We start from the raw sequence: 55,610 nt of genomic DNA, 5'->3' as shown, positions 1-55,610 counted from the left end.
GACGCGAATCAGGCACGACCAGGTGCCTTTGCGGCGGCCTCCAGCCTCGGTGAGGTCCGCTTCGTAAGCGAACAAGTCGTAATCCGTGCCGCTGGTCTGGTCGACTAGTCCGGCGCCGCGGAACATGGCGGGGCTGAGGATTTCGGCGCAGTACGCCACAAGGGCCTTGAACGGCGGGTCGCTCGGGCCGAGATTCACAGCGTCGGAGACCGCGGCGCTGCTGCGGCGCGCTTCAGCAAGAAATTTGCCGCTAGTTGCGACCAAGGCGGAAGTCCCGGCGCGCCGCTGGCCCGGCGGGGCGAAGTCGGGTGGGAGCTCGCCGCCGTTGGGCAGCGCGAGGGTGAACATGCCCTCGCCTGCGGCGTGTGGGCTCACCTTCACGGCTCCGCCGTCGGAGGCGCGGTGAAGGAACGCCTCCACAATGGCCGGGTTGATTCGATCGAGCTGATCGTTCTGGAGCGCGGCGACGGCCTGGCTGATGTCGACGCTGGTCTTAAGAGCGCGCTCCTGCTCATCGGCGCGCTTTGCTGCCTCGGTGAGCCGGCTGGCGGTGACCGCGCCGACGGCGGCGAGCGCGCGTGCGCGTTGGTCCTCGTCGCCAAAGGTGTCCGCGAGCACTCGCGTGAGATCATCGTCGGCGAGGCCGACGAGCTCACCGACCAGGCTGAGGCTGTCAAACATCCGCCCCTCGAGCTGGTTCGCGGCCGTAACGAAGTTTCCGAGCAGCACTTCCAGCACTTCGCCCTCACGGGTGTCGGTGGCAATAAGGTTGTAAAGCTCGACGTCACGGGTTTGACCAACACGGTGGATACGGCCCATGCGCTGCTCAAGGCGGACAAGCGACCAAGGGATGTCGTAGTTGACTAGGACGTGTGCCGTCTGCAGGTCGATGCCTTCGTTGCCAGCGTCGGTGCTGACCAGGACTTGGAAACTGCGGCGGGCGAACGCGTCGCGGGTGTCATCGCGGACGTGGTGATTGTCGCGTCCGGAGTACCGGCGGGCTGCGAAGCCAGCGTGACGGAGCCGCTGGACGAGCCAGTCGGCGGTGTCGGCGTATTCGGTGAAGACGACGGCCTGCTCACCATTGCCGGGCTTGATCCCGTTGCTGCCGAGGCAGGTGAGTACGAGCGGATCCCACTTCGAGGCAGGCTGCTCCATGTCGGCGACCAATGGGCCGATTCGGCCCAGCAGAGCTTCAATCTCCTTGCGCTCGGCCTTCGCACTCCGGGAGCCCTCGTGGACAATTCGGGCCTCGTCGGCAGACGCGGGGTCGTCTCCGTCGGGATCGGCCTCGACAGCAGCAGCTGATGGCATCTGGGTGCCCATGCCCTCGCGGCGGCGCTTCAGCGTCTCCGCGAGGGCGTGTAACGACGAGGCGGCGCGCTTGCCGTAGACCATCTTCGCGAGGGGAACGGCGACCGCCGGGAAGTACCGGTCGACCAAGTCGAGGGCCTCGAAGTAGAACTCGGCCTCCACCGACGAGAGCCGCACGGGCTGATTCTCGGCGCGTCGGCCTTTGAAGAGCTTGGTGGTGCCGTCGAAATCGACCAGATCTTCCTTCATTCGGCGCAGAAAGTGGACCCTTCCCGGCTTGACCTGCCGGGAGGGCTCCTTGTTGTTCTCAACGGCAGGGAAAACCTCCGGGTCAACCAGGTGTAGCAGCGCTCGGAACAGCCACTCCTTGCCGCGATGTGGCGTCGCGGTCATTAGCAGCGCTCGTGGGGTATTTAGCGCGAGCATCTCCCCGGCTTGGTAATATCCGACGGCCGTCGGGGTGAGCCGGTGCGCCTCGTCGAATACGACCGCGTCCCAGCCCATTCGATCCGGGTGCACAGCGTCCTGTACCGCGCCGTTCACAGACAGCAAGTCCAGGCTGACGATCCACAGGTCGTGTCCGCTCTCCAGGCCGTGCTCGCGCACCGTCTGGGCGGTGATTGCCCGCAGGCCGCCCCCGAAGAATCGCTCGAAATCGGCCTGCCACTTCGTGACCAAGTGCGCCGGGGCAACGATCAGGGCGCTGCGGACAAACCCAAGCCGCTGCATCTCCCGCAGGTAAAGCCCGGCCATGATCGTTTTCCCAGTGCCTGGCTCGTCTGCCAGCAGGAAGCGCAGCCTTGGCTGCGGCAGCATGGCCCCGTACACGGCGTTCATCTGGTGGGCGTACGGCGTCAGCGGCGACGACGCCAGTGTCGCAGCCCGCGCTCCCGTCCCCGCGGCGCGCATCCACGCCGTCCACAGGCCGGCTAGCAGCGCGCGGGCGTCACCCCCACCGTCCTCGCTGAGAACCTCACACGCGGCCGCCTGCTCAGCGGTGAGGTCTAGGCGGACGATTTGGTCAGGTCCTCCAGTGTCCGCGTAGAGCCGCACGGCGCCACCATCGAGTTCTCGGGCGTCGTCCACGGTGACCCAGCCCAGGTCCGGCCGCGACGGGACGGAGATGCGCGAGCCGGGGGTGAAAGACACGCTCCGACATTACGTGCGGTGCTCGTCGGCCCCCCGCGCATCTGAGCATCCCCGGCGACGTGTCGAACACACGGGAGGGGCTGCAGTCGTCCACGACCCGTCGGCCTGCCACCTCGGGATGACCTGGCAGGCTGGACTCCGACTCGACGCATCGAGCGTCGTGGCCCGGCACCGTCGGAGTGCCGGATCCCTGAAGCCGGGCAATCGATGAAGGTGGCCACCACGGGCCGGGCGTGTCCGCAACGCCCGAGTGACCAACGGTTGGAGGCTTGGAGCGCTGTGGAGACAAGAACGCCCCCTGAGCAACCCCTCAAACCCTTCCGTCTCCGCCTGACCCTGCCTGGGTGAGCACCGAGCAGCTGAACGACTGGGAGCGCGACCTCGCCAGCATGGTGGCCGAGTGGGACGCCACGGTCGACGAAGCATCGGACCCGGAACACGGCACCATCGCGCGCTGGTCCGCACTGTTGGAAGCGATGTCGGGCGAGATGGGCGGCCTTCGGTCGGCCGGTCGCTGGCTCGGCGGACCCCGCACGTTGCTTGAAGCTCTCGGGCGGCAGCACAGCGAGCTCGATTTCACGTCCGCACTGGCGTGGTTGTTGGAGCCGGAGGGTCACCACCGACTCGGTGATCGCGTTCTCGAAGGCCTGATTAGGCACCTGCAGATTCCGGTCACCGCTCTGCACCCAGTTCGGATCGTCTGCGAGGAGACCTGCAACGACACCCGGTCCGACATGATCATTCGTCTGCCAGGAGGGACCATCCTGCTCGAGGCCAAGGTCCGGGCCGACGAACAGCGCGACCAGTGTGCTCGGCTGGCGGAGGAATGGGCCGAGGAGGACCCGACTCTGGTCTTCTTGACCCGGGATGGCCGGCTGCCGAAGAGCGCAGGCGAGAGCGAGTCTCGGTGGATACCGCTTCGCTGGGCTCACTTCGTCGGGTTCATCGAGGGCGCGATCTCGCAGCTACCACCCGGACGGGAGCCTGCTCCCGGGGTGATCGACCTGCTCAAGACCTTGATCGAGTTCCATGGGGGAAAGGCATGACCATCGACGAGAAGGCCGCCTTCTACTTCCGACACCGCACCACGATCGAGGAGTGGGCTGCCCTACGGGACGTCGCCCGACAGGCGCTGATCCCGGCCCTCGACGGGTTGGGCGATCGACTACTCGCCAGCGCGGGCACGGACGAGGTCTCGCTTGTCGAGGACGAGGGCCAGTGGGCGCGGGTTGGGCTGCGCAAGGCCGCATGGGGAGGCGCCGGGTGGGACCTCTCAATCATCCTCGGGTGGCACAGCACCTGGCTGCTGAACCCCGCGACAAGCACGCCGTGGCCCTACGTCGCCGTGCACGTCGGCCCCGAGGCGACTGCCCCGGTCGCGCAGACCCGCGTGGCCCGTGACCGGTGCCTGCAGACCGCTCGAAGCATCGGACTGACCGCGCCACGCGAGGACTACTTTCCGGTCTGGGGCTACATCACCCCAGCGCCCGACGTCAGCGAGATGACGCAGTTCGTCGACCAGTGCTTTGGGGTCTTCCAAACCGCTTGGCGCTCCCTCCACACGCTGATCGACGACGTCGCCCGTCAGCCAGTGAGCCGCGGCCGCCGCTGAAGAGCACAGCCCGTGCCCCCACACAGCAAGAAGCCCCGGCCGGACAGGCTCGGGGCTTCTCGCACTTCGGGGCGGTGCACACGTCCATCACCTTCGGCCGTCGTTGGCCCTGCGATCAGCGGCCGGCTTCGGCGCGACAGCCTTGAGTCGGTGAACTTCAGCCTGAGGAATTGCCCAGGTGCTGCCGATCTTCGTGCCCGCGATGGTGCCGATATCGAGACGCTGTCGGATTGCCTGCGGGCTGATGCCTAGTGCCACTGCGGCCTCAGAGACCGACAGCAGATGAGGCACCCGTTCGAGGCGACGGCGGCCTTCGAACTCCTCGGTCGGCATGATCTCCACGGCGAAGATCTCGGCTTCAGAGGCTTCAGAGACCACGGCCATGGCGGTAATCAGGGCCTGTCGGAGACTCTCACCGACCACGGTGATCACCACCTCGGCACGACCCTGCAGGGTCAGCCCGACCTCAGGGTGGTAGTCACCTAGTACCTCGACGAGGCGGTCGGACTCGACCACGCGAGCATCCAGCTCCAGCCGAGTAGTCCAGTGCTTCACTCGAACGGCTCCATCAACATGACGAAGGAGCATGAGAGTCTGGGATGGAGCCGGGGGCAGTCCCTTTGCCCCCGGCTCCTTCTGGCTATCGGGCCCCTAGCATCCGAAACCGCGCGACCTGGACCCCATCCCGGTACACCTTCAGGTGCCCTCTCCGGGTCATCCGGGTCGTCAATCCCAGGTGCTCAAGCGCCTCAGCCAGCTCCCAGATCTCTCTCATGCTCCTTCTCACCTCCTTCGTATCCGCAATACGATTCTAGCCATAGGGTTGCGAATCCGCAAGGTGATTGCCCGGAGAGCGGGTTATCTGCACCCTCCCCGAGTACGACCGACTTGAACCAGGCACTGCTGGTCTGGGCTAACCGAGAGCCACCCGGCCACTAGTCCCAGTAGGCCCCAAAGCTGGGCAAGGTCACCAAGCTCCGCTATTCGTGCAGGTCTAGCGGCTATGAGTAGCCACGGGAGGCACTTAGAGGACGAAGTCTCCATACCCTGGCGGATGACCTGACGCCAGGGTGGACTCTGAAAGCCAGTGGCTCGCACGAGCACCTTGCTTGACATGACAGGAGCATCTTGCTTGACGTGAACTTCGACCTCTGGAGGCTAGGCACGAGGTCTCGACTTCAAGGCACCACCCGCTCAAGATCAGCTTCCATCCCTTCCCTGGTTCCCTGGTTCTCTGGTTCTCTGGTTCCCCCACCTTTAGGTGGGGACCAGAACCGAACCGGGGGGTTGTTAGGGGGGATCAACTTCTCGGCGAGGTCAGGCAGTCCCTGAGGCCATGCGAGGTCTCGCCACCCGGCTAACTCACCACGCTGTGGCAGCCGGTGGAGTCTCGGCTCAGTGCCCCTTCCCCCACCAGTTGGTCGATCATCCGCCCCACCCGCTCGGCGCTTCCGGTGACCGCTTCTCTGATACCCCTGACCTTCAACACTCCTGGCTGTTCCGTGACCACCCGGAGGATCGAGCGCCGGAGCTGCTCCTCCGACAAGGACCGCCGCATCACTGGGGTTCGTTCCGCCTGCACCCTCTGTTCCCTGGGCGCCGCTTCCAGGACGACCGAGTCGGCGACCGGGAGGAACCCGAACGCCAACTGATCCTCCCTGGGTCCGTCCTTCCGCTTGTACCTCTCCAGCCGGACGACACCGCGGTTGAGCGAAGTTTGGTAGACGGTGTCCACGCCCGACACCAAGGCACTGCTGCCTCGAACGACGTGCCGGTCCTTACCGGTGTGGTGCACCAAGAGCACCACACCGCGGTCCAGGGCATCGCGGACCCGATAGGCGTTGTCGATGACGATGCCCATCGCCAGCGCCGAGTTCTCATCCTGTCCGACCATGCAGCGGGCGAGGGTGTCGAAGATGACCATGCGAGGCCGTAGGCGTGCCACTCCGTCGATGAAGCCGGCCGTCTCGGCGACGTTCGCCAGCTCGACCGGCGCGGGGACGACCCAGAAGGTGTCCGGCACAGACCGCCCCGTGTGCTGCTCGTGCGCCTTCAGTCGCCTGTGCAGGCCCGCGACTCCTTCGGCGGCCACGAAGACCACCGGACCTGCCTTCGCGGTACGGCCCAACCAACTGCCCCCGGTAGCGACGGCGACACCCCACTGGAGGGCCAACAAGGACTTCGCCGTGCCGGTGGGTCCGGCGAGCACTGCAACCGTGTCGCAGTCCAGCGTCTCGGCGATCAACGACTCCGGAGAGGGTAGAGAGGCTAGCTCTGAGCGGGGCAGCAGCCAGGGCGGCCTCATGGCCCATGGGTGCTCCGAGGAGTGCGCCTGTCCTGTCGACACAGGCGCCGCAGGCCGACGGCGCTCCTCCATCTCGTCCAACCCTGCGAGGGCCGCTGCAAGGTTCTCCTCGGCGGAGGGCTCCCAGCGATCGTCCTTGAGCGCCATCGGGTGAGGTCTCTGCCTTTCGGTGATCACCATTGACCTGGTTGCTGCAAGCGGTTGGGGCCCGGTCTGATGGAGCAAGGTCCCGCAACGTCCCGCGCGAGCGACTCCGGGTCGCGGGCCGGGTCCAGGTCGAGGTTCGTTTCCAGAGGTCGCGCTGGTGCCGACGGGTCCATCACCTCGTCGAACGCAACTACGAAGTGAGGCCGAGCAGGTCCCTCAAGTGAGCAGTGACGACCCGGTAGCGTCGCCCCACCCTCAGCACCGGCACGGGGAACTCGCCTCGACGTGCGGCCTCGTACGCCGTTGTGCGCCCCATGCCCAACACACGACCAGCGGTGACGAGGTCGACGACCACGGGGAGGTCAGCAACCTCCTCAGCCGTCCAGTTCCGGGTCAGTTGGCTGGGTGGCACCTGGACTCCAGCATCCCGCGCAACCTGAGGAGGAGCGCCGCGTAGTCGGTCGCAGCCCGGCCGCGGGGCACGCGCTCGCCGCGCTCCCACCGGTGGATGGCCGAGACGCTGACGCCGAGTTCGGCAGCCATCTTGCCTTGGCTGATGCCCGAAGCCAGGCGGATCCGGCGAGCTTCTCCGGATGCGAGGAGGGCGCGTGCCTCCACCAGTCGCTCAACCGACGTGAGCGCTTGGAGTGACTTCATGGATACAGTCATACACGACATGTCACTGCCACGTCCGAGCGCTGGAGATGGACTCCTACATCCTACGCAGAGCCAACACAGTCGCCGGAAGGCGGATATAGCTACACCCCCCTCTAGCTGCATGTTTTGTGTAGCTAGGTCGGAGAAGCAACGCCCTTCGAACCGCGGACTGGACAACACCCAGCCTTGGAAACCACGTATGTACCTGTCGTCGTCATGCTAGGAAAGGTCATGGCCTCACCGAGCGTCTACCGGGGTGTCATCCCCGTCGTCAAGCAGATCGGGGACTCGCGGTTCTATGTCGGGGTACACCTCGCCTTGGTTCGCGACCGCCTGGTTTGCGTCGGCCTGGACCTTCGCGCGCTCAACCTCAGCGACAGCCTGCTGACAGAGCCGATGGACCTCCGGAACGGAGACTGGCTGGAGATCACCAGCCCAGTGCTTCGCGGCCTTCCACTCTCGGAGACCATCGACCAGGCGCTGGCGGGTTACCGCGCGGTGGTGGAGCAGCTCAACGCCTCTACTGAAGAGGCGGTCACCACGCACGGCGAGGCGGCTGCGGTGGTAACCACTGAGCCCAAGGGCCGGGGGCCACGTCCACAGCTGGACGATGAGACCCTCCAGCGAGTCGTCGCCGCCGCCTACCGTGTCGGCGGGCGTCGTCCGGTTCAGGCGGTCAAGGCGGCCCTGGAGGCCACCGGCGCGCTGCCGGGGCCGGTCACGATCGACCAAGCCCGCAGGGCCGTCGTCCGGGCACGTGCACGCGGCTTCATCCCGCCGGTCAAGGCGTCCGGCACGGAGGACGAGGAGGACCGGGCATGAAGGTGACGGATTTCCACCGCTACAGCCTCCGGAACGGGATCGAACGACGCGCGGAGGGAGACGAGTGAGCGTGGAGCGTCGCGGACGGGTCTACCGCCGCTGCTCCTGCCGGGACAAGGCGGGCAAGCAGCTGGGTCGGTTTTGCCCACGGCTGGCCACGGACGGGAAACACGGCACCTGGTACTTCGCCGTCGACCTGCCCGCGACAACAGAAAAGCGCAGGACGATGCGGCGCGGCGGCTTCTCTACCAAGAGCGCCGCCAGTCGGGCCCTCGCCGACGTCACCAACCGAGCCGCGAGTGGCGTGCGGATCGATGACCGCGAGACCGTCGCTGACTTCTTGGCCCGCTGGCTGCAGGTGAAGGTCGGCGAGGCCAAGCCGACGACTCTGCGGTCATACCGGGCACATGTGGAGAACGTCATCGTCCCCGCGATCGGCCACATGCCGCTGGAGCGACTGCGGGCTGAGCACGTGGAACAGCTCCTGACGGACGCCATGCACGGCCGTGGGCCGGTAACCGTGCGACGCATCCACGCGACGCTCAGGTCCGCGCTCAGCTACGGCGTCAAGACCCGTCGCCTGCCGTTCAACGTGGCCAGCAACGTCACGCCACCGAACGGCGCGCGGCCTGAGGTCCACCCATGGTCGGCCGCAGAACTCGCGGTATTCCTGCGGCACGTCGAGACCGATCGACTCGGCCCCTTGTTCGAGGTCATCGCCGCCTGCGGACTGCGCCGCGGTGAGGCCCTCGGCCTGCGCTGGGCCGACCTCGACTTGGCCAACCGCACGGCCCGGATTCGGCAGACCGTAGTTGACGTCGGCGGCCGGCTCGAGTTCTCCACACCTAAGACCCGCTCGTCCGAGGCGACGGTGCCGCTCACGGAGCGCGCTGTGCAAGCGCTGTTGCAGTGGCGTCTCGGCCAAGACATCGACCGACAGGCCTGGGGTGACGCCTACGAGGACCACGACCTGGTCTTCGCGCGCGAGAACGGCGCCCCGCTCCGACCGGAGTACGTGACCCGCCGTTTCGTCGCGCTGTCCCGGGCTGCTGGCCTGCGGCCGGTGCGGCTGCACGACCTCCGGCACGGTGCGGCGTCGCTGATGCTCGCCGCCGGAGTACCGATGGCGATCGTCTCGAAAATGCTCCGGCACTCCTCGATCGGCATCACCGTCGACACCTACGGCCACCTGTCCGAGGACACTGCGCGGACCGCGTCGGACGCCATGGCCGCTGCCCTCGAGCAAGCCTTTGAGACCACCGCCGCGGCGGCCGGAGACCACACTGCGACCACAGCGGGCGCCGAGAGCACGTCTCAGGCCGGTCGTTCGCCCAAAAGCACTGGTCAAGGCGGTGGGCCCCGTGGGGATCGAACCCACAACCCGCGGATTAAAAGTCCGCTGCTCTGCCAGTTGAGCTAGAGGCCCGGTGGGCGCGGCGACCGGCGCCGGTGCACGGGACACCGCGGCGGCCCCACGGCCCGCTCCGAGGCTACCGCTGCGAGGCTGGGTCCCCGGGGCCGGCGGAGTCACCGCCCAGGGTCGCGACCTGCGCCGCGAGGCCGCGGTACCAGCGCGCCTCGTCGGGCGCGCGGGCCCCGATCGGCTCACCGCCCACCAGCCGCTCGTGCCGCCGGACGGCCGGGCGCAGCCGCCGGCGCCACTCCTCCGGCATCCCGAGGAGGGCGCGGACGACGTCGTCCCGCCGCCCGCGGCTGCGCCTCCACCAGACCGCTCAGATGACGTCCAGGAACAGCAGGAGCAAGAGGGTCAGCAGCGCGGAGACGACCAGCGAGCCCAGGCAGCCGAGCCGGCTGGAGAAGAGGAAGAACACCGGTGCCCGGTTCCCCCGCAGCGCGCCGGCGAACCCCCACGTCCCGGGGCGTGTCCCTCGCCACGGCCGCTCACCCGGTCAGGTGATCGTTGGAGGCCGTCAAGTCACCTACCGTGATGCCTACCCGGTGACGGGCCCTGGACCCCGGCCCGGCCGCCTCGTTCCCCCCGTGGCGGTCGGGCCGGCACCCGGCTCAGCAGACCCGGTCGAGCAGTTGCTGAAGCACCCTCTGCTGCGCCTCGTCGACCGGCAGGGGCACGGGCACCGGCTCGGCCTCCCCCACCGCGACCCACAGGGGGAACACGAACGGCTGCTTGGTATCGGCCAGCACGTGCGGCTCGCAGGACGCCGAGGTGAACACCACCTCCGCGCCCGCCTGCTCCTCCCCCGGCCCGAGCTCGAGCGGCAGCCCCTCGACGGCGATGTTCAAGACGACGCTGCGCCGGGCGTCGAGCACCGCGACGGCACGATCGTCGTCCCCGGCCCGGCTGAGGACGACGCTGCCGGTGACCGTGTCGCCGGCCGCCACGAGACCGGTCAGCCCGATGTCGGCGACGGCCAGCACCCCGGCGGCCGCGCACGCCTCCCGGTGGACGACGTCGAGGTCGTCGCCGGCCAGCGGTACCCGCAGGTCCGCCACGGTGCCGTCGGGCCGCGCCACGGTCAGCCGCGCCGCCGGCGGACCGGACGGGGCAGTGCAGTCCGGCGCGCCGTAGGCGGTGCGCAGGTCGATCGTCCGGCCGGGCTCGAAGGCTGCGGTCAGCGCGGTCGGCGGCAGCGGCGCGAAACCCGGCGCGTCGATCGCCACCGCGGTCACCGTGAACGGCTGGTCGCCGGTGTCGGTGACGCGCACGTGCACCCGGCCGGGGACGGGCACGTCGGTGCGGTGGCGCACCACCTCGGCCTCGATCCCGGGCACCGGCGGCAGCGCCGGCGCCGCGGACGTCGTCGCCGGAGCCGGCGGCCCGCCAGCTCCCGCCGCCGCGCCGCCGTCCGTCCCGGAGCAGCCGGCGCACAGCAGCGCGAGAGCCAGCACCGCCGTCCGCCGCATGCCCCGCAGGGTAGGGACGGCGGCGGCGTCCCGGGGCCTAGCGGTCGCGCCCGGGCAGCCGGGCCATGACGTGGCCGGCCTGCATGCGGATCTCGAGCTTGTCCTGCGGGTTGGCCGCCGGGCCGCGCCGTGGCTGGCCGTCCTCGAGGTCGAACGCCGAGCCGTGCCACGGGCACACCAGGCAGTCGGTGCCGCGCACCTGCTCGACCGACCCCTCGTGCAGCGGGCCCGACAGGTGCGAGCAGGCACCCACGAAGGCGTCCACCCGCATCCCCCGGCGGACGACGGCCAGCGGGACGTCGACGCTGCCGCCGCTGCCCGTGCGCAGCGCCGGCCGGCCCTCGGGCAGGTCGTCGAGCGGGCCGAGGTCGATCCAGTCCGAGGTCAGCGCGCGGGCCGCCGTGACGGCGTGCGAGGCACCCGAGGACTGCGCGTAGGACATGTGCCCGCCCACTGCCGCCGACCCCGTCGCGATGCCCAGGCCCGCGTACGACAGCGCCCTGCCCAGCCCGCCACGGCCCCGGGCGCGGGCGACCAGCGAGCCCACGTAGAGACCGAGCGCGACGGTGTTGCCCGCGGCGTGCAGCAGGCCCAGCCGCCGGACGCCGATCGCCTGCTCCGACCAGTCGGCCGCGCCGGACAACGCCGCCGGGACGGCGGCGGCCACGCCGGTGCCGATGAGGACGGTGGCGGCCGGCCGCAGCCGGGGGATCGCGTCGAGCAGGCCGGCCGACGTCCAGCTCCCCACGGGCACCTGCACCAGGATCGGGTGCACCGGGTGGCCCAGCCACGTGCCGTGCAGCAGGTCCTTGAAGGCCTGCGGCTTGAGCGCGGCCTGCACGGCGCGCTGGGCCGGGCCGATCGCCTTGTCGAAGGTCGCCTTGTCCGCGACCCGGTCGAGGATCCCCATGAGGCTCATGGCGGCGTCCTACCCCCGTCGACCGGGCTCGAAGCCGCGCCGAGTTGCCCGGTGACTAAGGGGCTTCCGAGGGTGACGGGCACGCCGGACACGCCGGAGTCGGTGATCGACTGCACAGCGAGACTGTCGGTTCCCAGGGGAATAACCTCTGGCGTACAGCCGATCCCCAGGTGGAACGTACAGAAAGTAGCCGTGGCCACAGAGGAGACGTCGTGACCTGCCCGTCGTTGCTGACCTGCCGTCCGGCGGTCGACAACGCCGTCGACAACGTCGTGGCCCGGGTCCGCGCCGAGGACACCCTCGCCCAGTTCGCCCGGTTCGTCCTCGTCGGCGGGGCCACGACCCTGGTCTACGCCGTCCTCTTCACCGTCCTCGAGGGCTTCGGCTACCTGCCGGCACACGTCGCCGCCACGGCCGTCTCGACGGTGTTGGCCAACGAGTTCCACCGCCGGCTCACCTTCCACGCCGGGGAGCGGGTGCACTGGCTCACCGCGCAGCTGGAGGCGGGCGGGGTGAGCGTCATCGGTCTGTTCCTCACCAGCGCCTCCCTGGGCGTCCTGAACGCCCTGGTCCCCGACGCGAGCGTCCTCGCCCAGGTCGCCCTGGTGGTCACGGTGACCGGCCTGGTCGGGCTGATGCGCTTCGTCGCGCTGCGCTGGCTGTTCCGCCCGCGGGCGGCCAGGACCGCCTGACCTTTCCCGTCCGCCGTGTCCGCGCGGCGACCACGGCGAGCCGGCCGCGTCACGATCGGGTGACACCGGCGCCGCCCCAGCCGACCGGGACGGCACCGGCGCAGGCCGCGGCTAGGTTGGCGCGGGTGAGCGAGCCCGGCACGGCGACGTCCGCGCCGCTGCGCCCCGTTGTCCGCGCGACGGCGCGCTGGGCCGCCCGGCTGGCCGTCGTCCTCGTCGGCGCCTGGCTCGGCATCCTGCTGCTCGGCCGGGTGTCCGCGCCGATCGGGCCCTTCGACGCAACCATCGCCTTCCGCCCGTGGGGCGGTGGGGCCGCCCTCGACGTCCCGCCGCTGGGCGCGCTGCAGGTCGACGCGTACGACGGACCGCTGCGGCTGGAGATCCAGCTCAGCCGGGTAGACGAGCTCCGGGCGACGCAGCTGGCCACCGTCCCCGGCGAGCTGGACGGCGTCGTCGACCGGGTCAGCGCCGACCTGCGGGACGCCGTCGAGCGGGTGGCGTGGCTGACGGCGCTGTCCGCGGTGGGCGGCGCGACGGCGGCGTCCCTGCTGGTGCTGCGACGCCGCCGCCGCGAGCCGCTCATCGCCCTCGGCCTATCCACCGCACTGGTCGCCGGCACCGGCGGCCTCGCCGCGGCGACCTGGCGACCCGACGCCCTCTCCCAGCCGACCTACACCGGCCTGCTGGTCAACGCCACGAGCCTCATCGGCAGCGCGCAGGACATCGTCGCGAGGTTCGACGCCTACCGCGCCTCCCTCGAGGACCTCGTGTCCAACGTCGGCACGCTGTACTCGACGCTGTCCACGCTGCCCCCTCCGGGCGGCGCGGACGGCAGCGTCGCCCTGCTGCACGTCTCCGACATCCACCTCAACCCCGCCGGTCTCGACCTCGTCGCCCAGGTGGTGGACCAGTTCGACGTGGACGGCGTCCTCGACACCGGGGACCTCACGGACTGGGGCAGCCAGCCGGAGAACACGCTGGTCGGCCGGGTCGGCACGCTCGGCGTCCCCTACGTCTTCACCAGGGGCAACCACGACTCCACCGTCACCGCCCAGCTGGTCGCGGCCCAGCCGAACGCGGCCGTGCTGGACGACTCGGCCGTCACGGTGGCCGGGATCGAGGTCGTCGGGACGCCGGACCCCCGCTTCACGCCCGACCCGGAAGCCGATGACGGCGTGGAGTCGCTGGAGGAGACCGGCGAGGGCCTGGCCGCCTTCGTCGCGACGCTGCCGGAGACCCCGGCGATCGCGATGGTGCACGACCCCGAGCAGGCGCCGCCGCTGGACGGCGTCGTCCCGCTGGTCCTGGCCGGGCACACGCACGAGCGGGAGGTCACCCGGCTCGACGGGGGCACCCGGCTCATGGTGCAGGGCTCGACGGGTGGGGCGGGGTTGCGCGCCCTGCAGGGCGAGTTCCCCGAGCCGCTGACCTGCACGGTGCTCTACCTCGACCCGGGGACCGGCGCGCTGACCGCCTACGACGAGATCACCCTCGGCGGGCTGGGGCAGACCGAGGTGACCATCGAGCGGGAGGTCGTCCCGCCGGCGGACCCCCCCGGTGGGGACGGCGCCCCGCAGGCCCCGGCGCCGACGCCGCTGCCAGCCTCCCCGACCGGGTGACCCCGCCGACCTAGGCTCGGCGCATGTCCTCGACGACGTCGCGTGCCGCCCGCCTGGCTGCCGGGGTGCTGGCCGGCGGCCTCACGCTCCTGCCGCTGACCGCCTGCTCGTTCAGCTCGGACACCCTGTCCTGCAGCGGCAGCGAGTGCACGGTGACGCTGTCCGGCAGCGACGCGGAGGTCGAGATCCTCGGGACGTCGCTGAGCTTCGGCGGCGTCCAGGACGGGCGGGCCTCCCTCAGCGTGGGCAACGCCAGCGTGTCCTGCGCGCAGGGCGAGACCGTGAGCGCCGGCCCGCTGACGCTGACCTGCACCACCGTCGAGACCGACTCGGTGGAGGTCACCGCCTCGCTGGGCTGACGGAGGACTCTCCTGCCCCCACCGCTCGCAGGCTCGCGGCGGGCCCCTGCAGGAGAGGGCCGTCCTCAGCCGAGGTCGGCGACCTCGACGACCACGCGGGTGGGGTCCTCGAGGGCGTAGACGCGGAACGGCGCCTCCCCCGTCGTCCCGACCAGGGCGACCGAGGTGCCCTCGAAGGTCGCGTCCCACACGACCTCGGTGACCGTCCGCGTGCCGTTGCCCGGCAGCGGGTCGGGGCCGGCCCACTCGTCGACGCCGGTGTCGAACGGGTAGCCCGCGCCGGTGACCGTCACCTGCAGGACGGCCTCGCCGGCGACCTCGAGCGGGTCGCCCGTGCCCTGCCCGTAGGCCTGGTCGACGTAGCGGACGTCCCAGCCGGGCGTGCCGGTGCCGCCCAGCTCGAGGACGACACGGTCGTAGCCGTCCTGCCGCCCGGTGCGGATGTCGGACACGGTGACCAGGGCGTCGGCCGACGCCTCCTGCGTGGCCGGCTCCGTGCCGCCCTCGAACGGCGGCACGTCGGTGCCGGTGTCCTCCGGCCCGGTGCTCGGTGCGGCGGCGGTGCTGCTCGGGGAGGAGACCTCCCCCGTGCTGGCGGACGGCGACGTGGCGGTGTCGCCGTCGCCGCAGGCGGCCAGCAGCGCGGCGGCGAGCAGGAGAGACGGGCAGACGGCGGCGCGGCGGGTCACCCGCTGAGCCTGACAGCCGGTAGCCGCTCCGCCCGCGACCACCACTACCGTGTCGCGCGCCTGCAGAGGGTGGCGGGCGACGCTCGTCGTGGAGGCGGCGTCGCCCGGGAGCTGCCGGTCACCGGATGCGACACCTCAGGCGGCACCACCCATCCGCCGTGTGCCGGCGAGGAACAGCGCCGCACCCGAGAGCAGGTGCAGGGGGACCGCCGCCCGCGCCCGAGCGGACCGAGGTCGCAGTCCCCACGAGGCGGGTTCCACGAGCGTCCCCACGAGGACGCCGGCGCCGAGGATCGCGCACGTCCGCTCGGGCCACCGGACCCCGGATCCGGCCCGCAGCGCGGCGACCACCGCGACGATCGGCATCGGCCAGGGCGCCGCAACCCCGGAGCCGAGGCCGAGCGCGAGGTGGACGGGAACCGTGCCGGGTAGCCGGAACCCGAGCGGCTCGTCGGGGAGGTGCTGTTCGCGCGCGGAGACGACCGTGGTGAAGACCGTCGTCGCCGTGAACAACGTCGCTGCGCCGAGCATCGTCCGGTCGCCCATGCTGCCGACCCTGCCCTGCGTATCACTCCTCGTGAAGTACACCTGAAGCCGCCGGCTGTGACGGGTGCCCAGGTCCGCGAAGCCATGAGAGACCCGAGAGGGATGGACGGCGGCGATGATGGCCCCGCGCCGCGTCCTCAGATCGCACGCTGCTGCCCTTACCGCACGACGACGGCGCACCGACGTGACCGGCTGGCCCGCCGGCCGGCGCACCGCTCGCCGACGGTGGCGCGGGACACGGCACCCCCGCGCCGGGGTCGCCCCCGGGAGCATGTAGAGTTCTCGCTGCCCCCGGCGAACACGAGCCCCCATCGTCTAGCGGTCCAGGACGCCGCCCTTTCAAGGCGGTAGCACGGGTTCGAACCCCGTTGGGGGCACGGCAGTACCAGCAAGGCCCTGTAGCGCAGTTGGTTAGCGCGCCGCCCTGTCACGGCGGAGGTCGCGGGTTCGAGTCCCGTCAGGGTCGCTCTCCGGTGGAAACACCGGGAGGGGCAGGTAGCTCAGTCGGTACGAGCGCTCGCCTGAAAAGCGAGAGGTCGGCGGTTCGACCCCGCCCCTGCCCACACCACGTCATCCCGCACCGGCCCGGCAGACTGCCGAGGTGACCTCCCTCCCCGCCACGCTCGCCACCGGCAGCACCACCGTCGGCCTGCGCCGCGCGACGGCGGACGACGTCCCCGCCCTCGTGGCCCTGCTGACCGACGACCCGCTCGGCCGCGACCGGGAGTCCCCCGACCTGGGGCCCTACCGCCGGGCGTTCGAGGCCGTCGACGCCGACCCCGCCCAGCTGCTGCTCGCCGTCACCCACGGCCCCGACGTCGTCAGCACCGCCCAGCTCACCGAGATCCCCGGCCTCTCCCGCGGCGGGACGACGCGGCTGCAGGTCGAGGCGGTGCGCGTGCGGGCCGACCTGCGCGGGCAGGGCATCGGCGCGGCGCTGTTCACCTGGACCGTCGACGAGGCCCGTCGGCGCGGCTGCGGGCTGGTGCAGCTCACCACCGACACCCGCCGCCCGGAGGCGCACCGCTTCTACGAGCGGCTCGGCTTCACCGCGTCGCACGTCGGGTTCAAGCTGCCGCTGTGACCCGGCTCAGCCGGCGCGGTCGGTGACCACCTGGGCGTAGACCTGCGCGTGGACGGCCCGGACCGCGGCCCGCTGCTCGGCCCGCCAGGTCCGGTCGGCCGGCCGTGGCGCCGGCCGGGTGAGGGCCGCGGCGACGGCGGCGTCCAGTGACACCGGGTCCAGGCGGCGTTCCTCGTCGTTGTCGTAGGGCACCACGTCGGACCACTGGTCAGCGAACCACCCGCAGCTCGGTGCCACCACTCTCGTGCCGACGTCGCGGCAGATCTCCAGCTCCCGCGAGTGGGTGCCGCAGGACTGGGGCAGCACGACGGCGTGCAGCTCCTGCAGCTGCGCGGCCCAGGAGTCGACCTTCCGCGGCAGGAACTCCAGGCTGTCCCCGGCGGCGAAGACCGGTGGTGGCTCGACGCCGTCGTCGAGGAACACCCGCAGCCGCCCGCCGCCGTTGACCGCGCCGGACAGCGCCGCCCGGACCACCATCGCGGGGTCGGGCAGGGCCGGGCACGGCGCCCGCAGCGCGACCCCGACCAGCCCGCGCTCGGCGCCGAGCCCGGGCACCGGCTCGGCGATCGAGGGGTGCGCCACGACGATCGCCGTCCGGCCGAACCGCGCGGCGATCTCGTCGGCCGCCCCGGGGGTCAGCGTGAGCACCACCTCGGCCGTCGACAGCAGCGCCGCGAGGTGCGCGTCGTGCCGGCGCCGGGTCGCCTGCTCCGGGTCCCGCAGCTCGTGCACGGTGAGCACCAGCGGGACGCCGGTGCGCCGCACCGTCTCCGCCCAGCTGACCACCTCGTCCTCGGGCAGGTGCCCGTAGCCCGAGTGCAGGTGCACCACGTCGACGCCGCTCGCGTGGGCGGCGAGGTAGCCGGGGTCCAGCCACGGGCTGGGCCGCTGCTCCGGGCCCACCCGGACGACCCCCTCCGGCAGGACGGCGTCGACGTAGGGATCGGCGTACGGGACGGCCACCACCCGGGTCCCGGCGGCTGCCGAGGCGTCGGCGTCGTTCACGCGGTGGTTCTCCTCCTGCGCCGCGCACTGCGACGGGCAGGAACGGGACGGTCGATCGAGACGGTCGGGTACCGGTGGTACTACCCGGCGGCCCCCCGTCCAACCGAGCGGTGTCGCGGGGTACCCCGGAGGGGGTCAGGCGAAGTCGGCCGGCGAGAACTCCCGGCGCTCGACGAGCACCAGCCAGTTGCCGGACACGTCGCGCATCACGGCCTCGACACCGTAGGGACGCTCGGCCGGCTCCTGCAGGAAGGTCACGCCCTGGGCCGACAGCTCCTCGTAGGTCCTCCGGCAGTCGTCCACCGCCAGGCCCAGGCCGCCCATGGAGCCCTGCTCCAGCTGGCCGCGGACGAACGCGGCGGCGTCCTCGTCCAGCGGCGGGCCGGGGGTCATCAGGGTGACCTCCAGCTCGGGCTGGCTCGGGTGGGCGATGGTGACCCAGCGGAAGCCCTCGCCCATGGTGGTGTCGGTGCGGGCCTCGAAACCGAGGAGGTCGACGTAGAAGTCCTTCGCCCGGTCCTGGTCGAGGCAGTAGACGGTGACCAGCGAGATGTTGGTGATCATGCCCTCGACCCCAGGGACGCGGATCGGCGTCGGGCTTCTCCCCGATTGCTCGCCGCGCGCCGATCGTCCCGCCGAGGTCGACCACCCCGCGCACGAACAGGAAGCAGCCGGGCACGTGCGCCCCACCGCGGGCGGCCCAGCGGTCCCGGTAGGCGACCGGCGACTCCCCGGTCAGCGCGCGGAAGCGGGCCCTCGGCGACGTGCCGGTCGACGTGGTCGCGGGCCCGGCACAGGTGCACCGTCAGGCCGGACGAGCCCCCGCGGGCCGCCGTCACCGGTCCCGGCCCTCCCGTGCGGCCGCGTAGGCCGGCGCCCGGAACCGGGCCATCGGCCCGTCCGGCACCAGGCCCGGCGGCGGGTTGCGGACGGCGTCGAAGCGCAGGTCGGGGTCGACCTCGGGCACCGGCGCGAGCAGCCGCAGCCGGGCGAACGGCTGCCACGGGCCGGTCCCGCGTGCCGCGGCCAGGGTGAACACCAGCCTCCCGGCGCGGGCGGCCGCGGCGACCGGCCCGGGCTCCGCGGGCACCGGCGCGGCGCCGGGCTCGGGCAGCGCCGCCAGGAACACCGGCCCGGCCGCCGTCCGGTAGCCCATGATCGAGCAGTAGACGGCTCCGGCGTCCCGCCGGGGCACCGGCAGCCAGCGGGTCAGCCGCCCCCGCCCCGTCGTCGACAGCAGCAGGTCCACGGGACCGTCCGGGCCGGGCAGCCGGACGGCGAGACCGAGCAGGTCCGGCAGCAGGGAGGGCAGCCCCGCACCGCGGGAGAGCCGCACCTCAGCCGCCTCGTCCCCGCTCCCGGCCAGCCAGGGCACGCCCCACCCGGTCGGTCCGCCGGCGCGCTCGAGGACGGCGTCGAGGACCGCACCCCGGGGGTGCATCGGCTTGCCGCGGCGCCGGCGGGCGAGCGCCCCCAGCGGGACGGCGACGGCGCGGCCGGCCGTCCGGAGCAGGTCGATCACGGGCATCCTCCTGTCGTCGGGTGCGAGCCCCATACCCCGCGTTCCGGCCGGTCGTCCAGCCGGAGCGATCCGCACGGGACGGGTGGGACGGGTGCGGTCGGCTCGGCAGAACCTGTCCGAGGTCGCGTGGGACTCCGGTGGAGTTCCGCCACGTGACAGGACACGGTCGACTGCCTACGTTGAGTACATGCTCACGACGTTCCTGGTGATCGCTGGTGTCCTCCTCGGACTCGTCGGCCTGCTCGCCCTGATCGTGAGCCTCAGCGCCCGTCCGGCCACCCGCCCCAGCGGCGGCTGGGTGGCCGACACCGGTCGTCGGCACCCCGACGTCTGGTCCGCGCCGGTGAGCCCCGCGCCCGCGGAACTCCCGACCGCCCGCTGAGAGCCCCCTGATCCGCCGTCCCGGCGGCTGCGCACGGCGCGCCGCCGGGACGCGCCGTCGACCGCGCTGGTCCGGGTGTTCCGGACCGTCGTCGTGCGCGATGCTGCTCGCACGGCGTCGCGCTTCCCCGCACGCCGGGGCACGAGCTCGGCGAGGCGCCATGGCACGGTCGGACAGGTCCCGCTCGCGCGATCCGCGGCTGCGCGCGATCGGCGGACTGCTGCTGGCCCTCCCCCTCAGCGGGGCGCTGCTCGCCGGGCTGCTGACCCCCTTCGTCGTCGGGCCGGGCCTGGTCGCCAGCACCTCGGCGACGCTGCTGTCGCCACTGCCGGTCGAGCTGACCGACGCCACGCCGCCGGGGAACACCGTCGTGCTGGCCTCCGACGGGTCGGTGATCACGTACTTCTACCGGAACAACCGCACGCCGGTGGCCGCCGACCGGATCGCCGACGTCATGGAGCAGGCGCTGGTCGACATCGAGGACGAGCGTTTCTACGAGCACAACGGCCTCGACGTGCAGGGCACGCTGCGGGCGCTGGCCCGCAACCTGAGCTCCGGCGATGTCGAGGAGGGTGGCTCGACGATCACCCAGCAGCTGGTCAAGCAGACGCTGCTGCAGACCGCCGTCACCCCCGAGGACCGGCAGGCGGCCACCGAGCAGACCGTGGGCCGCAAGCTGCGCGAGGCCCGGCTGGCCCTGGCGCTGGAGGAGACCTACCCCAAGGAGGAGATCCTCACCCGGTACCTGAACACCGTGTACTTCGGTGAGGGCGCCTACGGCGTCCAGGCCGCGGCGCAGGCCTACTTCGGCGTGGACGCCGCCGACCTCACCCTGCCGCAGGCGGCGATGCTCGCGGGCCTGGTGCAGACGCCGACCTCCGACAGCCCGCTGGTGGACCCCGAGAAGGCGCGGCAGCGGCGCAACGTGGTGCTCGAGCGGATGCACGCCCAGGGCCACGTCAGCGACGCGGAGCTGGCCGAGGTCTCCGCGCAGCCGGTGCAGACCGACCCCGCGCCGCCCCCTCCCAACGGTTGCGCGGGCGCCGGCGTGCTCGGTGGCTTCTTCTGCGACTTCCTCCAGCAGCACCTCGTCGGCACCCTGGGGATGACCCAGGAGCAGCTGGAGGACGGCGGCCTGACCGTCCGCACGACGATGCGGGCGGACCTGCAGCGCTCCGGCGACGCCGCCGTCCTGGCCACCCAGCCGATGGGCGACCCGGTGGCGGCCATGTTCACGGCGGTCGAACCGGGCACGGGGAACGTGCTGGCCATGAGCACCAACCGGGTCTTCGGCTTCGACGCCGCCGACCCGGCGCAATCCTCGGTCAACCTCAACGTGGTCGCCAGCAAGGGCTCGGGCTCCACGTACAAGGTGTTCGTGGCCACCGCGGCCCTGGAGGCCGGCTTCCCGCCCACCCACACGATCACCACGAGCGACCCCTACACCTCGCGGGTGTACCGCAACGGCCTGGAGTCCTACACGGTCGGCAACGTCGAGGGCACGTTCCCGCCGACGCTGAGCATGCACGAGGCGCTGGTCCGCTCCTCCAACACCTACTTCGTGGGCCTGGAGGACGACCTGGGCAGCGTGGAGGGGCCGGTGCGGGTGGCGCAGCGGCTGGGCCTGACCTCGCTCGACCCGGTGGCCGACCAGGTGATCGCCCAGAACCGTGGGTCGTTCACCCTCGGCCCGGAGGCGACCAGCCCGCTGGCGCTGGCCAGCGCGTACTCCACGCTGGCCGCCGACGGCACCCGGTGCACCCCCGTCCCGGTCGTGGAGGTGCTCGGCCGCGACGGACGGCCGCTGACCCGCGAGGACGGCAGCCCCCTCGGCACCGGCGCCTCCTGCACGCCAGAGGTGGTGTCGCCGCAGATCGCCACGACGGTCAACCAGATGATGGTGGGCGGCTCGTCGCTGCCCTACGGCACGGGCCGGCGGGCCGCGATCCCCGGCCACCAGATCGCCACCAAGACCGGCACCGCCCAGGACCGCGCATCGGTGTCCTTCGTCGGCTCCACGCCGCGGTACACCGCCAGCGTCATGCTGTTCAACCCGACGGCGAACGTGGACGTCGGCGGGTTCGGCGGCAGCCGCGGCGGTCAGATCTGGCACGACGCGTTCCTGCCGGTCCTGTCGGCCGAGGAGCCGGTCCCCTTCCCGCCGCCGGGCATCCCGCTCCCGCCGCTGCCGGGGCCGTGAGCCTCAGCTGCGCGTCATCAGCTCGGCAGCGCGCTCGCCGACCGCCACCGCGGTCGCCGCGGGCCCGCGCGAGGGGACCGTCGGCAGCACCGAGGTGTCGACCACCCGCAGCCCCTCGACGCCGCGCACCCGCAGGTGCTGGTCGACGACGGCGCCGGGATCGGCGTCCGGCCCCATCCGGGCGGTCCCGGCCAGGTGGACGGCGGTGCCCAGGGAGCGCCGGACCCAGCGGTCCAGTTCCCGGTCCGAGGCCAGCACGTCGTCGGGCAGCCCGGTCCGCCCGGCGACCAGCGGGGCCATCGCCGCCGTCCGCAGCAGCTCGGCCGCCAGCCGCACCCCCTGCCGCATCCGCCGGCGGTCGGAGTCGGTGGCGAGGTAGCGGTACTCCAGCCGCGGCTGCACGTGCGGGTCGGTGCTGGTCAGCGAGAGCCGGCCGCGGCTGTCCTCCCGCTGCAGCGCGACGCCGAGGAAGAGGTCGTCGCGGCGCCGGGCGGTGTCGAGCAGCCGGTGCAGCGAGGTGCCGCGCAGCGCCCGGAGCGTGGCCCCCGGCCGGCGCAGCACCCGGGCCACGCCGACGGAGGTGCGGGGCGCCACCACCCGGCTGAACGGCTTGAGCCAGGGCAGCACCTCGAGGTCGCCGGGCACCGCCGCGCCGTCGGAGGTGGTGTTGAGGACGCCGTGCAGCGGGTGCAGGTCCCGCGGCATCGGCAGCCGCCGGGCCGGCCGCCAGGTGACGTAGACGTCGGGGTGGTCGGTGCAGTCCGCACCCACTCCGGGGACGTCGGCCACCACGTCGACGCCCAGCGCCCGCAGCCCGTCGGCCGGGCCGATGCCCGAGAGCAGCAGCAGCTGCGGCGACCCGACGGCGCCGGCGGCCAGCACCACCTCGCCGGCCCGCACCACGCCGTCCGCCGTCTCGACGCCCACCGCGCGGCCGCCCTCGACCACCACCCGGCGCACGTGCACGCCGCCGCGCACGGTCAGCCCGGGGTGCCCGCGGCGGGGCGAGAGGTAGGCCATGGCGGTGTTGACCCGCACCCCGTCGGCCACGTTGAGCGGGACCGGCCCCCAGCCGGGCGTCCCGTCGGCGTTCTTGTCCGGCTCGTCGGGGACGCCGAGCTCCGCGACCGCCGCCCCGAGCGCGTCGGCGAGCCGGTGGCCCTCCCGGGGCCGGCGGACCGGCACCGGCCCGTCGGTGCCGTGGCCGGGCCGGTCGCCGTACTCGCGGTCGGCCTCCAGCCGGACGAACGAGGGCAGGACGGCGTCGTAGGACCACAGGTCGTTGCCCGCCGCGGCCCAGCCGTCGAGGTCGGCCCGCGTGCCGCGGATGAAGTAGCCGCCGTTGAGCGCGCTGGACCCGCCGGCCACCCGCCCGCGCGGCACGGGGAAGGTCACCTCCTCGGTGAGCACGCCGGTGAGGTCCCAGTTCGCCGGGTGCCCGGGGACGGCGGCGGCCATCCGGGCGGCGTCGCGCAGGTCGGCGGGGAACTCGACGTGGTCGGCGCCGGCCTCCAGCACCAGCACCCGGCGTCCGGCGTCGGCCAGCCGCGCGGCGAGCGGGGCACCGGACGTGCCGGCCCCCACCACGACGACGTCCCACTCGTGGGTCACGGGCCGGGCGCCCCGGGCGGGTCCGCCGGGTCGGCCCCGCTGTCCTCGGCCCGGACGACGGGCACGCTCACGGCAGTCGCACCCGGTCGCCGTCCATGACCACGTGCCCGTCGGCCGCCAGCTTGGCCAGCGTCGCCCGGGTCGACTGGGCCGCCGCCGGCCACACCTCCCGCGGCACCCCGGCGTACACGTCGGCCACCAGTTCGTCCACGGTCCCGGCCCCGCGCACCATGGCCGCGAGCAGCTGGCTCTCCCGGAACGCCCGGTGGGCCCGGTAGAAGTCCAGCACCGCGCCCGGGTCCTCGGTCAGCTCGGGCCCGTGCCCGCAGTAGAGCGCGCTGGGGCCGAGGTCGTGCACCCGGCGCAGGGAGGCGAGGTAGGCCAGCACGTCGCCCTCCGGGTGGGTCACCACCGAGGTGCCGCGGCCCAGCACGTGGTCGCCGACGAGGACCGCGCCGGACTCCAGCCGGAAGGCCAGGTGGTCGGCGGTGTGCCCGGGCGTGGGGACGACGTCGAGCGCCGTCCCGGCCAGCGCCAGCCGCTCCCCCGGCGCCAGCACCCGGCCCTCGGGTCCGGCGACGCGGGCGTCGGCGGCCGCCACCGGCGCGTCGAACCGCGCCCCCCACGGCAGCGCCGCCTCCGCGTGGTCGCCGTGGTGGTGGGTGACGAGGACGGCGACGCAGCGGGCGTCCCGCGCGGCCAGCGCCGCCTCGACCGCCGCCAGGTGCGCCGGGTCGTCGGGCCCCGGGTCGACCAGCACGACCTGCCCGCTGCCCGGGGCACCCACCAGGTAGGTGTTGGTGCCGTCCAGCGTCATCGGCGACGGGTTGGGCGCGAGCACCCGGGTGACCAGCGGCTCGAGGTCCGCCGTCCGCGGCATCGCCCCGGGGGCCGGGAGCTCCCAGGTGGTGCGGGGGTCGACCGGGATCCTCACGCCGGGCACGGTAGCCGCGGCGGGGAGCCGCGGCGCGGTCGGCCGATACCGTCGGGGGCATGCGCTCCCCCGCCCCGCTGCTCCGCTGCGCCCTCGCCGGCGCCGCCGTCGTCCTGCTCACCGCCTGCGGCGGGTCGGGGGACGACGAGCCGGCCGCCGCGTCGAGCACCTCCGCCCCGGCGACCTCGCCGTCCGCCCCCGCGAGCGGGACGGCGACGCCCGACCCGGCCGCCCAGGAGTTCTGCGGGCAGATCACCAGCGCCTTCACCGAGCTGGAGGGCACGCTGAGCGCGACCGGTCCCGAGGAGGTCGCCGGCCGACTGCCGGAGGTGGTCACCCGGCTGGAGCAGGTGGAGGCCCCACCCGAGATCTCCGGCGACTGGGGCGCCCTCGTCGACGGGCTGCGCCGGCTCTCCGAGACGGCCGCCACCCTCGACCTCGGCACCCCGGAGGGTCAGCAGGCCTACACCGCGGCCGAGGCCGAGATCGGCCAGGGACTGGGGAAGGCGCAGACGGCGCTGTCCGACTACGTCGTCGCCAACTGCGGCCTGACCTCGGCGTCCCCGACCGGCTGAGGAAGGGGCCCCCGGCCCCCACCGTGCAAGGTCCCCGTCCTCCTCGTCCCTCGCAGGCTCGGCGGAAGGACCACCTCCTCCCCACCACTCGCGAGCTCGCGGTGGGACCCGGGAGGCGGCCGGGACGGGCCGGCGGCGGGGCCTGCAGGGGGCCGGTGCAGGTGCCCGACCGGCCGGCCGTCGCGCGGACCGGTGACGGCCCGGCGGTCCCCCGCCATCATGGCGGCCCGACCCCCGGGGTGACGACGGAGAGGATGGCCGCCATGTCCGCGACGACTACAACACCGGCGGGCTGGGCCCGCACCGCGCTGCCCTGGGGCTGGCTGGCCTCGGCCGCCCTGACCGGCCTGCTCGGGTACCTGCTGTTCGCCGTCTCCGACCACCCGGAGGAGCGCACCGCCCGGGGGGCCTGCTGCTGGGCGTCGCCGTCCTCGGTCTCGTCGCCATGGCCCTGACGCGGCGGGGCGCCCCGAACACGCGCCGGTCCTCGCTCGCGGCCAGTGCCGTCGCGGCGGTGGGCGGGCTGACCGCCGCCCTCGTCGCGGCGGGTGGACCGGCCGGCGCCGGCGACCTGGGGCTCGTCGGCGGGGTGCCCCTCGGCTGCGCCGTCGTCACGGCGCTGCTCGCGCTGGCTTCGCGCCCCTGAGGGGCCCGGAACGACGGCGGCCCGCCACCCCGGGAGGGGGTGACGGGCCGCCGTCGGTGCGGTCGGGGCCTCCGTTCAGCAGCCGCTGATGGACACGCCGCGGGCGCGCAGCCACGGCACCGGGTCCGCCTGGCCCCCGTACATGGCCCCGCCCGGGTGCACCTCGAAGTGCAGGTGCGGGCCGGTGGACTGGCCGCGGTTGCCGACCTCGGCGATCGGCTCACCGGCGACGACCCGCTCGCCGGCGCGGACGAAGTACTCGTTGACGTGGCCGTACACGGTGACCGCGCCGTCGTCGCCGCGGATGTAGACGGCGTAGCCGAAGCCGGTGGCGGTCCCGGCCCGCGCGACGACGCCGGAGTGGGCGGCGTAGATCGGCGTGCCGATGGGCGCGGCGATGTCGACGCCGCCGTGCAGGACGCCCCAGCGCATGCCGTAGCAGCTCGACGTGCGGCCGGAGGTCGGCTTGACGTAGGGGCCGGCACCGCCCGAGCTGGCGGCGGCGCTGCTGCTGCTGGACGCGGAGCTCTGGCTGCGCGCGGCGGCGCGGGCCGCGGCGGCCGCGGCGGCGGCCTCCTCCTCGGCGCGGCGGGCGGCCGCGGCGGCGGCGGCCTCCTCGGCGGCCTTCTGCTGCTGCCAGGCCTGGAAGGCGTCGCGGGCGCCCTGCAGGCGCAGCAGCTCGACCTCGGCGGCCTGGAGCTGCTGGTCGTAGGCGGCCTTCTGGGCGGCGACCTGCTCGTAGGCGTTGCGCTGGGCGGCCAGCTGCCGGTCGGCGGTGGCCTTCGCGTCGGCCGCGGCGGCCTCGGCCTCGGCGGTCCGGTCGCGGGCGGCGCGGGCCGCGGAGTCGGCGTTGGCCTGCTTGACCTGGGCGACCTCGAGCTCGCCGAGGACGTCGAGCTGGTTCTCCGAGACGTAGTCCAGCATCGCGGCCCGCTGCACCAGCTCCGCCGGGCCCTCCGCGTCCAGCAGGACCGCGGCGGTGGAGAGGGTGGTGCCGTTCATGTAGCTGTCGCGGGAGAAGCCGGCGATGCGGGCGAGCGACGCGTCCACGGCCTCGGTGGCGGCCTGCAGCTCCGCCGCCGTCCGCTCCGCCTCGGCCTGCGCCTGCAGGAGCGCCTCCTCGGCGGCCAGGTAGGCGGCGCCGGCCGCCTCGGCCTGGACGGCGTAGCCCTCGAGCTCGGACTCGGCCTGGGCGACGAGCGCGGCGATCCGGCCGACCTCGGCGGCGGCGGCCTCCTGCGCCGTCTGCGCCTGACCGATCTGCTCGTCGGTGGGGTTGGGCGGCGGCGGCGAGGGGGCGGCAGCGGCGGGCGCGGCCCCGGTCAGCACCACCGTGCCGGCCACGACGCCGGCCAGCAGGCTGCGCCCGATGCCGGCGCGCGAGCGGTGCGCCGGGGCCGCGGCGGTCCCGGACGTGCGCCGGCGAGGACGGCTGTGCAGCATGTCGCTCCCAGGGGATCGGGGTGCGTAGGGGTCGGCGAAGCGTGACACCGCCACACCGGGCTCGGAAGTTCCCACGCGGCACGGCGGCAACTCCGTGCACGCGGGGCACTCGCCCCACTCCTGTCACATCTGTTCTCGTCACCCGGACGGGTGACCTTGAGGGCTCGCCGGATCCTTTCTCATGCACGGGGTGCGGCGCCGGCCACACCGGCCGGGGGACCCCCTCCGGCCGGTCGCGCCGGGCACCCGGTCGGGCGCGCAGCGCCGTCCTAGGCTCCCCTCGTGGACGTACTCGGCTCCGGTCACGAACAAGTCGTCTTCTGCTCCGACCCCGCTTCCGGGCTGCGGGCGGTGATCGCGATCCACTCCACCGCGCTGGGGCCGGCGCTCGGCGGGACCCGCTTCCACCCCTACGCCGGCGAGGACGAGGCGGTGGCCGACGCCCTCGCCCTCTCGCGGGCGATGTCCTACAAGAACAGCCTCGCCGGCCTGGACCTCGGCGGGGGCAAGGCCGTCATCATCGGTGACCCGCACACCGACAAGACCGAGGCGCTGCTGCGCGCCTACGGCCGGTTCGTCGAGTCCCTGGGCGGCCGCTACCTGACCGCCTGCGACGTCGGCACGTACAACGCCGACCTCGACGTCGTCGCCCGGGAGACCCGCTTCGCGCACGGCCGGTCGCTCGCGTACGGCGGCTGCGGGGACTCCTCGGTGCTCACCGCCTACGGCGTCTTCCAGGGGATGCGGGCGGCCGCCCAGCACCGCTGGGGCAAGCCGTCGCTGGCCGGGCGCACCGTCGGGGTCGCCGGCGTCGGCAAGGTCGGCAGCTGGCTGGTCGACCGGCTGGTCGAGGACGGCGCCGACGTCGTGGTCACCGACGTCGACGCCGGCGCGGTCGAGCGGGTGCTCGCCCGCCACCCCGCCGTGGACGCCGTCGCCGACACCGCGACCCTGGTCCGGACGCCGACCGACGTCTACGCCCCCTGCGCGCTCGGCCGGGCGCTGGACGACGAGACGGTCGCGGTGCTCGAGGCCGAGATCGTCTGCGGCGGCGCCAACAACCAACTCGCCCACGACGGGATCGCCGCCGAGCTCATGCGTCGCGGCGTCCTCTACGCCCCCGACTACCTGGTGAACGCCGGCGGGGTGATCCAGGTCGAGGACGAGCGGCACGGGTTCTCCTTCGATCGCGCGGAAGCCCGCGCCGCCGGGATCTTCGACGTCGCGCTCCGGGTGTTCCGGGCCGCCGACGCCGACGGCGTCTCCCCCGCCGTGGCCGCCGACCGGCTGGCCGAGGAGCGGATGGCGTCGGTCGGCCGGCTGGCCACCATCCGGCTGCCGCGCTGAAGACGGGGCCGAGCCCCCGGTCGGGCGACAGCGGGGGGAGACCCGTGCCGCTCACCGATCCGTGTCGTAAGCTCGGTCGAGACAGAGACACTCAGTCGGGGTCGCCACGCGGGCCGTCCAGCCCGGAGCTGGGCTCCCGTACTCCGTAACGAGGGGGTCGAGCCGATGGGGCGCGGCCGAGCGAAGGCCAAGCAGACACGCGTGGCCCGTGAGCTCAAGTACAGCTCACCGAACACCGACCTCTCCGCGCTGCAGCGCGAGCTGGCCGGTTCACCGACGTCGTCGTACACCGCCCCGTCCCGGGCGAGCGCCGACGACGACGAGGACGACGAGTACACCGACCGCTGGGCGGACGACGACACGGACGACGACTGGGCCGCCAGTCGTTGAGAGAGGACCCCGCTGTCCCCCACCACTCGCGCGCTCGCGGCGGGCCCCTGCACCGGGGCCGCCGCGGCTCCGCGTAGGGCGTCAGCAGTTCAGCGGTAGCTGCCGACCAGGTGCGCCGCGTCCCCGGCGGTGCGCGGGCCCACGGTGCCGGCGACCCAGGCCGGCACGCCACGCTCGACCAGGGTGCCGACCACGTCGTCGGCAACCTCCGGTGCGACCGCGGCGACCATGCCGACGCCGCAGTTGAACGCCCGCTCGGACTCCCCGCGCGGCACGCCGTGCTCCTCCAGCAACGAGACGGCGGCCGGCAGCGCCCAGGTGCCGCGGTCCAGCACCGCCGCCAGCCCGTCGGGGACGACGCGGGCGGTGTTGCCGGCCAGCCCGCCGCCGGTGATGTGCGCGTAGGCGTGCACGCCCTCGACTCCGAAGCGCGTCACCAGCGCCAGGCAGTCCAGCGCGTAGATGCGGGTCGGCTCGAGCAGCACCTCGCCCAGCGGGCGGTCCAGCCCGGCCGGCGTGGCGGTCAGGTCGAGCCCCGCGGCGGCGACCACCCGGCGCACCAGCGAGTAGCCGTTGGAGTGGAAGCCGGACGACGCCATCGCGACCACCGCGTCGCCGTCCCGGACCCGCTCGGGGCCCAGCACCGCGTCGGCCTCCACGACGCCGACCGCGGTCGCGGCCAGGTCGTAGTCGTCGGGCGCCATGAGGTCGCCGTGCTCGGCGGTCTCCCCGCCGACCAGCGCGGCGCCGGCCAGCGTGCAGCCGGTCGCGATGCCGGTGACGATCGCGGCGATCCGCTCGGGGACGACCCGTCCGCAGGCGACGTAGTCCTGCAGGAACAGCGGCTCGGCGCCGCAGGCGACCAGGTCGTCGACGACCATCGCGACCAGGTCGATGCCGACGGTGTCGTGCCGGTCCAGCCGGCGGGCCAGGGCGATCTTGGTGCCGACGCCGTCGGTGGAGGAGGCCAGGAGGGGCCTGCGGTACTTCGCGGTGTCGAGCGCGAACAGCCCGGCGAAGCCGCCGAGGCCGCCGACGACCTCCGGGCGGTTGGTCTTCTCGACCGCCGTCCGCATGAGGGTGACGGCCCGCTCGCCGGCGTCGATGTCGACGCCGGAGGCGGCGTAGGTGAACTGCTGGCCGCCCTCGCTCACGGGCGGGTCAGCGCGTCGTCCGCGCCGCCGGACACGGCGGCGCTGCCGGCCTGCCGGCCGGTCCAGCCGGTGACGGCGCGCCGCTCGATGCCCTCGAGCAGGTGCTTGCCGAGCAGCTCGCTCTCCGCGAGCGGGATGGGGTACTCGCCGGTGAAGCAGGCGGTGCACAGCCGGTTGACCGGCTGCTCCGTGGCGGCGATCAGGCCCTGCTCGGAGACGTAGCCCAGCGAGTCGGCGTTGATCGAGGCCCGTACGCCGTCGATGTCGAGGCCGTTGGCGATCAGCTCGGCGCGGCTGGCGAAGTCGATGCCGTAGAAGCACGGCCACTTCACCGGCGGCGAGGAGATCCGCACGTGCACCTCGATCGCGCCGGCCTCGCGCAGCATGCGGATCAGCGCCCGCTGGGTGTTGCCGCGCACGATCGAGTCGTCGACGACGACCAGCCGCTTGCCGCGGATGACGTCGCGCAGCGGGTTGAGCTTGAGCCGGATGCCCAGCTGCCGGATGGTCTGGCTGGGCTGGATGAAGGTGCGGCCCACGTAGGAGTTCTTGACCAGGCCCAGGCCGTACGGGATGCCGCTGGCCTCGGCGTACCCGACTGCGGCCGGGGTGCCCGACTCCGGCACGGGGATGACCAGGTCGGCGTCGGCCGGGTGCTCCTTCGCCAGCCGGCGGCCGATCTCCACGCGCGCCGCGTGCACGCCGCGGCCGCCGATCGTCGTGTCGGGCCGGGCGAGGTAGACGTACTCGAAGACGCAGCCCTTGGGCTCGCTGTGCGCGAAGTGCTGGCTGCGCAGCCCGTTCTCGTCGACGGCGATCAGCTCACCGGGTTCGACCTCGCGGACGACGGAGGCGCCCACGATGTCGAGGGCCGCCGTCTCGCTGGCGACCACCCAGCCGCGCTCCAGCCGGCCGAGCACCAGCGGCCGCACGCCCTGCGGGTCGCGGGCGGCGTAGAGGGTGTTCTCGTCCATGAAGGTGAAGCTGAAGGCGCCGCGCAGCTGCGGCAGCACCTCCATCGCGGCGGCCTCGACCGAGAGGTCCGGCCGGGCCGCGATCAGGGCGGTCACCAGGTCGGAGTCGGTGGTGGAGGTGAAGGCGCCGGGCACACCGGCGTCGGCGGCCCGGGAGGCCAGCTCCGCGGTGTTCACCAGGTTGCCGTTGTGACACAGCGCCAGCCCGGTGCCGGCGTCCGTCGTCCGGAAGGTCGGCTGGGCGTTCTCCCACGTGGAGGCGCCGGTCGTGGAGTAGCGGGTGTGGCCGACGGCGAGGTGGCCACGCAGGCTGCCCAGGGTGGCCTCGTCGAAGACCTGGCTGACCAGGCCCAGGTCCTTGTAGACGACGACCGAGGCGCCATCGGAGACGGCTATGCCCGCCGCCTCCTGGCCGCGGTGCTGCAGGGCGTAGAGACCGAAGTAGGTCAGCTTGGCGACCTCCTCCCCCGGCGCCCAGACGCCGAAGACGCCACAGGCGTCCTGGGGTCCAGGGGAATGGGGATCGAGGTCGTGCGTCAGCCGTCCGTCACCGCGAGGCACTCGTCGAGGGTACCGGCGTCGGCCGACGGGTTCCGGCCGGGCGGGGTGGCGCTGGCCACCCCGCCCGGCCGGAACCGCGGCCCCCTCCAGGGACGGGGTCCTGCTCCGAGGGGTGGGTCCTTCCCTCACCTCACGTTCGACATCTCCGCGCTGATGGTCGTGTCGTCGCCGTGACCGGTCCTGACGACGGTGTCGCCGTGCAGGCTGAGCAGTCGGGACCGGATCGAGTTCAGGATCGTCGGCTTGTGGCTGTAGGACCGGCCGGTGGCGCCGGGGCCGCCGTGGAACAGGGTGTCGCCGGTGAACACCGTGGCCAGGTCGGGGGCGTGCAGGCAGGTGCTGCCCGGGGAGTGGCCGGGGGTGTGCAGCGCGGTCAGCGTGGTGCCGGCGACGGTGAAGCGGGTGCCCTCGGCCAGGTCGGAGTCCGGGGCGGTGTCGGGGTGGACGACGTCCCACAGCATCCGGTCGGCGGGGTGGAACCAGATCGGTGCGCCGGTGGCCTCGCGCAGCGCCACGGCGGCGGTGATGTGGTCGTTGTGCCCGTGGGTGAGCACGATCGCGGTGACCCGGCGGCCGCCGATCGCGTCGAGGATGGGGGCGGCGTCGTGCGGGGCGTCGATGACGAGCACCTCGTCGTCGTCGCCGACCAGCCACACGTTGTTGTCGACGTCGAAGTCCTGCCCGTCGAGGCTGAACACGCCCGAGACCACGGTCTTGTCGATGCGGGCGGTCACTTCTGGAACACCACGACCGAGCGCAGGACCTCGCCGGCGCGCATCTTGTCGAAGGCGGCGTCGACGTCGTCGATCCCGATGGTCTCGGTGACGAAGTCCTCCAGCGGGAAGCGGCCCTGCCGGTAGAGGTCGACCAGCATCGGGAAGTCCCGGGAGGGCAGGCAGTCGCCGTACCAGGAGGACGTGATCGCTCCTCCCCGGCCGAACACCTCCAGCAGCGGCAGGGTGATGGTCATGTCCGGCGCGGGCACGCCGACCAGCACCACCCGGCCGGCCAGGTCGCGGGCGTGGAAGGCCTGCTCGAACACCGCCGGGTGGCCGACCGCGTCGATGGTCACGTCCGCGCCGAACCCGCCGGTGGCGGCCTGGACCGCGGCCACCGCGTCGGTTTCCCGGGAGTTGACGGTGTGGGTGGCGCCGAACCGCTTGGCCCACGCCAGCTTCCGGTCCTCGACGTCGACGGCGACGATCGTGGTGGCCCCGGCGAGCTTGGCGCCGGCGATCGCGGCGTCGCCGACGCCGCCGCAGCCGAACACCGCCACCGACTCCCCGCGGCGCACGCCGCCGGTGTTGAGCGCCGCGCCGACGCCGGCCATCACCCCGCAGCCCAGCAGCCCGGCGGCGGTGGCCGGGGCGGCGGGGTCGACCTTGGTGCACTGCCCGGAGTGCACCAGGGTCTTCTCGGCGAACGCGCCGATGCCCAGCGCCGCCGACAGCGCGGTGCCGTCGGTGAGCGTCATCTGCTGGGCGGCGTTGTGCGTGGCGAAGCAGTACTGCGGCTCGCCCTTGCGGCAGGCGCGGCACTGCCCGCAGACCGCCCGCCAGTTGAGGATGACGTAGTCGCCGACGGCGACGTCGGTGACGCCCGCGCCGACGGCGGAGACCACCCCGGCGGCCTCGTGGCCGAGCAGGAAGGGGTAGGTGTCGGTGATGTTGCCCTCGCGGTAGTGCAGGTCGGTGGCGCACACCCCGCAGGCCTGCACGTCGACCACCGCCTCCCCGGGACCGGGGTCGGGCACGACGATCGTCTCGACCGTGACGGGGGCTCCCTTGCTGCGGGCGACGACGCCCTTCACCTCGTAGGCCATGGTCGGGAGCCTATTCCGGCAGGTGCGACCGCGACCCGGCGTCCCGCACGTACGGTCCGGACGGCCGGTTGACAACGATCGGGTTGCGAACGGTCATGAATCGCCCATCCGGTTTCGCGGTACGTACAGCGGGAACGTAGCGTTCCCGCGGGTCCGTGACGTCTGGCACAGACCCATTCCGGCGGGGGATCCCCCGACCGATGTCCTCCGGAGGTCCCGTGGCAGTACCGAGTTTCCTGGCCCGCGAACGCATCGTGGCCCGTCCCGGCTTCAACCGCTGGTTGATCCCGCCGGCTGCACTCGCCGTGCACCTGTGCATCGGCCAGGCGTACGCGACCAGCGTCTACAAGGCGTCCCTCGTCTCACACTTCGAGTCGACGCTGACCGCGATCGGGATCATCTTCTCGATCGCCATCGTGATGCTCGGCCTCTCCGCCGCCCTGTTCGGCACCTGGGTGGACCGCAACGGCCCCCGGGCGGCGATGTTCACGTCCTGCGTCCTCTGGGTCACCGGCTTCCTGGTCGGCGGCGTGGGCATCGAGATGCGCCAGCTGTGGCTGGTGTACCTGGGCTACGGCGTCATCGGCGGCATCGGCCTGGGCATCGGCTACATCTCGCCGGTCTCCACCCTGATCAAATGGTTCCCCGACCGGCCCGGCCTGGCCACCGGCATGGCGATCATGGGCTTTGGTGGCGGCGCGCTGATCGCAGCGCCACTGTCCCGCCAGCTCATGAGCTACTACGACCCCGCCTACGTCCCCAGCGACAGCACCTCGGTGCCCAACGGCGAGGCCGTCGCGGCCCTGTTCTTCACGCTGGCCGCGCTCTACCTGGTCTTCATGATGTTCGGCGCCTTCATCGTGCGGGTGCCGGCCAACGACTGGCGGCCCACGGGCTTCGACCCGGCGTCGGTGAAGAAGAAGGCCCTGGTCACCACCGAGAACGTGTCGGCCAACAACGCCATCAAGACCCCGCAGTTCTGGCTGCTGTGGACGGTGCTGTTCTGCAACGTGACCGCGGGCATCGGCATCCTCGAGCAGGCCTCGCCGATGATCCAGGACTTCTTCCGCACCGGTGAGACCTCCACGGTCGCCGCCGCCACGGCCGCCGGCTTCGTCGGCGTGCTGTCGCTGTTCAACATGGGCGGCCGGTTCGTGTGGTCCTCGACGTCGGACTTCATCGGCCGCAAGCCGATCTACATGGTCTACCTGGGCGTCGGCATGCTCCTGTACGTCATCCTGGCCCTCTTCGGCAGCACGGCGTCCTGGATCTTCGTGCTGACCGCCGCCATCATCATCAGCTTCTACGGTGGTGGCTTCGCCACGGTCCCGGCCTACCTGCGCGACCTCTTCGGCACCTACCAGGTGGGCGCCATTCACGGCCGGCTGCTGACCGCATGGGCGGCCGCCGGTGTGGCCGGGCCGCTGATCGTCAACGGCGTCCTGGACACCCAGGGCACCCCCGGTCAGCTGGTCGCGGCGAACTACCGCCCGGCGCTGTTCATCATGGTCGGCCTCCTGGCGGTCGGCTTCATCGCCAACCTGCTGATCAAGCCGGTGTCGGAGAAGTTCTGGGAGCCGAAGGCCACCACCCCCGCCACCGCCCGCGCCAACCCGGAACGGAGCCCCGTCCGATGAGCCACCCCGCCACCGACGACCGGCAGCCCACGCACACCCCGGCGGCCCTGATCGCCTTCGCCTGGACCCTGGTGGGCGTCCCGCTCGCCTACGGGCTGTACAACACGGTGAAGGCCGCCAGCGCCCTCTTCGGCGGCTGAGCCCCGCACCACCCCGACAGCGCCCCCGCCCGGACCTCCGGGCGGGGGCGCTGCGTTGTGGGTGGAGTCCCGACGAGCGGGGGGCCGGAGGCCTCCCCGAGGAGGGGCTGGGTGGGCTCAGCTCAACTGGGGGACGGCTCCTGGCCGCGGTGTCGCCCGGAGGGCGACAGAGGGCGGAGCGGAAGGTGTTCAGACAGGTCGGCGCGGTTGCCGCTCGCGCTGACCCTCCCCTCGGCGACCGCCTGCTCCCAGGCGAGCTCACCGGTCGCCAGCCGCAGCCAGGTGGCGGCGTCGGTCTCCACGACGTTGGGCGGCGTCCCGCGGGTGTGCCGCGGCCCGGGCACCAGCTGGACGGCGACGTGCGGGGGCACCCGCAGCTCGACCGAGCGCCCGGGCACCTGCTGCGCCAGCCAGCGGGCCGTCGTCCTCACCGCGGCGCCGAGCACGGACCTCGGTGGCTGCTCCGCCTCCCCCGCCAGCCAGGCCCGCACCGGGTCGACGGCGGCCCGGAGCTCCTCGGCCGGGATGGGGGCCTGGGCGGGCATCAGCTGGTCGGGACCGTCCCTGCCGGGACGCTGCCCACGGTGGCCTCCGGCGTGCCGAACAGGGCCGGCAGCGTCGCGCTCCAGGCGGCCCGCAGCTCGGCCAGCGGCAGCTCCGCGACACCGTCGACGGCGAGCACGTCGCCGCCCGTCGTCCCCAGCTCGGTGACCAGGACGCCGGCCCACTCGGCCGTGGCGCGCACGGCCTCCGCGTCGGTCGTGGTGACGACGACGCGCGCGGCCGACTCGCTGAACAGCGCGGTGAACGGATCGCCTCCGAGCCGCAGCGCGGCGCCGGTGCCGTACCGCAGCGCGGACTCGGCCAGCGCCTGCGCGAGGCCGCCGTCGGCGAGGTCGTGCGCGGAGGTGATGAGGCCCCCGCGGCCGAGTGCGGCCAGCAGCTCGCCGAGCGACCGCTCGGCCTCGAGGTCGACCGCCGGCGGGCGGCCGCCGAGGTGGCCGTGCACGACCGACGCCCACGCGGAGCCGCCGAACTCCGGCCGGGTGACGCCGAGCAGCAGCACGCTCTCCCCCGCCGTCCGCCAGCCGGCGGGCACGCGGGTGCGGACGTCCTCGTGCACGCCCAGCACGCCGATGACCGGCGTCGGGTTGATCGGCACGTCGCCGGTCTGGTTGTACAGGCTCACGTTGCCGCCGGTGACCGGCAGGCCCAGCTCGCGGCAGGCGTCGGCCAGGCCGCGCACGGCCTCGGCGAACTGCCACATCACCTCGGGCTCCTCCGGGGAGCCGAAGTTCAGGCAGTTGGTGACCGCCAGCGGGCGGGCGCCGCTCACCGCCACGTTCCGGTAGGCCTCGGCGAGGTTCAGCTGCGCGCCGGCGTACGGGTCCAGGCGGGCATAGCGGCCGTTGCCGTCGAGGGCCAGCGCGATGCCGCGGTGGGTCTCCTCGTCGATGCGGACCACGCCCGCGTCGTCGGGCTGGGCGAGCACGGTGTTGCCGCGGACGTAGCGGTCGTACTGCTCGGTGACCCAGGTCTTGTCCGCGCCGTCGGGGCTGGCGACGACGGCCAGCCAGTGCGCGGCCAGCTCCTCCGGCGTCGTCGGGCGGGGCAGGGCGGCCGGGTCGTCGGCCTGCAGGTCGTCGAGGTCGGCCGGGCGCTGCACCGGCCGCTCGTAGACCGGGCCCTCGTGCGCGACCGTCCGCGGCGGGACGTCGACGATGCGCTCGCCGTGCCAGTCGACGGTCAGTCGGTCGCCGTCGGTGACCTCACCGATGACGGTCGCGAGCACGTCCCACTTCCGGCAGACGGCGAGGAAGGCGTCGACCTTGCCCGGCTCGACGATCGCGCACATCCGCTCCTGCGACTCGCTCATCAGGATCTCGGCGGGCGTCAGGGTGCTGTCGCGCAGCGGGACGGCGTCCAGGTCGACGTGCATGCCGCCGGTGCCGGCGCTGGCCAGCTCGCTCGTCGCGCAGGACAGGCCGGCGCCGCCGAGGTCCTGGATGCCGGTGACGAGGTCGGCGGCGAAGATTTCCAGGCAGGCCTCAATGAGCAGCTTCTCGGTGAACGGGTCGCCGACCTGCACGCTCGGGCGCTTGGCCGGGCCCTCGGCGTCGAAGGTCTCGCTCGCCAGCACGCTCACGCCGCCGATGCCGTCACCGCCGGTGCGCGCCCCGAACAGGATCACCTTGTTGCCGACGCCCTCGGCCTTGGCCAGCCGCACGTCCTCGTGCTTCATGACGCCGACGCACAGCGCGTTGACCAGCGGGTTGCCGGCGTAGCACTCGTCGAAGAGCAGCTCGCCGCCGATGTTGGGCAGCCCCAGGCAGTTGCCGTAGCCGCCGACGCCGGCGACGACACCGGGCAGCACGCGCGCGGTGTCGGGGGCGTCGGCGCGGCCGAAGCGCAGCGAGTCCATGACGGCGACCGGGCGGGCGCCCATGGTGAGGATGTCGCGGACGATGCCGCCGACCCCCGTGGCCGCGCCCTGGTAGGGCTCGACGTAGCTGGGGTGGTTGTGCGACTCGACCTTGAAGGTGACCGCGTAGCCGTCGCCGACGTCGACCACGCCGGCGTTCTCGCCGATGCCCACCAGCAGCGCCTCGCTACGCGGCAGGTCGCCGAAGGTGCGCAGGTGCACCTTCGAGCTCTTGTAGGAGCAGTGCTCGCTCCACATGACGCTGTACATCGCGAGCTCGGCGGTCGTCGGGCGACGGCCGAGGATGTCGGTGATGCGGGCGTACTCGTCGGACTTGAGCCCCAGCTCGCCGTAGGGCTGCTCGACGTCCGGCGTCCGGGCGGCGAGCTCGACGGTGTCGAGCTGGTGCTGCAGCGGGCCGGGCCCGGTGCCGAGGTCGCTGAGTCCCTGCGTCATGCGCTGACGACCGCCTTCAGGACGGAGGTGAAGAACCCGAGGCCGTCGGTGCTCGGTCCGGTGAGGTCCTCGACGGCGTGCTCGGGGTGCGGCATGAGGCCGACGACGCGGCCGTCCTCGCTGGTCACCCCGGCGATGTCGCGCATCGAGCCGTTGGGGTTGCCCTCGACGTAGCGGACGGCGACCCGGCCCTCGCCCTGGATCCGGTCGAGGTCGGCCGGGGCGGCGACGTAGCGGCCCTCGCCGTTCTTCACCGGGACGACGATCCGCTGGCCGGGCTCGTAGTCCTGGGTCCACGCGGTGTCCGCGCGCTCGATGCGCAGCGCCTGGTCGCGGTTGCGGAAGTGCAGGTGCCCGTTGCGGGTCAGCGCGCCGGGCAGCAGGCCGGCCTCGCAGAGCACCTGGAAGCCGTTGCAGATGCCGAGGACGGGCATGCCCTGGCGGGCGCGGTCGACGACGTCCTGCACCAGGGGCGCGCGGGCGGCGATCGCGCCGGCCCGCAGGTAGTCGCCGTAGGAGAAGCCACCGGGCAGGACGACGGCGTCGACGTCCTTCAGGTCGTGGTCGGCGTGCCAGAGCGCGACGGGCTCGGCCTCGGCCAGCCGGACCGCGCGGGCGGCGTCGACGTCGTCCAGGGAGCCCGGGAAGGTGATGACACCGATGCGCACGGAGGGGCTCCTCAGTCGGTCGGGAGGTGGAGCTCGACGTCCTCGATGACCGGGTTGGCCAGCAGCGTCTCGGCGATCTGCTGCAGCTCGGCCCGGTCGGGGGTGCCCTCGACCTCGAGGACGAAGTGCTTGCCCTGCCGGACGCTGCGGACGCCGTCGTGGCCGAGTCGGCCCAGCGCTCCCAGCACCGCCTGACCCTGGGGGTCGGAGATCTCCGGCTTCAGCACGACGTCGACGACCACCCGAGGCACGCCGACGAGGGTACCGGGGTGGTGCGGACCACCTCCCGCCGCGCGGGTGACGCCGGCGCCTGCCCCACCCCGCGCGAGATCTGCACAGTGGCGGCCTTCACGGTCCTGATGGCGACCACTGTGCAGATCTCATCGACCGAGGGCACGGCGGATCTGGGCGACGACCTCGTGCGCCCGTCCCAGGACGTCGGCGGAGGTGAACCGCAGCACCGTCCACCCCGCCGCAACGAGGCGGTTTTGCCTGCGCAGGTCGTTGACGAACACATCGCGCTGGCGGTGGACGTCGCCGTCGAGCTCGACGAGCACCTTCTGATGCAGCCAGGCCAGATCGGCTCGGCCGAGGAGCTCGCCCGCGTCGTCCCGGACGACGTACTGCAACTCCGGCGCGGGGAGGCCGGCCTCGTGGAGGATCCAGCGCAGCACGGACTCCATCGGCGACTCGGCGCGGGGATCTCCCACGGGGAGCACCTCGCGGGCACGTGCGCAACCGCGGCCGGTGGGCCAGCGGGCCGACTGGCGCGCGAGGTCGGCCTGTGCGCAGCGTCCGTCGAGCATCTGGTCGGTGACCGCGAGGAGCGCTGCTGGTGAGAGCACCCCGGCCAGGTCCCGCCACGTCCGTTCCGGTGTGGTCACAGGAACCCCGTCCCGAGTGGTCACGTCGGGGTCGGTCAGTGGCGTGCGGTGGACGACCCGGTCGCAGCGCCCGCGGACGGACGACCCCGTGGCGACGGTGAGGTGGACCCGCGGATCGTCCCGTTGCAGCGGTATCGCCACACCCCACAGGCCGGCAGCCGTCATGTGGCTGATGACCGCTCGATCCGGCGCGGTGAGCAGGACGGCCTCGACCCTGGCGCCGAGGACACCGGCCACGGCATGCGGCAGGTAGGTGTCGCGGGACAGGCGCAGCACGTCACGGTGGCGCAGCTGGGAGGCCGTGACACCGGCCGCCCGCGCGGTCGCTCGAGTCGCTGGGCCGGTCAGGTGAGAACGGGTAGGGCGAGCGGGCACCGGGGCACCCTGGCCGAACTGCCGGCTGCCTCGCTTCCGCTGTCCACAGCCCGCTCGCGAGATCCGCACAGTCGCACCCATCAGGGTCCTGATGGCAACCACTGTGCAGATCTCGCCGTGGGCGCGGGGTCGGGCTCAGGGAGCGTCGAGCAGGGACCACACCGCCCCAGGGGCCTCCCAGTGGGCGTTGTGGCCCGCACCCTCGAGCAGCACCGCGGAGGGGTCCACCCGCCGCATCGCGGCCAGGCCGACCATCGGGTCGGCCTGCCCTGCCGCCAGCCTCAGCGGCGCGGCCGAGCGGCGCAGCACCTCCTCGACCGGCGGGCCGACGGCGCCGAACGCCCGCGAATCGAGCGCCGGCGCCCACCCCGGGGACACCTCGCGGACGCCGGCGAGCGCCACCTCGGAGGACGGGTCCACGAGCCCGGTGAGCCCCGCCAGCCGCAGGTGCCGGTCGGCGGCCTCGGCGACGGTCGGGAACACCTGCGGCGGGCGTTCCGCCAGCGACCGGGCGCGGGCGACCTCGTCGCCCGTCCAGCCGATCTTGACGCCGACGGCGACGACCCGGTCGACCGCCACGCCGAACCAGCCGCCGCCGAGCACCGCACCGACGACACCACCGAACGAGTGCCCCAGCACCGTCACCCGGGCGGCGCCGCTCGACGCCACGAGCGACGCCATGTCGGCGGCGTGCACCGCGTAGCCGTAGGGCGGCTCGGCGAGCGAGCGGCCGTGCCCGCGCAGGTCGGGAACCGCCCAGGGGCCCGGCCAGGAGTCCTCGACCAGCGGCAGCAGCCGGTCCCACACGGCGCCGGTCGCGCCCAGCCCGTGCAGCAGCAGGAGCAGGTGGTCCCCCGACCCGCCGGAGCGGTACGCGATGCCGGTGCGGGTGACGGCCACGTCAGCGGAACGCGGTGCCGGTCAGCCGCTCGTAGGCGGTCACGTAGCGCTCGCGGGTGGCCTCGACCACGTCGGCGGGCAGCTCCGGCGGCGGGGAGACGCGGTCCCACCCGGACGACGTGAGCCAGTCGCGGACGTACTGCTTGTCGAACGAGGGCTGCACGCCGCCCGGCGACCACAGCGTGGCCGGCCAGAAGCGCGAGGAGTCCGGCGTGAGCACCTCGTCACCGAGCACCAGCCCGCCGTCCGGACCGAGCCCGAACTCGACCTTGGTGTCGGCCAGCACGATGCCGGCGTCGAGCGCGATCTCCGCACCGCGCCGGTACAGCGCCAGCGTCAGCTCGCGCAGCGCCTCCGCCCGTTCGGACCCGACCGCGGCGACGACGGCGGCGAAGTCGATCGCCTCGTCGTGCTCGCCCTGCTCGGCCTTGGTGGACGGCGTGAACACCGGCTCGGGCAGCCGCGAGCCCTCGACCAGGCCGGCCGGCAGCGGGACGTCGCGGATGGACCCGGTGCGCTGGTACTCCACGGTGCCGGACCCCGACAGGTAGCCCCGGGCGACGCACTCGACCGGCAGCATCTCCAGCCGGCGCACCAGCATCGCCCGACCGGCGACCTCCGCCGGCACGTCGGACGCCGAGAGCAGGTGGTGGGTGGCCCCGAACGAGGACAGCACCGGCGCCAGCTGGTCGAACCACCACACCGACAGCTGGGTCAGCACCCGCCCCTTGTCGGGGATCGGCGTGGGCAGCACGTGGTCGTAGGCCGAGATCCGGTCCGAGGCGACGAGCAGCAGGCGGTCGGAGCCGGCGTCGTAGACCTCGCGGACCTTGCCCCGCGCGACGAGCGGGAGGGCCAGCGTCACGACAGCGCGGCCAGCCGGTCGAACAGCGGCCCCAGGTTGGCCACGTACCGCTCCGGCCGGCAGATCTCGTCCAGGCGGGCCTCGTCCAGCTTCACGTCGGCGGTCGACGCCCGGGTCCGCAGCGTCTCGCGGAACGGCGTCCCGGAGTTCCAGGTCTCCATCGCCGCGGACTGCACCAGCGCGTAGGCGTCCTCCCGCGAGGCGCCGCCCTCGACCAGCTCCAGCAGCACCGAGGAGGTGTAGATCAGCCCGCCGGTCGACTCCAGGTTGGCGCGCATCCGGTCGGCGTCCACCACGAGGTTCTCCACGAGCCCGGCGGTGAGGTGCAGCAGATAGTCGGTGGTGGTCGCGGCGTCGGGCAGGAACACCCGCTCGGTGGAGGAGTGCGAGATGTCGCGCTCGTGCCAGAGCGGGATGCCCTCCATCACCGGGACGACGGCGGCGCGCACCACGCGCGCCAGGCCGGCGATGCGCTCGGAGCGGATCGGGTTCTTCTTGTGCGGCATCGCGCTCGAGCCCTTCTGGCCCGAGCCGAACGCCTCCGACAGCTCCCGCACCTCGGTGCGCTGGCCGTGCCGCACCTCGAGCGCCACCGTCTCGCAGACCGTCGCGACGATGGCCAGGCAGGCGACCCATTCGCTGACCGAGTCGCGCAGCACCACCTGGGTGGAGGCGTCCGCGGGGCACAGCCCGAGCGCCTCGGCGACGGCCACCTCGACCGACGGGTCGATCAGCGAGTACGTGCCGACGGCCCCGGAGATGGCGACCACGCCCACGCGCTCGCGTGCCGCGCGCAGCCGGTCCCGCGACCGGGCGGCGGCGAAGGCGATGTCGGCGACCCGGTGGCCCCAGACGTCGGGCTCGGCGTGCACGCCGTGGGTGCGGCCGACCTTGATCGTGTCGCGGTGGGCCAGCGCGTGGTCTCGCAGCGCCGCCACCAGCCGGTCGAGCCGGGCCAGCAGCAGGTCGGTGGCCTCGGTGAGCTGGACCGCGAGCGCGGTGTCGAGCAGGTCGGACGACGTCATGCCGTGGTGCACGTAGGCGGCGGCCGACCGGGGCTCGGTGTTGTCGGCCCACGCGGTGAGGAAGGCGATGACGTCGTGCTGCGTCGTCTCCTCGATCTCGGCGACCCGCTCCGGCGTGGGCGGCGGCGCGTCGCGCACCGGCTGCACCACGTCGGCGGGCACCCGCCCGGCTGCGGCGTGCGCCTCGAGGACCAGCGTCTCGACCCGGCACCACAACTCGTACTTGTGCTGGTCGCTCCAGACCCGGCCCATCTCGGGCAGGGTGTACCGCTCGATCACGTGTCGGCCCGCCCATCGCTTCGTCGCACCACGTGCCCCAGTCTCCCGCAGGGTCGATGCTGTCAGCGACGGCCCCTACTGCTCGCCGGAGGAACCCGATGCTGCGACGGGGCACCCACCTGTTGACGCGGGCTCGGGAGCGGATCCGCGCCGCCCGCGAGCACGACCCGCACGCCTGGCTGCACCACTACCCGTCCGCGCACCCGGACGACGACCACGAGGACCTCGACGGGGAGGCGACGGCGGACGACGCCGGCCGGCCCCCTCTCGGCAGCCCCGAGCCCGGCGCGCCCGACCTCGACGGCCCGCTCGGGCCCGGCGGCGTCAGCGGACCGCCGGCCGGAGAACAGCGGCGCCGGGCGCCGGCCGACCGCCGTCGTTCCGCACGCAGACCGGGTACCCCCGAGGACGAGGTGCCTCGGGGGCTGCGGGTGGCCGCCGCCTGGTCCTGGCGGCTCATCGTCGTCCTGGCCGGGCTCTACCTGCTGCTCTGGGCGTCCGCCTACGTGGCCGTGGTCGTCGTCCCGGTCATCGTCGCGCTGCTGCTGGCCGCGCTGCTGCAACCGGGCGCCGCGGCGCTGGTCCGCCACGGCTGGCCCCCGGTCCTCGCCGCGCTCACGATGCTCGTGGTCGGGCTCGGCACCGTCTCCGGGATCATCACGCTCGTCGTCCAGCAGGTCGCCACCGGCTTCGGCGACCTGGCCGCGCAGGCTGGTCAGGGCATCGAGCAGGTCCGCGACCTGGTCGTGCGCACCTTCCCCGTCACCCGGACCCAGCTGGAGAGCGCGGTCGCCCAGCTGCAGCAGACGCTGGTCGACAACGAGGACGTCCTCGCCTCCGGCGCGCTCACGACCGCCGTGACGGTCGGCGAGGTGGCCACGGGCATCCTCCTCGCGCTGTTCACCCTGTTCTTCTTCCTCAAGGACGGCCGCTCGATCTGGCTGTGGCTGGTCGGCCTCTTCCCACGGGAGTCGCGGGCGTACGTCGATGAGGCCGCCCGCCGCTCGTGGCGCACGCTGATCTCCTACGTGCGCGCCACGGCCGCCGTGGCCATGGTCGACGCGATCGGCATCGGCATCGGGCTGGCGGTGCTCGGCGTCCCGCTGGTCATCCCGCTGGCCGCGCTGGTCTTCCTGGGCGCGTTCATCCCGATCATCGGGTCGTTCCTGGCCGGCACCGTGGCCGTGCTCGTCGCGCTCGTCTCTAAGGGCCCGATCACCGCCCTGATCGCGCTGGCCGTCGTCATCCTCGTCATGCAGCTGGAGGGACACGTCCTGCAGCCGCTGCTGCTGGGCCGGGCGGTTCGGGTGCACCCGCTCGCCGTCGTCCTCGCGATCGCCGCTGGGCTGCTGGTCGCCGGCATCTTCGGGGCGCTCATCGCCGTGCCAACCGTGGCCTGCGCGAACGTGGCCGGCACCTACCTGTCGCGCCGGTACGACGGCCCGCGGCCGCCCGAGCCGCGCCGGGAGCGCGCCCGGCCGGCGGTCACGGCGAAGTGACCCAGCCCGCCGGGAGGGTGATCCGGCCCTCGACCGCGGCCAGCGCGATGTCCGTCCGCCAGTGCGCGTCGGCCAGCCGCACCCGGGCGACCTGCTCGTAAGCGCGCTGCCGGGCCGCCGCGAGGTCGTCGCCCACGGCGGTCACGGCGAGCACCCGCCCGCCGGCGGAGCGGACCGTCCCCTCGGCGTCCACGGTGGTGCCCGCGTGCAGCACGCCCTCCGCGTCGGCGCCCGTGACCGGGTCGCCGGTGCGCGGCCGCTCCGGGTAGCCCGGCGCCGCGACGACGACGGTCACCGCGGCCCCGTCGCGCCAGCGCAGGGGCGGGTGGTCGGCCAGCGTGCCGGTGGCCGCGGCGTGCAGGAGGCCGGCCAGCGGGGTCTCCAGCAGCGGCAGCACCACCTGGGTCTCCGGGTCGCCGAAGCGGGCGTTGAACTCCACCACCCGCACCCCGCGGGAGGTCAGCGCCAGCCCCGCGTAGAGCAGCCCGGAGAACGGCTCGCCCCGGCGGCGCAGCTCGTCGACCGTCGGCTGCAGCACGGTGGCCAGCACCTCCTCGACCAGGCCCGGCGGCGCCCACGGCAGCGGCGCGTACGCGCCCATCCCGCCGGTGTTGGGTCCGCCGTCGCCGTCGTCGCGGCGCTTGTGGTCCTGGGCGGGCAGCAGCGGCAGCACCGTCGTCCCGTCGGTGACGGCGAACAGCGAGACCTCCGGGCCGTCGAGGTACTCCTCGACGAGCACCGCGCCGCCGGCGTCGAGCACCCGGCGCCCGTGGGCCACGGCCGCGTCCCGGTCGGTCGTGACGACGACGCCCTTGCCGGCGGCCAGCCCGTCGTCCTTGACCACGTACGGGGCACTTCCCCCGCCCGCCCCGGCCTCGTCCAGCGCCGTCTCCAGCTCGGCCGGGCCGCCGACGGGCCAGGACCGGGCGGTCGGGACGCCGGCCGCGGCCATCACGTGCTTGGCGAAGGACTTGCTGCCCTCGAGTTGCGCGGCCTGCTCGGACGGGCCGAAGCAGGCGGTGCCGGCGTCGCGGACGGCGTCGGCGGCGCCGGCGACCAGCGGCACCTCGGGGCCGATGACGACCAGGTCGGCACGCCAGGACGTCGCGAGCGCGGCGACGGCGACCGGGTCGGCGACGTCGACCGCTGCGGGTTCGGCGATCGCCCGGGTCCCGGCGTTGCCCGGCGCGCAGGCCAGCGCGGTCACCGCGGGGTCGGAGGACAGAGCCACGCACAGGGCGTGCTCCCGAGCACCGGAGCCGATCACGAGCACGCGCACGGACGGCGACCCTACCGGCGGCCGGTGGGCAGGGCGGACGACTAGCGCAGCCGGTTCGGCTGCGACCGGTAGGCGCGGTGCAGCGCCTTGACCCGCTGGTGCTCGGCGGCGCGGGCGCGGGCGTCGGAGCGCAGCGCCTGGCGGTGCGCCTCGGCCTGCAGCTTGCGCCAGGCCGTGTAGCGGGCCGGGTCCAGCCGGCCGTCCTCGATCGCGGCGGCCACGGCGCAGCCGGGCTCGGTGCGGTGCGCGCAGTCGCGGAACCGGCACTGGGCGGCGAGCTCGGTGACGTCGGCGTAGGCGGTGTCGATGCCCTCGTCGTCGACCAGCCCGAGCTCGCGCATCCCCGGGGTGTCGACGAGCAGGCCGCCGCCGGGCAGCCGGTGCAGCTCGCGCGCGGTCGTGGTGTGCCGGCCGCGGCCGTCGGTCTCGCGGATCCCGCGCGTGGCCGCCACCGCGGTCCCGGCGAGCGCGTTGGCCAGGCTGGACTTCCCGACACCCGACGGGCCGACCATCGCCGCCGTCCGCCCGGGGCCGAGCAGCGCGCGGACGGCATCCACCCCCTCCCCCGTCACCGAGCTGACGGCCAGGACGTCGACGCCCACGGCGTCCTCGGCCACGGCGGCCAGCGCCGCGGGGACGTCGTCGCACAGGTCGGCCTTGGTGAGGACGACGACCGGGGTCGCCCCGCTGCCCCAGGCGACGGCCAGGTAGCGCTCCACCCGGCGCAATCGCGGCGCGGTGGTCAGCGCGTCCACGACCAGGACCAGGTCGAGGTTGGCCGCGACCACCTGCTCGGCCGACGTCCGTCCGGCGACGACGCGGGTGAACGCCGTCCGGCGGGGCAGCACCGCGACGGCGAGCTCGCCGCGCAGCGCCACCCAGTCGCCGACCGCCGGGCCGGCGTCCTCCAGCAGGGCCGGCGCCGGGTGCGCGCGCAGCTCGCCGTCGGCGGTGAGCACGGTCAGCCGGCCGCGGTCGACGCGGGCGACCCGGCCCGGCCGGGCACCCGCGGGCAGCTCCGCGTCAAGCCCCGGCGTCCACCCCAGAGGTGAGAGATCCGTCACGTCGGCATGGTCCCGCGCAGGTCAGCGCTGTGTCGTCCGAATTGTGGCCGACCAGTCGGCGCGCGTTCGCGTCATGGACACCTCGCTCGGGTGTTGTAGAGGTCATGCGAGCGATCGCGTTGCCGGCGACCGTCCCGGCGACCCGCACTGCCCGTCCCGTCGTCGTCGGTCACCGCGGCGCCTCCGCGTACCGGCCCGAGCACACAGCAGCCAGCTACGAGCTGGCCATCGACCTCGGCGCCGACCTGGTCGAGCCCGACATCGTGGTCAGCCGGGACGGCGCGCTCGTCGTCCGGCACGAGAACGAGCTGTCCCACTCCACCGACGTCGCCGACCGTCCCGAGTTCGCCGCCCGGCGCACCACCCGGGTCGTCGACGGCCGGGAACGCACCGGCTGGTTCACCGAGGACTTCACCCTCGCCGAGCTGCGCACGCTGCGCGCCGTCGAGCGGATGCCGGCGCTGCGGCCGCTGAACACCACCTACGACGGACGGTCCGGCATCCTCACCCTCGCCGACGTGGTCGCGATCGCCCGGCGCCGCTCGACCGCCTCCCGGCAGGTCCGCGTGCTGGCCGAGCTGAAGAAGCCCAGCTGGTTCGACTCCGAGGCCGGCGTCCCGATGAACCAGCTGGTCGCCGCCGAGCTGCGCCGGCTGGGTGCCGCCGGCCCCGACGGGACCGTCGTCGTCCAGTCCTTCGACGCCGCCGCGCTGCGCCAGCTGCGGGCGGACCTCGGTGACCGGGGGCCGACGATGCTGCAGCTGGTGGACGACGCCGGCGCGGACGACCACCTGGTCACCCCGGCGGGCCTGCGCGAGGTCAGCACCTACGCGCAGGGCATCGCGCCGAGCCGGCACCGGATCCTGCTGCGCGACGCCGACCAGGCGATGACCGGCGTCTCGGACCTCATCGCCCAGGCACACCGCGCCGGGCTGGTCGTCGTCCCGTGGACGCTGCGCCCGGAGAACGCCTTCCTGCCCCGGCACCTGCGCCGCGGGGAGGCCCCGAGCGGGACCGGCGACATGCGGACCGAGGCACGGCTGCTGCTGGCCCTCGGCGTCGACGGGCTGATCACCGACGCCCCCGAGATCGCCGTGGCCGCCCGCCAGGAGCTGTACACCTCGCCACCGCCGCGTAGGCGTGTCCCGGATGATCAGGTGACCTGATCATCGTGGGTCCTGGCTCACCACCAGTGGTGAGTCAGGACCGTGTCCGATCAGCTCAGCTGATCGTCGCCCTCAGCCGATCAGGTCGTGCAGGACGACGTTCTCGTCACGACCGGGGCCGACGCCGATGACGCTGATCCGCGCGCCGGAGAGCTCCTCCAGCCGTCGGACGTAGGCCTGCGCGTTGGCCGGCAGCTCGTCGAAGGACCGGCAGGTCCGGATGTCCTCGGACCAGCCCGGCATCTCCTCGTAGACCGGCGTGGCGTGGTGGAAGTCGGTCTGCGTCATCGGCATCTCGTCGTGCCGTACGCCGTCGACGTCGTAGGCCACGCAGACCGGCACCGTCTCCAGCCCCGAGAGGACGTCGAGCTTGGTGAGGAAGTAGTCGGTGATGCCGTTGACCCGGCCGGCGTAGCGGGCGACGACGGCGTCGAACCAGCCGCAGCGGCGGTCGCGCCCGGTGGTCACGCCGACCTCGCCGCCCTGTGTGCGGAGGTAGTCCCCCCACTGGTCGTGCAGCTCGGTGGGGAACGGGCCGGAGCCGACGCGGGTCGTGTAGGCCTTGAGGATGCCGACCACGCGCTCGATCCGGGTGGGGCCGATCCCCGAGCCGGCCGCCGCACCGCCGGCGGTCGGGGACGACGACGTGACGAACGGGTACGTGCCGTGGTCGACGTCGAGCAGCGTGCCCTGCGACCCCTCCAGCAGCACCCACTCGCCGGCGTCGAGGGCGTGGGCCAGCAGCAGTCGGGTGTCGGCGATGCGGTGCCGCAGCTTCTCGGCGTAGCCGGCGTACTCGTCGACGACCTCGTCGACGTCGATGGCCTTGCGGTTGTAGACCTTGACCAGGACCTGGTTCTTCTCCTGCAGCGTCCCCTCGAGCTTCTGCCGCAGGATCGACAGGTCCAGCAGGTCCTGCACCCGGATGCCGGTGCGGGCGACCTTGTCGCCGTAGGCCGGGCCGATGCCGCGGCCGGTCGTGCCGATCCGGCGCTTGCCGAGGAAGCGCTCTGTGACCCGGTCCAGCGCCCGGTGGTGCGGCATGATCAGGTGCGCGTCGGCCGAGATGACCAACCGCGTGGTGTCGACGCCGCGCTCCTCGAGTCCCGCGAGCTCGCCGATGAGCACCTCCGGGTCGATAACGACGCCGTTGCCGATGACCGGCGTGCACCCGGGCGTGAGGATCCCCGACGGGATCAGGTGCAGCGCGTAGCGCTCCCCGTCCGGCGTGATCACCGTGTGCCCGGCGTTGTTGCCCCCCTGGTAGCGGACGACGTACGGCACCCGCCCCCCGAGCAGGTCGGTGGCCTTGCCCTTGCCCTCGTCGCCCCACTGGGCGCCGATCAGCACGACTGCCGGCATCTCGCTGTCGTCCCCCTCGGACTCGTCACCGGCGGTCGACCGGCTGGCAGGTGGCAGGGTATCGGCATGCCCCTCGTCGAGTTCGACCTGCGCGGCCTGGCCCCGGACGCCGCACCCGCGCGCGAGCAGGTCGCACCGGCGGCCGAGGCCGGCTCGGCGCTGGTGAGGGGGCCGGTCCCGGCGCTCGCGGCGGTGCTCACCACGCTGTGGAAGGCCGGGCGCACCGCCGCCGTCCCCGTCTCGTGGGAGCCCGCCGACGACCGCGACTCGGCCGGCCTGGCCCGCGCGCTCGGGGTCGGCACCGGGGCCGCGCGCGAACTCGGCCTGGTGCGGGACGACCACGGCGGCGTGCTGCTGCACCACGGCCGGCTGGAGGCGGCCGGGGACGACCGGCGCCGCCCGCTGGCACGCCGGCTGGGCGCGCAGGCACACCACGACGCGGTCAAGGTCGCCGACGGGCAGATCACCCGCATCGACGTCCGGCCCGACTGGCGGGCCGTGGACACCCTCGACGTGACGGTCATGACGCTGCCCCTGCGGCCCGGCCGGCGCACCAGCGGACGCGCGGTGCAGATCGCCTGCGACCCGGCCCGGGTGACCCGGGACGGCGTCCCCCACCCGCGGCCGGTCGCCCGCTGGACCTGGTACGCCGACGACCGGGTGCGCTGGCGGCTGCAGCCCTGAGAGGCCCCGTCCTCCCCGCCCCTCGCACGCTCGGGGCGGGACCCGGGACAGGGCCGCGATCAGGCGAAGAAGTTGGCCCCGCCGGGGCCCACGAGCAGCCCCACGACGATCAGCACGATCCCCCACAGCAACTGCTTGCGGACGATGGCCACGATGCCGGCGACGACGAGGGCGGCGAGGATGGCGAGGATGGCGAGCATGGTGCGCCCCCCGAACTGGCGTCCTGACCGAACGCTGGGCACGGGGAGTGAACGATCTCCGGCTCCCACCGCCCGTTCTGCGTCGTCGCATCACGCAGGGTGACCTCAGGCGGCTGGGCGGCCCAGCCGCTCGCGGAGGTCGACGTGCCAGTCCACCTGTACCCGCCGGCCCACGTGCCCGCACGGCCGGACCAGGTCGAAGCGGGTGAGGACGCCTCCGGAGTCGGCCCACAGCAGCGCCAGGTGCCCCGGGACCGCCCGTGGCCCGCCGGGCTCGAGGGCGAGCTGGAGCTGGCGGCCGGGGTCCTGGCGGTAGAAGGCGCGCAGGCCGTCGGTGGCCGCGGCGGGCAGCTCCCCGTCGTCCGAGCGCCAGACGCGCAGCACGTCCGTGGGGGTGCGGAGGATCAGCCCGCTCATCGGCAGGCCCAGGTTCTCGGCGCCGGCGTCGAGGAACTCCAGCCGGCGGGCCTGCAGCGGGTCGGAGAGCTCATCCGGCCCGGCGCCCCAGGGCCGCAGCCGCTCCATCGCCTCGCGGCGGACCAGCTGGTGGTCCAGGTGCCGGTCGGCGGTCGGGTGCCAGCCGTGCTGCGCGTGGATCGCCGCGCTGACCGCGACGCCGGCCGACAGCGCCTCGTGGACGGCGAGCAGCAGCGGACGCAGGCGCGCGGTCACGGCCGCGGGCGAGGAGTCCATCACATCGTCGTCCTACCGGACGACACCGCAGCCAGGTGCCGTCCCCGGCCGCTGCTGAGCCGCTGTCCGTGTCCCGGTCGGTGCGAGGACCCCCTCCCGGGTCCCCGCGACCGGTCCACCCCGGGTGGGAGCGGGGCCCGACGGTCCTCGGGCCCCAGCTCCCCCGTCACGGCGCCAGGGACGGGTCGCAGTCGCGCAGCAGCTGGGTGCAGCGCTCCTGCTCGTCGGTCTCGCCGATCGCCTCCGCGGCCCGGGCCAGCACCGTCACGCAGCGCAGGAACCCGCGGTTGGGCTCGTGCGACCACGGCACCGGTCCGTAGCCCTTCCAGCCGTTGCGGCGCAGCGCGTCGAGGCCGCGGTGGTAGCCGGTGCGGGCGTAGGCGTAGGCCTCGATGACGTCGGTGAGCACCCGTTCCGGACGGTCGATCGCCTCCTCGGCCAGCGCCGCCCACGCCGCGCTCACCGTGGGGTGGTGCGCGGCGACCTCGGCCGGCGGGTTGCCGGCCTCGAGCTCGCCGTCGGCCTCCGGGTTGCCGGGCAGCAGCGTGGCCGGCGGCTCGCCGAGGAGGTTGGAGTGCGGGTGCCCCATCAGACCTCCTCGCTGGCGCTCGTCGGCCTGCTGGGCCGCCCCGCTGTGTCCACTCGTGACCTCGCGAGCTCGGTCATGTCAAGCGCCCTGCGACTGGCCGGCCGACAGCAGGTCCTCGCAGGCCTCGACGACACGCGCGGCCATGTTGGTCTCGGCGAGCTTCATGTAGGTGCGCGGGTCGTAGGTCTTCTTGTTGCCGACCTCGCCGTCCACCTTCAGCACGCCGTCGTAGTTGGTGAACATGTGGCCGACGATCGGCCGGGTGAAGGCGTACTGGGTGTCGGTGTCGATGTTCATCTTCACGACGCCGTAGGAGAGCGCCTCGCGGATCTCCTCCTGCGCCGAGCCCGAGCCGCCGTGGAACACCAGGTTGAACGGCTTGGCACCGTCGGCGAGACCGAACTCCTTGGCGACGACGTCCTGACCCTGCTTGAGGATCTCCGGGCGCAGCTTGACGTTCCCCGGCTTGTAGACGCCGTGGACGTTGCCGAACGTGGCGGCGAGGAGGTAGACGCCCCGCTCCCCCAGGCCGAGCTTCCGGGCCGTGGCGACGAAGTCACCCTCGGCGGTGTACAGCTTCTCGTTGATGTCGTGCGCGACGCCGTCCTCCTCGCCGCCGACGACGCCGATCTCCACCTCCAGCACGATCTTCGCCGCGGCGGTCCTCTCCAGCAGCTCCTCGGCGATCGACAGGTTCTCGTCCAGGTCGATCGCCGAGCCGTCCCACATGTGCGACTGGATCAGTGGCGCCTGGCCAGCGTCGACCCGGTCCTTCGACAGGGCGATCAGCGGGCGGACGTAGGCGTCGAGCTTGTCCTTGGGGCAGTGGTCGGTGTGCAGCGCGATGTTGACCGGGTACTTCTCGGCGACGACGTGCGCGAACTCGGCCAGCGCGACGGCGCCGGTGACCATGTCCTTCACCCGCGTGCCGGAGCTGAACTCGGCGCCGCCGGTGGAGAACTGGATGATCCCGTCGCTGCCGGCGTCGGCGAAGCCGCGCAGCGCGGCGTTGACCGTCTCCGACGATGTGCAGTTGATCGCCGGGTAGGCGAAGCCGCCCTCCTTGGCCCGGTTGATCATGTCGGCGTATACCTCGGGGGTCGCGATGGGCATGCGGGGCACTCCTCGCTTGGTGGCGGCGCTGGTCCGACGGTCAGTATCGCGCCCGGCGGGACGGGTGCGACACCCCGCTAGCGGGCGGCCTCCGGGCCGACCCGCAGCCCCAGGGCGGTCACGAGCACGACCGCCTGCCCGCCGTCGACCTGCGCGCCGGTCAGGTCGACCTCCCGCGGGTCCAGCGCGGTCAGGTCGCTGCCGCGCAGGTCGGCGCCGGAGAGGTCGGCGCCCGCCAGCTGCGCCGCGGAGAGGTCCAGGTGCAGCAGGATCGCCCCCGCCGCCCGCACCTCCGTGAGGTCGGCCTCGCGCATCCGCACGCCGGTGAACGCCGCCCGTGACAGGTCCGCGCGGCGGAGGGCGACGAAGGACCAGTCGCCGCCCTCGACGGTGGCCAGGTCGAAGGTGCACCGGTCGAAGGTGCTGCCGACAAACTTGCAGTCGGTGAACACCGCCTGGGCGAACGAGCAGCCGGTGAAGGTGCAGTTCAGGAACGCCGCGTCGGTGTGCCGGCTGAGGGTGAACCGGCAGTCCCGAAAGACGCAGTCGGTGAAGACGGCGCCGTCGTCCGTGGTCTCGGACAGGTCGACCCGGCTGAAGCTGACCCCGGTGTGCTCCCGGCCGGAGAGGTCGTCGCCGTACCAGTCCTGGTCGCGGACGTCGGTCGCGGCGGCCACCTCAGCCCTGCTCTCCCCGGCTGGCGATCCGCGCGGCGACCACCACAGGGTCGTACACCGGCGAGAACGGGGGCGCGTAGGAGAGGTCCGAGCCGGCGAGGTCCTCGGCGGTGAGCCCGGCCCAGATCGCCGTCGCGAGGACGTCGATCCGCTTGCCCGCCCCCGGCCCCCGACGACCTGCGCGCCGAGCAGCTGCCCGGAGCCGCTGTCGCTGACCAGCTTGACCGTGATCGGCTCGGCGCCCGGGTAGTAACCGGCTCGCGTCGTCCCCTCGATGGTCTCGGTGCGGAAGTCGTAGCCGGCGGCCTCGGCCTGGCCGCTGCACAGGCCGGTGCGCCCGATCTCCAGGTCGCCCACCTTGGTCAGCGCCGTGCCCAGGACACCGGCGAAGCGGGCGGCCCGCCCGCCGATCACCGAGCCGGCCACCCGGCCCTGCTTGTTGGCGTGCGTGCCCAGCGCGACGTGCACCGCCTCGCCGGTCAGCCGGTGGAAGGTCTGGCTGCAGTCGCCGGCGGCATAGACCGCCTCGTGCGAGCGGCTGCGCTGGGTGCGGTCGACCTCGACGGCCCCCGTCTCGCCGATCCGCAGGCCCGCGGCGCGGGCCAGCTCCACCTCCGGGCCCATGCCCAGGCCGAGGACGACGAGGTCGCACGGGTAGCTTCCGGCGTCGGTGGTGACCGCCCGTGGGGCGCCGTCCGCACCGGTCTCGACCGCCCGCACCGGCTGGTCGGGCTGGACGTCGAGGCCCATGTCCCCCATCGCCTTGCAGACCCGCTCGCCCATGTCGGGGTCGAGCAGCGACATCGGCAGGGCGTCGGCGAGCACGACGGTGACCTCGAGCCCGCGGGCCTGCAGCACCTCGGCCATCTCCAGGCCGATGTAGCCACCGCCCAGCACGACCGCCCGGCGCGCGCCCGCGGCGACCGCGGCGCGGATGTCGGCGCCGTCGGCCAGCCGGTGCACCCCGTGGACGCCCGGCGCGTCCAGGCCCGGGACGTCCGGGCGCAGCGGCCGGCCGCCGGTGGCCAGCACCAACCGGTCGAAGCCGAGCGTCTCCCCGTCGCCGGTGCGCACGGTGCCGGCGTCGAGGTCGAGCTCCTCGGCGCGGGTGCCGGTGCGGACCTCGATGTCGCGGGCGGCGAAGTCCCGCGGCGTGCGGGCGATCAGCCGGTCGCGGTCCTCGACGAGGTCGCCCACCCAGTAAGGGATCCCGCAGGCCGAGTACGAGACCTCCGGGCCCTGCTCGAGGACGGTGACGGCGAGGTCGCCGGCGTCCCGCAGCCGTCGCGCCGCCGCGGCCGCGGACATGCCGGCGGCGTCCCCTCCGACGACGAGCAGTCGCTCCGCGCTCACGGCGTCGCCGTCGGCCGCCGGCTCAGCACCTCGCCGGAGTCCAGCAGGCCGGACGGGTCGAGCGCGGTCTGCTCGGTCGGCCACGCCGTCGTCACGGTGGTCACCGCCACACCGTACGACGCGGCCCGCACCCGGCGAGATCGCCGATCTCGCCCGGCCCCGGCCCCCTTGCAGGGTCCCGCCGCGAGCCTGCGAGTGGCGGGGGGCAATTGGGTCCTTCTAGAGTCCCAGGTCGGCGAGGGTGAACGCGGCCCGGTAGTCCAGGCCGGCCGCCTCCACCGCGGCCCGCCCGCCGCGGTCCACGACGACCGCCACCGCGACCGGCTCGGCGCCGGCCTCGCGCAGCGCCTCCACGGCGGTCAGCGGGCTGGCGCCGGTGGTGGAGACGTCCTCGACCACGAGGACGGCGCGACCGGCGACGTCGGGGCCCTCGATTCGCCGCTGCAGCCCGTGCGCCTTGCCGCTCTTGCGGACGACGCACGCGTCGAGGAAGCCCTCGCCGGCGGCCGCGGCGTGCAGCATCGCCGTCGCCACCGGGTCGGCGCCCAGGGTGAGCCCGCCGACGACGTCGTAGCGCAGGTCCCCGGTGAGCTGGCGCATGACCCGGCCGACCAGCGGCGCGCCCTCGTGGTGCAGCGTCAGCCGGCGCATATCGATGTACCAGTCGGCCTCCTGCCCGGAGGACAGCGTCACCCTCCCGTGGACGACGGCGAGGTCGACGACGAGCTCGAGCAACCGGTCGCGATCGGGCAGGGCGGCCCGCTCCCCGGGGGACGAGGGATGGGGAGGGCGGGCGTCCGTGTCCATGCCGCCGACCCTAGGAGGACCGCCCTCCCCACCGCTCGCGGGCTCGCGGCGAGCCCCTGGGGGAGGCCGGTCCCGCACCCTCAGGCGGGCGGGGTGAGCACCTGGTCGAC

Annotated in this window: 56 protein-coding genes, 4 tRNA genes and 1 pseudogene (2 of these 61 cut by a window edge); 23 read left to right on the top strand and 38 right to left on the bottom strand. The window is 73.6% G+C overall.

What is annotated here, in order from left to right:
- Positions 1-2,463 carry the 5' portion of a helicase-related protein gene (locus BLW63_RS15025; protein WP_091157899.1) on the bottom strand. The gene continues 786 nt to the left of window position 1, outside the view, so the window shows 2,463 of its 3,249 coding nt (coding positions 1-2,463); the start codon lies at positions 2,461-2,463; its stop codon lies beyond the left edge, outside the window.
- A gap of 344 nt (positions 2,464-2,807) precedes the next feature.
- On the opposite strand from BLW63_RS15025, the gene BLW63_RS15020 reads away from it, so the two are divergent.
- Both BLW63_RS15020 and BLW63_RS15015 read left to right on the top strand, forming a co-directional pair.
- Complete coding sequence (locus BLW63_RS15020; RefSeq protein WP_091157897.1) at positions 2,808-3,509, top strand: PD-(D/E)XK nuclease family protein; 702 nt, start codon at positions 2,808-2,810, stop codon at positions 3,507-3,509.
- Positions 3,506-4,075, top strand: coding sequence for a hypothetical protein (locus tag BLW63_RS15015; protein ID WP_091157896.1), 570 nt, complete (start codon positions 3,506-3,508; stop codon positions 4,073-4,075). The genes BLW63_RS15020 and BLW63_RS15015 overlap by 4 nt, the downstream gene beginning before the upstream one ends.
- A gap of 87 nt (positions 4,076-4,162) precedes the next feature.
- Here the strand turns inward: BLW63_RS15015 and BLW63_RS15010 are convergent, their stop codons facing one another.
- From BLW63_RS15010 to BLW63_RS14995, 3 genes are all read right to left on the bottom strand, one after another.
- Complete coding sequence (locus BLW63_RS15010; protein WP_139263553.1) at positions 4,163-4,591, bottom strand: helix-turn-helix domain-containing protein; 429 nt, start codon at positions 4,589-4,591, stop codon at positions 4,163-4,165.
- An 841-nt stretch (positions 4,592-5,432) separates the two neighbouring features.
- On the bottom strand, positions 5,433-6,527 hold the full coding sequence (locus BLW63_RS15005; protein ID WP_170856791.1) for an AAA family ATPase: 1,095 nt from the start codon (positions 6,525-6,527) through the stop codon (positions 5,433-5,435).
- A 393-nt stretch (positions 6,528-6,920) separates the two neighbouring features.
- Positions 6,921-7,184: a helix-turn-helix domain-containing protein gene (locus BLW63_RS14995; protein ID WP_170856790.1), complete on the bottom strand. Its 264-nt coding sequence runs from the start codon at positions 7,182-7,184 to the stop codon at positions 6,921-6,923.
- Between the two features lie 231 nt (positions 7,185-7,415).
- Between BLW63_RS14995 and BLW63_RS28000 the strand changes: the two genes are divergently transcribed.
- The gene (locus BLW63_RS28000; protein WP_244522589.1) at positions 7,416-8,006 is read left to right on the top strand and encodes a hypothetical protein; all 591 of its coding nucleotides are present in this window, start codon (positions 7,416-7,418) and stop codon (positions 8,004-8,006) included.
- Positions 7,942-9,141: pseudogene (locus tag BLW63_RS28955) on the top strand (tyrosine-type recombinase/integrase); the annotation flags it as partial. The gene BLW63_RS28000 and the pseudogene BLW63_RS28955, both read left to right, overlap by 65 nt.
- Positions 9,142-9,359: 218 nt before the next feature.
- On the opposite strand, the gene BLW63_RS14980 reads toward BLW63_RS28955, so the two are convergent.
- The 4 genes from BLW63_RS14980 to BLW63_RS14965 all read right to left on the bottom strand — a co-directional run bounded on the left by BLW63_RS14980 (position 9,360) and on the right by BLW63_RS14965 (position 11,808).
- A tRNA-Lys gene (locus tag BLW63_RS14980) sits at positions 9,360-9,432 on the bottom strand.
- 64 nt (positions 9,433-9,496) lie between these two features.
- The gene (locus tag BLW63_RS14975) at positions 9,497-9,679 is read right to left on the bottom strand and encodes a hypothetical protein (RefSeq protein WP_091157883.1); all 183 of its coding nucleotides are present in this window, start codon (positions 9,677-9,679) and stop codon (positions 9,497-9,499) included.
- A gap of 352 nt (positions 9,680-10,031) precedes the next feature.
- On the bottom strand, positions 10,032-10,889 hold the full coding sequence (locus tag BLW63_RS14970) for a hypothetical protein (RefSeq protein WP_091157882.1): 858 nt from the start codon (positions 10,887-10,889) through the stop codon (positions 10,032-10,034).
- Between the two features lie 37 nt (positions 10,890-10,926).
- Positions 10,927-11,808 carry a Rieske (2Fe-2S) protein gene (locus BLW63_RS14965; RefSeq protein WP_091157879.1) on the bottom strand — a complete coding sequence of 294 codons (882 nt, stop codon included), beginning with the start codon at positions 11,806-11,808 and terminating at the stop codon, positions 10,927-10,929.
- A gap of 212 nt (positions 11,809-12,020) precedes the next feature.
- Here BLW63_RS14965 and BLW63_RS14960 point away from each other — a divergent pair, with 212 nt between their 5' ends.
- From BLW63_RS14960 to BLW63_RS14950, 3 genes are all read left to right on the top strand, one after another.
- Complete coding sequence (locus tag BLW63_RS14960) at positions 12,021-12,500, top strand: GtrA family protein (RefSeq protein WP_244522588.1); 480 nt, start codon at positions 12,021-12,023, stop codon at positions 12,498-12,500.
- 125 nt (positions 12,501-12,625) lie between these two features.
- Positions 12,626-14,119, top strand: coding sequence for a metallophosphoesterase (locus BLW63_RS14955; protein ID WP_091157876.1), 1,494 nt, complete (start codon positions 12,626-12,628; stop codon positions 14,117-14,119).
- 23 nt (positions 14,120-14,142) lie between these two features.
- The gene (locus BLW63_RS14950) at positions 14,143-14,478 is read left to right on the top strand and encodes a hypothetical protein (protein ID WP_091157874.1); all 336 of its coding nucleotides are present in this window, start codon (positions 14,143-14,145) and stop codon (positions 14,476-14,478) included.
- A 65-nt stretch (positions 14,479-14,543) separates the two neighbouring features.
- On the opposite strand, the gene BLW63_RS14945 is transcribed toward BLW63_RS14950, so the two are convergent.
- Both BLW63_RS14945 and BLW63_RS14940 read right to left on the bottom strand, forming a co-directional pair.
- Entirely contained in the window at positions 14,544-15,167 is a 624-nt protein-coding gene (locus BLW63_RS14945; RefSeq protein ID WP_091157872.1) for an AMIN-like domain-containing (lipo)protein, read from the bottom strand.
- A 135-nt stretch (positions 15,168-15,302) separates the two neighbouring features.
- The gene (locus BLW63_RS14940; RefSeq protein WP_091157870.1) at positions 15,303-15,713 is read right to left on the bottom strand and encodes a hypothetical protein; all 411 of its coding nucleotides are present in this window, start codon (positions 15,711-15,713) and stop codon (positions 15,303-15,305) included.
- A 304-nt stretch (positions 15,714-16,017) separates the two neighbouring features.
- Here BLW63_RS14940 and BLW63_RS14935 point away from each other — a divergent pair.
- The 4 genes from BLW63_RS14935 to BLW63_RS14920 all read left to right on the top strand — a co-directional run bounded on the left by BLW63_RS14935 (position 16,018) and on the right by BLW63_RS14920 (position 16,797).
- Positions 16,018-16,090 (top strand) — tRNA-Glu (locus BLW63_RS14935).
- Between the two features lie 15 nt (positions 16,091-16,105).
- Positions 16,106-16,179: transfer RNA gene (locus tag BLW63_RS14930), tRNA-Asp, on the top strand.
- A gap of 23 nt (positions 16,180-16,202) precedes the next feature.
- Positions 16,203-16,276: transfer RNA gene (locus tag BLW63_RS14925), tRNA-Phe, on the top strand.
- A 38-nt stretch (positions 16,277-16,314) separates the two neighbouring features.
- A complete protein-coding gene (locus tag BLW63_RS14920) occupies positions 16,315-16,797 on the top strand; it encodes a GNAT family N-acetyltransferase (RefSeq protein WP_091157869.1) in 483 nt (160 codons plus the stop codon).
- 6 nt (positions 16,798-16,803) lie between these two features.
- Here BLW63_RS14920 and BLW63_RS14915 read toward each other — a convergent pair whose 3' ends face one another.
- The 3 genes from BLW63_RS14915 to BLW63_RS14900 all read right to left on the bottom strand — a co-directional run bounded on the left by BLW63_RS14915 (position 16,804) and on the right by BLW63_RS14900 (position 19,324).
- A complete protein-coding gene (locus BLW63_RS14915) occupies positions 16,804-17,802 on the bottom strand; it encodes a glycosyltransferase (RefSeq protein WP_091157867.1) in 999 nt (332 codons plus the stop codon).
- A gap of 135 nt (positions 17,803-17,937) precedes the next feature.
- Positions 17,938-18,366, bottom strand: coding sequence for a VOC family protein (locus tag BLW63_RS14910; protein ID WP_091157865.1), 429 nt, complete (start codon positions 18,364-18,366; stop codon positions 17,938-17,940).
- A gap of 271 nt (positions 18,367-18,637) precedes the next feature.
- Positions 18,638-19,324 carry a phosphodiesterase gene (locus tag BLW63_RS14900; RefSeq protein WP_211517122.1) on the bottom strand — a complete coding sequence of 229 codons (687 nt, stop codon included), beginning with the start codon at positions 19,322-19,324 and terminating at the stop codon, positions 18,638-18,640.
- Positions 19,325-19,511: 187 nt separating this feature from the next.
- Here BLW63_RS14900 and BLW63_RS14895 point away from each other — a divergent pair, with 187 nt between their 5' ends.
- Positions 19,512-19,706 carry a hypothetical protein gene (locus tag BLW63_RS14895; protein ID WP_091157861.1) on the top strand — a complete coding sequence of 65 codons (195 nt, stop codon included), beginning with the start codon at positions 19,512-19,514 and terminating at the stop codon, positions 19,704-19,706.
- 160 nt (positions 19,707-19,866) lie between these two features.
- The gene (locus BLW63_RS14890) at positions 19,867-21,906 is read left to right on the top strand and encodes a transglycosylase domain-containing protein (RefSeq protein WP_091157858.1); all 2,040 of its coding nucleotides are present in this window, start codon (positions 19,867-19,869) and stop codon (positions 21,904-21,906) included.
- Between the two features lie 3 nt (positions 21,907-21,909).
- Here the strand turns inward: BLW63_RS14890 and BLW63_RS14885 are convergent, their stop codons facing one another.
- Entirely contained in the window at positions 21,910-23,517 is a 1,608-nt protein-coding gene (locus BLW63_RS14885; protein ID WP_091157856.1) for a GMC family oxidoreductase, read from the bottom strand.
- 67 nt (positions 23,518-23,584) lie between these two features.
- Positions 23,585-24,451, bottom strand: a complete 867-nt coding sequence (locus BLW63_RS14880; protein WP_091158006.1) for an MBL fold metallo-hydrolase — start codon at positions 24,449-24,451, stop codon at positions 23,585-23,587.
- Between the two features lie 59 nt (positions 24,452-24,510).
- On the opposite strand from BLW63_RS14880, the gene BLW63_RS26880 reads away from it, so the two are divergent.
- The 3 genes from BLW63_RS26880 (at position 24,511) to BLW63_RS14865 (ending at position 25,672) form a co-directional block, all read left to right on the top strand.
- Positions 24,511-25,026, top strand: coding sequence for a hypothetical protein (locus tag BLW63_RS26880; protein ID WP_091157854.1), 516 nt, complete (start codon positions 24,511-24,513; stop codon positions 25,024-25,026).
- A 263-nt stretch (positions 25,027-25,289) separates the two neighbouring features.
- Positions 25,290-25,481, top strand: coding sequence for a hypothetical protein (locus BLW63_RS14870; RefSeq protein ID WP_139263550.1), 192 nt, complete (start codon positions 25,290-25,292; stop codon positions 25,479-25,481).
- On the top strand, positions 25,472-25,672 hold the full coding sequence (locus BLW63_RS14865; protein WP_091157850.1) for a hypothetical protein: 201 nt from the start codon (positions 25,472-25,474) through the stop codon (positions 25,670-25,672). The genes BLW63_RS14870 and BLW63_RS14865 overlap by 10 nt, the downstream gene beginning before the upstream one ends.
- Positions 25,673-25,747: 75 nt before the next feature.
- On the opposite strand, the gene BLW63_RS14860 is transcribed toward BLW63_RS14865, so the two are convergent.
- The gene (locus BLW63_RS14860) at positions 25,748-27,115 is read right to left on the bottom strand and encodes a M23 family metallopeptidase (RefSeq protein WP_091157846.1); all 1,368 of its coding nucleotides are present in this window, start codon (positions 27,113-27,115) and stop codon (positions 25,748-25,750) included.
- A 282-nt stretch (positions 27,116-27,397) separates the two neighbouring features.
- On the opposite strand from BLW63_RS14860, the gene BLW63_RS14855 reads away from it, so the two are divergent.
- Positions 27,398-28,462, top strand: coding sequence for a Glu/Leu/Phe/Val family dehydrogenase (locus tag BLW63_RS14855; protein ID WP_091157843.1), 1,065 nt, complete (start codon positions 27,398-27,400; stop codon positions 28,460-28,462).
- Between the two features lie 165 nt (positions 28,463-28,627).
- On the top strand, positions 28,628-28,852 hold the full coding sequence (locus BLW63_RS14850; RefSeq protein WP_091157840.1) for a DUF3073 domain-containing protein: 225 nt from the start codon (positions 28,628-28,630) through the stop codon (positions 28,850-28,852).
- Positions 28,853-28,941: 89 nt separating this feature from the next.
- Here the strand turns inward: BLW63_RS14850 and purM are convergent, their stop codons facing one another.
- The 4 genes from purM to BLW63_RS14830 form a co-directional block, all read right to left on the bottom strand.
- Complete coding sequence (gene purM / locus BLW63_RS14845) at positions 28,942-30,006, bottom strand: phosphoribosylformylglycinamidine cyclo-ligase (RefSeq protein ID WP_091157837.1); 1,065 nt, start codon at positions 30,004-30,006, stop codon at positions 28,942-28,944.
- A complete protein-coding gene (gene purF / locus BLW63_RS14840; protein WP_091157835.1) occupies positions 30,003-31,541 on the bottom strand; it encodes an amidophosphoribosyltransferase in 1,539 nt (512 codons plus the stop codon). Before purF ends, purM begins: the two co-directional genes overlap by 4 nt.
- A 125-nt stretch (positions 31,542-31,666) precedes the next feature.
- Positions 31,667-32,275, bottom strand: coding sequence for an MBL fold metallo-hydrolase (locus tag BLW63_RS14835; RefSeq protein WP_091157833.1), 609 nt, complete (start codon positions 32,273-32,275; stop codon positions 31,667-31,669).
- On the bottom strand, positions 32,272-33,363 hold the full coding sequence (locus BLW63_RS14830) for an S-(hydroxymethyl)mycothiol dehydrogenase (RefSeq protein WP_091157831.1): 1,092 nt from the start codon (positions 33,361-33,363) through the stop codon (positions 32,272-32,274). The genes BLW63_RS14835 and BLW63_RS14830 overlap by 4 nt, the downstream gene beginning before the upstream one ends.
- 218 nt (positions 33,364-33,581) lie before the next feature.
- On the opposite strand from BLW63_RS14830, the gene BLW63_RS14825 reads away from it, so the two are divergent.
- Both BLW63_RS14825 and BLW63_RS26875 read left to right on the top strand, forming a co-directional pair.
- Entirely contained in the window at positions 33,582-35,000 is a 1,419-nt protein-coding gene (locus BLW63_RS14825) for an OFA family MFS transporter (protein WP_211517121.1), read from the top strand.
- Positions 34,997-35,140, top strand: a complete 144-nt coding sequence (locus BLW63_RS26875) for an MFS transporter small subunit (RefSeq protein ID WP_170856789.1) — start codon at positions 34,997-34,999, stop codon at positions 35,138-35,140. Before BLW63_RS14825 ends, BLW63_RS26875 begins: the two co-directional genes overlap by 4 nt.
- 122 nt (positions 35,141-35,262) lie before the next feature.
- On the opposite strand, the gene BLW63_RS14820 is transcribed toward BLW63_RS26875, so the two are convergent.
- From BLW63_RS14820 to purB, 8 genes are all read right to left on the bottom strand, one after another.
- Complete coding sequence (locus BLW63_RS14820; protein ID WP_091157826.1) at positions 35,263-35,685, bottom strand: sterol carrier family protein; 423 nt, start codon at positions 35,683-35,685, stop codon at positions 35,263-35,265.
- Entirely contained in the window at positions 35,685-38,018 is a 2,334-nt protein-coding gene (gene purL, locus BLW63_RS14815) for a phosphoribosylformylglycinamidine synthase subunit PurL (RefSeq protein ID WP_091157823.1), read from the bottom strand. The genes BLW63_RS14820 and purL overlap by 1 nt, the downstream gene beginning before the upstream one ends.
- On the bottom strand, positions 38,015-38,686 hold the full coding sequence (gene purQ / locus BLW63_RS14810) for a phosphoribosylformylglycinamidine synthase subunit PurQ (protein WP_170856788.1): 672 nt from the start codon (positions 38,684-38,686) through the stop codon (positions 38,015-38,017). The genes purL and purQ overlap by 4 nt, the downstream gene beginning before the upstream one ends.
- Before the next feature lie 11 nt (positions 38,687-38,697).
- Positions 38,698-38,937 (bottom strand): phosphoribosylformylglycinamidine synthase subunit PurS, encoded by a 240-nt coding sequence (gene purS, locus BLW63_RS14805; protein ID WP_091157820.1) that lies wholly within the window; start codon positions 38,935-38,937, stop codon positions 38,698-38,700.
- A 129-nt stretch (positions 38,938-39,066) separates the two neighbouring features.
- Positions 39,067-39,846: an endonuclease domain-containing protein gene (locus BLW63_RS14800; protein ID WP_170856787.1), complete on the bottom strand. Its 780-nt coding sequence runs from the start codon at positions 39,844-39,846 to the stop codon at positions 39,067-39,069.
- 234 nt (positions 39,847-40,080) lie between these two features.
- Entirely contained in the window at positions 40,081-40,845 is a 765-nt protein-coding gene (locus tag BLW63_RS14795; RefSeq protein ID WP_091157816.1) for an alpha/beta fold hydrolase, read from the bottom strand.
- Position 40,846: 1 nt separating this feature from the next.
- Positions 40,847-41,710 (bottom strand): phosphoribosylaminoimidazolesuccinocarboxamide synthase, encoded by an 864-nt coding sequence (locus BLW63_RS14790; RefSeq protein ID WP_091157813.1) that lies wholly within the window; start codon positions 41,708-41,710, stop codon positions 40,847-40,849.
- Entirely contained in the window at positions 41,707-43,014 is a 1,308-nt protein-coding gene (purB, locus tag BLW63_RS14785) for an adenylosuccinate lyase (RefSeq protein ID WP_091157810.1), read from the bottom strand. Before purB ends, BLW63_RS14790 begins: the two co-directional genes overlap by 4 nt.
- Positions 43,015-43,112: 98 nt before the next feature.
- Here purB and BLW63_RS14780 point away from each other — a divergent pair, with 98 nt between their 5' ends.
- Complete coding sequence (locus tag BLW63_RS14780; protein WP_091157806.1) at positions 43,113-44,513, top strand: AI-2E family transporter; 1,401 nt, start codon at positions 43,113-43,115, stop codon at positions 44,511-44,513.
- Here BLW63_RS14780 and purD read toward each other — a convergent pair.
- Both purD and rsgA read right to left on the bottom strand, forming a co-directional pair.
- Positions 44,500-45,792 carry a phosphoribosylamine--glycine ligase gene (gene purD / locus BLW63_RS14775; protein WP_091157803.1) on the bottom strand — a complete coding sequence of 431 codons (1,293 nt, stop codon included), beginning with the start codon at positions 45,790-45,792 and terminating at the stop codon, positions 44,500-44,502. The genes BLW63_RS14780 and purD overlap by 14 nt on opposite strands.
- 41 nt (positions 45,793-45,833) lie before the next feature.
- Positions 45,834-46,856 (bottom strand): ribosome small subunit-dependent GTPase A, encoded by a 1,023-nt coding sequence (gene rsgA / locus BLW63_RS14770; RefSeq protein WP_139263548.1) that lies wholly within the window; start codon positions 46,854-46,856, stop codon positions 45,834-45,836.
- A gap of 104 nt (positions 46,857-46,960) precedes the next feature.
- On the opposite strand from rsgA, the gene BLW63_RS14765 reads away from it, so the two are divergent.
- Complete coding sequence (locus tag BLW63_RS14765) at positions 46,961-48,022, top strand: glycerophosphodiester phosphodiesterase family protein (protein WP_091157799.1); 1,062 nt, start codon at positions 46,961-46,963, stop codon at positions 48,020-48,022.
- A 72-nt stretch (positions 48,023-48,094) separates the two neighbouring features.
- On the opposite strand, the gene BLW63_RS14760 is transcribed toward BLW63_RS14765, so the two are convergent.
- Positions 48,095-49,384, bottom strand: coding sequence for an adenylosuccinate synthase (locus BLW63_RS14760; protein ID WP_091157795.1), 1,290 nt, complete (start codon positions 49,382-49,384; stop codon positions 48,095-48,097).
- 66 nt (positions 49,385-49,450) lie between these two features.
- Between BLW63_RS14760 and BLW63_RS14755 the strand changes: the two genes are divergently transcribed.
- Positions 49,451-50,068 carry a hypothetical protein gene (locus BLW63_RS14755; RefSeq protein ID WP_091157792.1) on the top strand — a complete coding sequence of 206 codons (618 nt, stop codon included), beginning with the start codon at positions 49,451-49,453 and terminating at the stop codon, positions 50,066-50,068.
- A gap of 59 nt (positions 50,069-50,127) precedes the next feature.
- On the opposite strand, the gene BLW63_RS26870 is transcribed toward BLW63_RS14755, so the two are convergent.
- From BLW63_RS26870 to BLW63_RS14720, 7 genes are all read right to left on the bottom strand, one after another.
- Positions 50,128-50,268, bottom strand: a complete 141-nt coding sequence (locus BLW63_RS26870) for a GPGG-motif small membrane protein (RefSeq protein WP_170856786.1) — start codon at positions 50,266-50,268, stop codon at positions 50,128-50,130.
- A gap of 105 nt (positions 50,269-50,373) precedes the next feature.
- Entirely contained in the window at positions 50,374-50,961 is a 588-nt protein-coding gene (locus BLW63_RS14750; RefSeq protein WP_091157788.1) for a hypothetical protein, read from the bottom strand.
- A gap of 166 nt (positions 50,962-51,127) precedes the next feature.
- A complete protein-coding gene (locus tag BLW63_RS14745) occupies positions 51,128-51,550 on the bottom strand; it encodes a DUF3151 domain-containing protein (protein ID WP_091157785.1) in 423 nt (140 codons plus the stop codon).
- A 78-nt stretch (positions 51,551-51,628) separates the two neighbouring features.
- Positions 51,629-52,663 (bottom strand): class II fructose-bisphosphate aldolase, encoded by a 1,035-nt coding sequence (fbaA, locus tag BLW63_RS14740; protein ID WP_091157781.1) that lies wholly within the window; start codon positions 52,661-52,663, stop codon positions 51,629-51,631.
- A gap of 77 nt (positions 52,664-52,740) precedes the next feature.
- Complete coding sequence (locus BLW63_RS14730; protein WP_244522587.1) at positions 52,741-54,693, bottom strand: FAD-dependent oxidoreductase; 1,953 nt, start codon at positions 54,691-54,693, stop codon at positions 52,741-52,743.
- 219 nt (positions 54,694-54,912) lie between these two features.
- On the bottom strand, positions 54,913-55,500 hold the full coding sequence (gene pyrE, locus BLW63_RS14725; protein WP_211517120.1) for an orotate phosphoribosyltransferase: 588 nt from the start codon (positions 55,498-55,500) through the stop codon (positions 54,913-54,915).
- An 80-nt stretch (positions 55,501-55,580) separates the two neighbouring features.
- Positions 55,581-55,610, bottom strand: partial view of a fasciclin domain-containing protein gene (locus BLW63_RS14720; protein WP_091157772.1) — the final stretch only. 627 nt of this gene lie beyond the right edge of the window; 30 of the gene's 657 nt are visible here — the last part of the coding sequence; its start codon lies off the right edge, out of view — the gene reads right to left on this strand; its stop codon occupies positions 55,581-55,583.

Origin of the sequence: Geodermatophilus africanus (genome assembly GCF_900107105.1) — a bacterium.
Lineage (GTDB): Bacteria > Actinomycetota > Actinomycetes > Mycobacteriales > Geodermatophilaceae > Geodermatophilus > Geodermatophilus africanus.
The sequence above is the reverse complement of the archived record's forward strand: the minus strand, read 5'-3'. Positions and strand labels throughout refer to the sequence as shown.

Coding starts and splice junctions, on each gene's coding strand:
- BLW63_RS14995 (WP_170856790.1), bottom strand. CDS start 7,184: ATGAAGTCACTCCAAGCGCTCACGTCGGTTGAGCGACTGGTGGAGGCA.
- pyrE (WP_211517120.1), bottom strand. CDS start 55,500: ATGGACACGGACGCCCGCCCTCCCCATCCCTCGTCCCCCGGGGAGCGG.
- BLW63_RS26875 (WP_170856789.1), top strand. CDS start 34,997: ATGAGCCACCCCGCCACCGACGACCGGCAGCCCACGCACACCCCGGCG.
- BLW63_RS14890 (WP_091157858.1), top strand. CDS start 19,867: ATGGCACGGTCGGACAGGTCCCGCTCGCGCGATCCGCGGCTGCGCGCG.
- BLW63_RS14820 (WP_091157826.1), bottom strand. CDS start 35,685: ATGCCCGCCCAGGCCCCCATCCCGGCCGAGGAGCTCCGGGCCGCCGTC.
- BLW63_RS26880 (WP_091157854.1), top strand. CDS start 24,511: ATGCGCTCCCCCGCCCCGCTGCTCCGCTGCGCCCTCGCCGGCGCCGCC.
- BLW63_RS14750 (WP_091157788.1), bottom strand. CDS start 50,961: ATGGACTCCTCGCCCGCGGCCGTGACCGCGCGCCTGCGTCCGCTGCTG.
- BLW63_RS14760 (WP_091157795.1), bottom strand. CDS start 49,384: ATGCCGGCAGTCGTGCTGATCGGCGCCCAGTGGGGCGACGAGGGCAAG.
- BLW63_RS14850 (WP_091157840.1), top strand. CDS start 28,628: ATGGGGCGCGGCCGAGCGAAGGCCAAGCAGACACGCGTGGCCCGTGAG.
- BLW63_RS14780 (WP_091157806.1), top strand. CDS start 43,113: ATGCTGCGACGGGGCACCCACCTGTTGACGCGGGCTCGGGAGCGGATC.
- BLW63_RS14895 (WP_091157861.1), top strand. CDS start 19,512: ATGCTCACGACGTTCCTGGTGATCGCTGGTGTCCTCCTCGGACTCGTC.
- BLW63_RS14975 (WP_091157883.1), bottom strand. CDS start 9,679: ATGCCGGAGGAGTGGCGCCGGCGGCTGCGCCCGGCCGTCCGGCGGCAC.
- BLW63_RS14865 (WP_091157850.1), top strand. CDS start 25,472: ATGGCCCTGACGCGGCGGGGCGCCCCGAACACGCGCCGGTCCTCGCTC.
- BLW63_RS15015 (WP_091157896.1), top strand. CDS start 3,506: ATGACCATCGACGAGAAGGCCGCCTTCTACTTCCGACACCGCACCACG.
- BLW63_RS15005 (WP_170856791.1), bottom strand. CDS start 6,527: ATGGCGCTCAAGGACGATCGCTGGGAGCCCTCCGCCGAGGAGAACCTT.
- fbaA (WP_091157781.1), bottom strand. CDS start 52,663: ATGCCCATCGCGACCCCCGAGGTATACGCCGACATGATCAACCGGGCC.
- BLW63_RS14965 (WP_091157879.1), bottom strand. CDS start 11,808: ATGAGCCTCATGGGGATCCTCGACCGGGTCGCGGACAAGGCGACCTTC.
- BLW63_RS14755 (WP_091157792.1), top strand. CDS start 49,451: ATGCCCCTCGTCGAGTTCGACCTGCGCGGCCTGGCCCCGGACGCCGCA.
- BLW63_RS14970 (WP_091157882.1), bottom strand. CDS start 10,889: ATGCGGCGGACGGCGGTGCTGGCTCTCGCGCTGCTGTGCGCCGGCTGC.
- purL (WP_091157823.1), bottom strand. CDS start 38,018: ATGACGCAGGGACTCAGCGACCTCGGCACCGGGCCCGGCCCGCTGCAG.
- BLW63_RS28000 (WP_244522589.1), top strand. CDS start 7,416: ATGGCCTCACCGAGCGTCTACCGGGGTGTCATCCCCGTCGTCAAGCAG.
- BLW63_RS14830 (WP_091157831.1), bottom strand. CDS start 33,363: ATGGCCTACGAGGTGAAGGGCGTCGTCGCCCGCAGCAAGGGAGCCCCC.
- BLW63_RS14910 (WP_091157865.1), bottom strand. CDS start 18,366: ATGATCACCAACATCTCGCTGGTCACCGTCTACTGCCTCGACCAGGAC.
- BLW63_RS14940 (WP_091157870.1), bottom strand. CDS start 15,713: ATGGGCGACCGGACGATGCTCGGCGCAGCGACGTTGTTCACGGCGACG.
- BLW63_RS26870 (WP_170856786.1), bottom strand. CDS start 50,268: ATGCTCGCCATCCTCGCCATCCTCGCCGCCCTCGTCGTCGCCGGCATC.
- BLW63_RS14765 (WP_091157799.1), top strand. CDS start 46,961: ATGCGAGCGATCGCGTTGCCGGCGACCGTCCCGGCGACCCGCACTGCC.
- BLW63_RS14745 (WP_091157785.1), bottom strand. CDS start 51,550: ATGGGGCACCCGCACTCCAACCTCCTCGGCGAGCCGCCGGCCACGCTG.
- BLW63_RS14870 (WP_139263550.1), top strand. CDS start 25,290: ATGTCCGCGACGACTACAACACCGGCGGGCTGGGCCCGCACCGCGCTG.
- BLW63_RS14950 (WP_091157874.1), top strand. CDS start 14,143: ATGTCCTCGACGACGTCGCGTGCCGCCCGCCTGGCTGCCGGGGTGCTG.
- BLW63_RS14860 (WP_091157846.1), bottom strand. CDS start 27,115: ATGCTGCACAGCCGTCCTCGCCGGCGCACGTCCGGGACCGCCGCGGCC.